This is a genomic window from Nostoc sp. ChiQUE01b (genome assembly GCF_034531255.1).
In the GTDB taxonomy this organism is placed as follows: Bacteria; Cyanobacteriota; Cyanobacteriia; order Cyanobacteriales; family Nostocaceae; genus Nostoc.
Genome location: NZ_JAVRBM010000007.1, coordinates 1 through 57,671, shown reverse-complemented (window position 1 = coordinate 57,671; position 57,671 = coordinate 1). Strand labels below are relative to the sequence as shown.

The following is a 57,671-nucleotide window of genomic DNA, read 5'->3' as shown; positions in this document are numbered from 1 at the left end:
ATGTGGGGAAAAACCTAGCCCTAACGATCCAGTAATTATTTCGTGGGTACGCCGTGTGGCTTTACCTCAACTCCAGAGTCAGCAGAGAATAACTTTGGAGCAGGTAGATGCTTACAGTGAACAAGGAATTTGGTACGATGCCGTCATTGCCCTAGCTCAAATCAAAAGCACTCAGCCTGATAATCAAGCCATAGCATATATCTGGACTGACTTTCTGAAGTCTGTAGGGCTAGAAGCGATCGCTACTCAACCGCTTCGATTGTAGAAGTGGCTGATTGTTTTTCTCGTAACTGCTGCTCGATAAAAGCCTGATTATCCTGGCTTTCTGACTGCTTGAGGTATTCAATGGCAATTGCTCCAGCAAGGGGATGGTTTTGGCACATTTCTAAAAGCAGTGCCAAAGTACGATGAAATTGGAGTTGTTCGAGTTGTTTATAAGTAACCAACTCTAAGGCAACTGCTGACCCCAAAAGCACTAGCAGCGAGGGAATGATGGGTAGCCACCAGCCCAAGCAAAAGGCTAAAAAGCCAATTCCCAAAAGCCCAGCACCAGCAAAGATTATACTGGCAGCGATCGCGATTGAAGACTTCAACTGTCGGCTAACTAATGCTCCTAATCCCGCCCAAACTAAAATCCACAGCCATTCTATGGGTTTTTGCCAAACACGAAGCAAAGGTCTGCCATCAACAGTAGCACTAATTATTTGACTGATAATGTTGGCATGAACGCTCACTCCAGTCATTGGCTGGGAAGAACTAAATAGACCACTGCTATAGGGCGTATAAAATACATCTTTAATGCTTTCAGCAGTGATACCAATAAGAACTAAGCGATCGCGTAAACTATCAGGGGGAATGCGCTTTTCCAAGATATCCCTTAAAGGAAAAGTCGCAAAATTTTGCTGATTACCTCTAAAATTCAGCAAAATCTGATAACCTCCAGAATCTGTATGGACGTAGCCTCCATCATTGCTCACAAACCTTTCCAAGACTGCTTTACCCCAATGCATCCTTTGACGTTGGGGGTCGTTGTCAACCAATTCTATGGTTATCCCTTCGGACTGTAAATAGTGCTGCGCCAGTTTCATTGCCAAACTGTAGCGTGTTTCATCTTGTGAGAGTACTAATAATAATGCACGACGCACCTTACCATCTGCATCCACCACCTGATCGGCAAAGCCCACTCTTTCTGGGTTGAGAGTGGGAGGAGGCGCAATGGTATTAATCTTACTTCCCACAACTTTTTCAATTCCATATAAGTTAGGAGTTGATTGGAAGATGTTAACCAAGTCCTGATGCCCAGGTTCCACAGGTAAATCTCGATAAATATCTAAACCAATTGCTCTAGGTTTTTGGGCTTTAATATTGGCAATTGCCTTAGCTAAAACTCGATCGGGAATAGGCCACTTTCCTGCTTTTTTTATATCTTTTTCATCAATAGTGACAATCGCTATCCGCTTCTCTGGTGACTCTAGCAACAGCCGCCAGCGAAAAAACTGGTCAAGCATATTCCACTCGCCACCCTGCAATAGTCCACCAAAGCGCAGCAGCAAAATAGGTGCAGTCACACATATAGCAATCCATAGTATCCAACTTTGGCCAATTCGCTGTTGTAAAACTTCTGACTTGACTTTTTGTCTAGCTTGTGCCAAAAGTTTATTAGCTTGTGCTATTGCTTGCAGTGACATTTGGGCTTGGCGTTTGGCTAATTCTTGACTAGCGGCTAAAAATTGATAATCTAAATCGCCAAGGCTTTTACCTAATGCCCAAGCTAAGGTATCCTGTAAAGCTTGTGCTCGCAATAGATAGGATTCATCTTGGCAAGCTGATGCTGACCAGGCTGCGATCGCTTCTGCATAAGGTCGCAACTGTGCTAAATTACGGTCAACCCAACTGTAGTTAAAGACAGCTTCATAAATGCGGTTATATACCTTAAGCTTGCCTTGTTGCTCAACTACTAACCCTGAGAGTCGTAATTCGATTTGTTCAGCACTACCATCAGCAGAAATTTCTCCTTGACGTAAGATTTGCTGGTATAACTCTAATAATCTACCTGTACGTTTTTCATTTCTGTACAAGATGCGATCGCGAATCGTCCTCAAATGCTCAGGTTCATCTTGAGATTCCCAATTCTCAACAATGTGCAACTTTACTACTTGATCAACCGATAAAAATCTTTGAGCAGTTGACTCTAAAACTATAAACTGACACAGCTTTTGCGTCAGAAACGGTTGCCCACCTGTCCATTCTAATATCTGCATGAGAACCGCTTCGGGGTTACTCACTCTTTCCTTCAAACCATCTATTAATGGTTGCACTTCATCAGTCTGAAATCCTTGCAGTTCAATCGCCTTGCCAATATTAAATGGTGTCTGGGTCTTATCTTGAATCAGTTCGTTAGGATTTGCAACCCCCAATAGTGCAAAAGTCAAACGCCTATATTCATAATTAACTTCTCGTTGCTGAAAGAAGAATCTAATTAAAGCAAAAAAATCATCCAATGAAAAATTCTGACTCAAAACACGATCAATTTCATCGATAAAAATAACTATATTTTGCTTTACCTCTACTAACAGTACTTCTTCAATAAATTTACTCAAACACTGCACCGGTGAAAGCAAATCTCGCCGCTCACGCCACCAACTCCGCCATTGAATTTTGGAGTGCAGTTGGCAACTACTCACCAAAGATTGGACAATTCCTGCATACCACTTTTCTGGAGTTACATCCTGTGTTCCCATTCCTGTCAAGTCAATAAACACACAGATGATTCCTTCTGCTTGTAGCCTTTGCATCATCTGCACTCGCAAGCTAGACTTGCCCATCTGCCGCGAGTTCAGCACATAACAAAACTGACCCCACTTTAAGCCCTCATAAAATTCTGTATCAGCATGTCGTTTCACATAGCTAGGGGCGCTACTCTCAAGACTCCCTCCGATTTGATATTCAAAGTTTGACTTAGTTGCTGTCATCAAGGCTGTCCTTTACATTTTCCAATATATTTAGTTTTAATTTCATAATACAGCCATATAAATAATTTATTATTTAGCATTGCCAGTGAAGAAATATAATATTTTTAATTCTTTAACTGACTTTACCCGACTTTTATCCATTTTCGATTTTTTCGGATTCCTAATTTATTAGCAAACATCTGACTTTTTCCTATTGTATTATTCAAAATTTAGCATAAAGATATTTGGTATAAGTTAAATAACCTTACAAATTCCATTAAATATTACTAATTAAAGGAGTCTAAAATGCCTTTTCCAAGCTTGAAAAGATTTCTTCTATTTGCTTCTGGTATAAATACTAATATCGTATCACATGAGTCTATGTCTCCTGAAAACCGTTTTTCAGAAGAGAATAAGTACGCATCTATTGGTGCATCTATTGTACTGACTGCTACTGTAGCTTTTTTGTCTGGTAGCTATGCATTATACACTGTATTTAACTCTGCTATAGTCTCTAGTTTGATAGGTTTTATTTGGGGAATAAAGATTTTTAACTTAGATAGGTTTATTATTTTAAGTAGCAGGAAGAAAAAAGATAATTTTTTGGCAGATATTATAGTAATAATTCCTCGTTTACTACTGGCTTTTTCATTAGGTTTTGTTATTGCAAAACCTGTGGAGATAAAAATTTTTGAAAATAAAATAACCCAAAAGTTCAAAGAGACGAATGCTCAACAAAGCGCAGAAATTCTTAAAATACAGATGAGCAAATTAGAGAAAATTAACAAAGAAGAAGTGAACCGAACAGCTTTTTTAAAGCGAGAATATGATTCAAGTGATCTTGTTAAAAAAAGTAATGAAAATTACGACAATCTAAGAAAAAAACTTCAAGAAGAAACTCAAAAAAGGCTAGAAGAATTTAATTACAAAGGTGAAATAGGACTGATAGCAAAAATTCAAATACTAGAAAGCTTGAAGAAAGATGACCCAACAATTGAATACAGTAGTTTGTTTGTTACTATTTTATTTGTTGCGATAGATAGTGTTCCGATAATCCTTAAGCTTCTATCTAAATATGGGCCATACGACGCTTACATTGAAACACAAGAAGAAGATGCAATTTACTTAAAATCAAAAGAATTGTCAGATATAGAGAAAAAGAATAATGAAATAAAAAATATAAAAAAAATCGATAGATTATCTGATAGGATATTATCAATTACAGTAAAAATCCCAAATGATAAAGAATTAACACAATTAGCCAAGTATAAGCTTGACGATCTCAAGCAAACTAATTTAAGTTCTCCGAATCTTCAAGATATTAGAAATGAGATTTTGCAGAAAAATTTACAAATCAATCAAAATAAAGTATTAATAACAATTCAGCAAACAAATGAATTGCAATCTAATAATGAAGTAAAAACTCCATCAATGGCAAATATAAACGAAAACGGCCAACAAAAAAATATCAACAATTGAACACTATCTCAATATGAAAGAGGCAATTATAAATCACGACTATAAAAACGAAGTCCGCCTTTGCAGACTTATGGAAAATCAAGGGTTTGAAACCCACTTAGTACATAATTTCGTAAGTTCATAGCAAATCCCTCAGCGTTCCTACCCTGCGGGAAGGCGAAGCGCCTATGCGTTTAAAACCGCTAGGAATTAATGCAAAGCTGTACTTAGGTAGGTTTTGTCTGTGTAGCTGCGGTCTCCAGTGCCCCAATGTAAAGTATCTTAACTTAGTGCAGCGATCGTAAATTTTTAAATCGAGAATTGTTATCATCATGTACGGAACAAAAAAGTTAGCTATCAAAAAGTTTAGTTTTTTGCCAAAATTCACTAGTTTTAGGAAATATCCACGCCAAGTTGCTGATGTCAACGGTGATGGTCGAGCTGATATTGTTGCTTTTGCAGATAATGCTGTTTATGTATCTTTGGGTCAAAGTAATGGAACTTTTAGTGAAGCTTTTGTAGCCAGAAACGATAATTTTACTGTTAAGAAAGGGAAATGGGCTTGCTTTCACAAATATCCGCGTCAACTTGCTGATGTCAACGGTGATGGACGAGCTGATATTGTTGGTTTTGCAAATAATGCTGTTTATGTATCTTTAGGTCAAAGTAATGGAACTTTTGGTCAAGCTTTTGTAGGCATAAACGATAATTTTACCATCAATCAAGGGGGATGGACTAGCTTTGACAAGTATCCGCGTCAACTCGCTGATGTCAATGGTGATGGTCGCGCAGATATTGTTGACTTTGGATATGATAATGTCTTTGTCTCTCTGGGTAAAAGTAATGGAACTTTTGGCGAAGCTTTTGTAGGCATAAATAAGAATTTTACCGTCAATCAAGGGGGATGGACTAGCTTTGACAAGTATCCGCGTCAACTTGCTGATGTCAATGGTGATGGTCGCGCAGATATTGTTGGCTTTGGATATGATAATGTCTTTGTCTCTCTTGGTCAAAGCAATGGAACTTTTGGTTCGGCATCTGTAGCGAAAAATGATGATTTTACTGTTAATAAAGGGGGATGGACTAGCTTTGACAAGTATCCGCGTCAACTCGCTGATGTCAATGGTGATGGTCGCGCAGATATTGTTGGCTTTGGATATGATAATGTCTTTGTCTCTCTTGGTCAAAGCAATGGAACTTTTGGTTCGGCATCTGTAGCGAAAAATGATGATTTTACTGTTAATAAAGGTGGTTGGAATAGCTTTAACCAAAAGCCACGTCAGCTTGGTGATGTGAATGGTGATGGCAAAGCTGATATTGTTGGTTTTGCTCAAGATGGAACTTATGTAGCTTTAGCTAATAATCAGACAACACTACCTCCAATGAATAATCAATATATTGTAGCTGGTTACTTACCTTCTTGGGGTATTAGTAGTACTACTAATCCTGCAACTATTCCGGTTAAGAAGCTGACACATTTGTTATATGCCTTTGCAGATGTTGATGCACAAGGTAACGTTAAACTGAGTCAAGATGGTCAGGATGGTGACATCAATGTACTAAAATCTCTCAAGGCTGAAAACCCCAAGCTAAAAATCCTTATTTCTATAGGTGGTGCAGGAGAAAATGATTTTTCCTCAGCAGCTTCTACGGCACAATCTAGGATATTCTTCGCTCAGTCTGCCATCAATTTTATGAAAACTAATGGTTTCGATGGCATCGATATTGATTGGGAATTTCCTAAGAAGGAGGAGAATAGTAATTACACTCAATTGTTGGGTGAGTTACGTCAACAACTTAATAACGCATCTACTACAGATGGAAAGAAATATCTGCTAACTACTGCCCTTTCTGCTTCTCCCTATCAATTGTCGCCATCAGATTACGCTGATGCTCCTTACGATTTAAACTCAACTGTTTTGAAAACTACTTCTGAATATGTTGACTTTATCAACTTAATGACCTATGATTACCACGGTAGTTGGGAAAACACAACCAATCACCAAGCTGCTTTGTATAAAAGTAGCAGCGACCAATCATATAACAGCGACAAACTCAACGCTGACTGGTCAGTTCAAAAGTATTTGAGTGCTGGTGTTGATCCTAAAGATATTGTCTTAGGAGTTCCTCTCTACAGTCCCACTTGGACAGGAGTGAACCCTGGTTCTAACAATGATGGATTGTTTCAAAGTGCTACCTCAGCAAATGATCCACTTTTGTATAGAGATATCCACGATCAGATGGGTACAAATGGATATCAATATTACTGGGATGATAGTGCTAAAGTTCCCTATATTTATAATTCTCAAAAACAAGAGTTTAGTACCTACGAAGATAAACAATCAGTCCTGGGAAAAGTTAATTATGTTGAACAACAAGGTCTAGGCGGAATGTTTTTCTGGCAACTCATTGGTGACTTGCCAATTACTCATCCTGATTCATTAGTTAATGTTGCTGCTACTAATTTGTTGTAGAACTTAACTTGAGTGTAATATAACCAGTCCTAAATTATTTGTCATACTAAGAAATAAAAACTCTAAAAGGGTAACAAAAACAGCTATTTCTTTAGCATCCATGAACTCAAAATCAGCCTTTACCTGGGAAAAAGCTAAACAGGTTGCCGAGCAAATTGTCTTCAATAATCTTGGAGAACACCTCAAAGATATTGAAATAGACGTGCTTCAAGGCTCGTGGCCGGGTCTGACTTATGAAAAGATGGCAGAGCAGTACCATCTCTCTGTAAACTATCTCAGAGGAGATGTGGGCCCTCATCTGTGGCGAAAGCTTTCAGAGGCGTTAGGGGAAGAGGTAACAAAGAGTAATTTTAAAGGAGCGCTGGAGAGAGCCTGGGAAAGGCAATTACCTCCAGATATTCATCGCAATGTCAAGCAGCCAAAATCCCCGTTAGCAGAGCTACCGTTTCCAGACGGTTCAGTTCCTCTGGGTTCTGCTTTTTATGTGGAGCGAGATGGTCTAGAGTCTGTTTGTTACGAAACAGTTGTCAAACCCGCTTCCCTAATTCGGATTAAAGCACCGAAGCTGATGGGCAAAACTTCATTGCTTACCAGGATTCTGGCTCATGCTGAATCCCAGAGCTATCAAACGGTATATTTGGATTTAAGTAGTGTAGAACGAGCAATTTTAACGAATTTGGACAAGTTCGTGCGTTGGTTGTGTTTAATGGTTGGTCGGAAGTTAAAGTTAGAAAATCGATTAAAAGATTATTGGGATACAGAAATTTTAGGTAGCAATGATAACTGCACAGTGTACTTTGAAGAATATTTATTGCCAGAAATAGATTGTCCTTTGGTATTAGGGTTAGATGAAGTGGATCGAATTTTTCCTTATAACCAAGTGATTGAAGACTTTTTCGGGATGCTGCGAAGCTGGCATGAGAAAGGGAAAATTTCTGAGCAATGGAAACAACTAAGGCTGGTGATGGCACATTCTACCGAAGTTTATATCCCGTTGGACATGAACCAATCTCCCTTTAATGCGGGGCTACCTGTGGCGTTGCGAGAATTTGACCACAAGCAGGTGATAGATTTGGCTCACCTTCATGGACTAAATTGGAATAATACTCAGGTAAAGGAATTAATGAATATAGTGGGAGGACATCCTTATCTACTGCGATTAGCAATGTATGAAGTTTACACTACAAAGACAACGATAAAGCAGCTATTACAAGATGCTTCTACAGAAGCGGGAATTTACAGCAACCATCTGCGGTGGTACTTAGAGATACTACACTCGGAAGAGGCTCAAGGTTTAAAAGAAGCGTTAAAAAAGGTGGTCACTTCACTTGAGCCTGTAGAATTAGATTCAATGCAGATTTATAAGTTGCATAGTATGGGATTAGTGCAGCAACAGGACAATCAGGTAATGCCTAGATGCAATTTGTACCGTGAGTATTTCTGCAGAGTGTTGTAAGTAGATATCCGTCATGTAGAAATAAATTTGATAATTTTTGTGACTCTATAGCGGTTCTCACTTCGTTGCAATACAGTCAGTCGGAACCCCACCCCGCATTTGCTTACGCAAACGCTCCCCTCCCGAAGAGCGGCTATCCATTAGTCACATCTTTCTTTACAATCTTGAAACGCTTGTTTTGTAGGCATCTTAAACACGCTCGGTGTGAGGCATACTTGACAAGTTACCTCTTAATATTCTCGCTAAAAGTAGGTTTTTATTGAGAATTAACGACGAACGAATCAGGGTTATAAAAAACGTGAGTGAATACTCTCGCAAATGTTAAGAAAGATCCGGGTAATGGATAGCCGCGCGCGGGGAGGGGTTGGGGGTGGGGTTGAAAGTGTATTTCATCCAAACGAGAAGCGCTATATTTTCCATAATACGCTGCCCTAGATTTTCAGGCGACACGTTCTGTTTTTGGTTCAGATGCACTTTTAGTTACTCGCAAACTAAGAGTCAAAGCTACTACCATTACTAAAGTTCCACTGAAAAAAGGAGCAGAACTGCCAAATTTTATAAAACTAACTCCTGCCCATGTTGGCCCAGCGATACGTGCCAATGCAGAGCAAGAACTGGCAATTCCTAATATTTGTCCTTGTTCTTCTGGGGCTGTCATCTGGGAAATCAAGCTGTTCAATATTGGTTGGCTGACACTAATTCCCCATGCCACAAGTGTGGTGGCGACCAATAATAAAATTAAGCTTTGCGAGAATCCAATTAACAGTAATCCTAAACCTAATCCTAATATTCCCAAGATAAGTAACTTGATTTCACCCAATTGTTTCTTGAGGAATCCGATTAGTCCTGCTTGAATTATTGTGCTGACAATCCCCATGAACACAAAAAGATAACTAGCTTGTTGAGGGCCCCAATTTAATTGCTGCTTAGACCATAAAGCTAATGTAGAGTCCATAGCTGCAACGGCAAAGGTGACTAAAAAGTAGATGCCAACAAGTAGACAAAACTGTGAACGCTGTGACAGTTGTAGCAAGTTTAGGCGTCGCTGACGGTGGCGATGAACTTGAATTTTGGCTTTAGTCTCAGAATTTAGAGATTCTGGAAGTAATATCAAAGCACAGAGAAATGCCAATAAAGATAATCCGGCTGCAAACAACGACGGTAGATGAAAGTTAGCGTTGTTCGGATCTGACCCGACTAAAAGACCTCCAATTGCTGGGCCGAAAATAAACCCAAGACCAAAAGCTGCGCCGATTACACCCATGCCACGAGCTCGATTAGCTGGTGTGGTAATATCTGCTATGTACGCCTGAGCAGTGGCAATATTCCCTGACATAATCCCAGCAAGACTACGAGCAATAAACAAAATCCATAAGGAGTTGGCAAAACCTAAGCCTGCGTATGCAATTACCGAACCGAATAAAGTCAGCAATAAAATCGGACGGCGACCATAGCGATCGCTAAATCTGCCCCATAATGGTGCAAATAAGAACTGCATTAAAGAATAAATAGCTACAAGTAGAGTCGCTTCATTAGGTTTTGCACCAAATTGTTCAGCATACAAAGGCAGTAGCGGCAGAATAATTCCGAAGCCCAGCAAGTCTATAAATACAGTCAAAAATAAGACGAATATAGCCCTGCTATTATTTTTACTCTCCATCTGTGCAATTCCATTTTATAAAAAAGATGTGTAACTTGGATTAGTTTTAAGAACATCAGGGAATGCTTGATTGTAAAGAGCTATTGATTACAAACAGGAATCAGTACAAGCAAAATGTTTGAATTTCAGTGTGGTTGAGCAAAATAGCATGGAACAAACCCATGATAAAAATCAAGCCAATAATACTACTAATGAAAGCAACTATGATTTCGTGCTTGCGTATGGCTTTTTGTATCTTAGCATCTATGATATTTTCTAATTCTTTGTATAACATTGAGTTGAATTTGATTAAAGACAAGAATTATCTGTAATTTCCGTTACATACTTACATAAGTTTGAGTATGTCCGAAATCCCCAATTTATTAAATGAAAGCTATTTCGACCCTGTGGGAATGTCAAGTCTATTTACGTCGTTTCAAAACAGCACCTGAAACACCAAAAGCTAATATCGCTAAGGTATAAGTTGGTTCGGGAACTGCAAGAATGCTTACCTGGTTAATAGCCAAGCCGTATTGTGGAGCCGAACTGCTAAAAACAAGTCGTGAGATGTTTGGAGTGTCACTACGAATTCCCAAGAATACTGCCGAATTATCCAATGCTAAGGACGAAATATTTGGAACTGAGAAAGTACCTAATAGGTTATTGGCGTTATCAAAAGCGGCGATCGAATTTTCAATTTTCAATTTACTAGTGTCTACAGCTATCTGAGTTCCAGCGCCAAAAACTGGCTGGGCAAAACTAATCGAAAAAGGCCCGCCGTTCCCCTGAGTACCAGGATCGGGAGTACCAGGAGGAAGAGGGATAAAACCTGTTGGGTCTATACCTCCGAAGAGAATAAAATCACCTAGACCGAAGTTAGTCCGAATGCCAGGTGAAGGTAAAGTTTGAAAAATAAATGGTGGAGTAATTTGAGGCTTATTAGTTGGAGTTATATTTATATCCAAGCCTAAACCACGTTGCGATGTTGCTGAAAAAGAGTTAGGTAAAAAAGCAGAAAAATCAAGGGTAGAGGGATTAAATACTTTACCTAAACTTTCCCAATTAACTTGATCATTGCCTCCTAAAGCAGCACGCTCAGTTACTAAAAATGTAGCTGCTTTAACTGGTAATGGGAGAACTGTTATTATGGCTGTGATTGCTGAAAAATATTTTACAGATAACTTCAACAATTGATTTATCGTAACTTCCACAAGGTTTACTCCTTAATTTTTTTTAAAAATATCAATCAAAATGCAACAATTAAATTCTGAAGATGAGGCAATGCGTTGTTTTAATCAACAGAAGTTAAAGTAACTGCTGCGATCGCGCCGACTGCCTTTATATTTGTCATTGCCTCAATTCCCAGCCAACTTGTCATTATTCTCTCCAACATCAATTAGGTTATCTCCCAGACTAGCAGAGATATTGTCATTACCTTCATAAGCAAAATCCAATAGTCATGACTAGTAGACACCAATAAATCATCATTAGGAATACCAATAATAATAGATATAAAATATTCCTTGATAGTTTTGTATATCAATCAAATATATTTGATACTTGTAATACTTACATAGTACAAGTATCAAATTTATAAATTTCTGATGAAATATGCCTCAAAACTAGTTAATTCTATTTTATATCTCTGGTGGAATAAAAATACGATCATTTATTTTTTGCATCTTTTTCAACTTCTCTACGAACGCGAACAACGTGTCAAAGACAGAGGCTACGTCAACGTCAGGTAAAGAATACCCCACCCGCGCGATCGCGCACACCCGAACTCAACTCTTAGCGCACTGGTTAGGCAGGCAATGCCCGACTTGTTCGCTTCCCACTATGACAGCAAGTGGAGTCAGGGTTGAGTTCGGGTATACTTCCAACAAATAGATTATGCAATATTGTAGGCTATTTTTTTTATTTGTCAGTCCCCTATGGCAATTTATAGCTACCAACACGTAGATTTAACTGACCTTGGCGCGGGTTATGGCTAAATATAAATGCGCCTTCTTCGCTTTCCCCACTAGATAAAAAGTCGATCTGTTGCTCTCCTGTTTCTGTAACTTTGCCGTTAATCAGTAACTCAGCCATAATCTGAACTGACTCAGCTGTATCTCCTCCACTATTTACAACTTCAAAAGGAACATAAAACTGGCCATTTATTTCTCGAATTGTTTGTTTTTTAGTGAGAGAAAGGATGGGAGGTTGATTTTTTTCGTTCAGCCAAGTGTAGCCTACTAGACTCACAATGATTGCTAGGATGAATGAGGCGATGCTGAATGTTATCCACTCAGCTATTGAGCGCTTTGGTTGTTCTGTTTTAGTCATATTGCTAACCTTCCGGCTGCACCACCAATAGTTGCAGGTAAACCCAGTATTAATGTGTGATCTAACCACATTGTCCAAGGGTCGCTAAGAGTTAACTTTTGAAAAAACCACAGCATAAAAGCGCCTGCTAGCAATGATACTAAGTAGGACATAATGGTTTCGCTTGATGGCCGTTGAAAAATTCCTTTTTGCTCTTTACGTTTTTGCTGGTTAGAAAAACCTGCCTGAAATACAATGCCATAAGAAATCAACAAAGATGCGGCGATCATTGCCAACTCCCAAGGTGGAGAGGTTGCGGCTGCAAGCATAGGGATTTCATCTGTGGGAGCGATGTTAAATGCAATTATGGTTGCACCAATCAGGGTTCCACCCACATCCACAAAAGTGGCGTGTAACTCATCACCTTTGTTCTTGGTTGTGCTATTTTCCCGATCGCTTCCTTGTCCTTTTCCATTGCTGTTTTCAGTCTCTCCCAAAAACTGATTCGCTAATGCTACACCGAGAGCGAAGGGCACACTTTCAAAGATGATTTTACCTAAAGATTCCTTTAGAGAGGTTTCTAGTGTCAATTCTCGCAATAGTAATAGCACAAAGGTAGAACAAGCTAGTCCGATCGCGATCGCTTCGACGGTATCCATTACAGCTTGATGAGCGAGACCTGTATATCTGCGTTTGCGAAAGCCTTCTGTGTAATTGAGCAAGTAAACCACAATAAACATTAATGCGATCGCCGTCATTATCAGTTGTGCTTTTGCCAGCGATCCAATCCACCAAACCTCCATTGTATACAGCAAGGGTATGCCAAACAAAAAACCTCCACAAGCACCTCGAATGATGTCATTAATCTCATTCTTCCAGATATTTTTTTGACTTTTTGTTGGCACTCCTTTATTTCCCTTTTATTTAAATTTTGCTTTAACTTATAGTTCATTTATTTGGGAAAAAGTTATTTTTTTAATATATATAAATTTTATTTATCAGATTGTCATATTTTGCATTATGTGCTACAATTGTTATCGGCATCTATCTTAAGTTAATATAATTCACTAAAATATTCTATCGGTTGATGGAAGTAAAAAACAATACACACCTGTTAGATTATTTAATAGCTTAGGGACTTCCAAGTAATAAAATAACCGAATATTTTATTATTTGTAGGATGAGCGTTTTGCCCGTCCTGTGAAATGGGCGGGCTTTTCGGGCCACTTTGCAAGTAGTAGTAATTTATTATTGGAGTTCCCTAAATCAACTACAAGCTGGAGATAAAAACCATGAGTGCCGAAAAGAGAATAGAAGCGACTGCAAAAAATATTGAAGGAAAAATTCAAGAGGTTGTGGGTGAAGTCACAGGTAATCCACAAGATAAAACTGAAGGACAAGCAAAGCAAGCTGAAGCCCAAGTTACTCACACTGTAGAAAATATTAAAGACGAACTCAAGAAAGCTTTAGAATAATTTCGCTTGTTGAGTGTAAATAGCGATTTTATCGATGATTAACTCCTAAATTTGTAACTTTAATTACTCCACTTTCTATAAGTTAGTGGGGTTTTTTGTAGCGTAAAAATGCTGATTTTTTAATTGTGATTTCTATTTGTACATTAATTAATTATCGGGACTTAAACTTTTGGTATAGCAGTCGAAGCATAGGTTAGGACTATGTTGGTTGCTGAAACCTTTGATAATACTGAGTTTCTACTCAGCACGGGCTAAACGCCCCGCTATCGCTAACAGCACTTTGCTATATTAGACCGAGCGAAGTTAGATGCGATCGCCCCGGATGTACACCAGGAAATTAATCGAACTGCTGCCCTCTAAGACTTTGCAACATTTTAGCCTTGCCACGCTACTAGTAAAAAAATCTATCTTGATAACTCATATAGAACTAGTATTTGATTGCGTGAAAAAATTCAGTACAACTTTAAGAGACTTCTTTCCTGTTCCCTGTTCCCTCCCTACACAAATAATTTTAGAAATCAAACCAGATTCCTCATCGCTAGTTGAAAATAACTTCTAAGTTAGGAAATTCTTGCTTGTTGGAAGATTTGTTGAGGTGTAATTTGTAGTCCTTCAAATAAGGAATCTTCTAAACTATCAGTATCACGCTTGGTTTGAGGGAGAGCATCTGGATAAAAAATAGTAATAGTTTTGGCTCTAGTATCAATAACCCAAACTCGTTGAACTTTAGCTTTGAGATAATCAGTTGCTTTTTCTGTCATTTCTCCAAAAGTTTGACCAGGAGAGATAATTTCAATTACTAATTCGGGTGCAACAGGACAAGCCTCATCTTGCGACCAATCAGCAGAAAGACGGTTATAAGAAACATATGTCAAATCTGCCACAGGAACCCAGTCTTGTTGATTTCGTGTTAGCTTAATTGCCCATTCAATTATAACCCGCCCCTTTCCTTGTGCCCATGCAGACAATAGTATAAATAACACACCTGTTATAGAACTATGAAAAAATTTGGGTGACATTTCATTTTTTTTAAATTTAGGAACAGCTTCCCCATCAATTAGTTCATAGATGATGTCCCCTTCAGGTAGTGTGAGGAATTCTTCGAGGGTAAGTTGGGTTTTGAGTTTTATCATGCTTGGTTTTTAAGATTTGTGTGTACACTGTAGCTGATGGATTGGGGAGGGTTAGGGTGGGGTAAAACTGACGCGAAAAACCAGGTGAGTAAACTACTTCAGACTTGTGTATACACCGTAGCCCTTTTTAAGGGGGGTTAGGGGGGATCAACAAGTGTCTAAAATCACAGCTAACCACTTTATCAAACACCCTCTAAGACTCCATCTCTGCCAATTCTAACCAGCGTTCAGTCGCCACATCGATCGCGTGCTTGAGCTTTTCCACACGATCGTACAATTTCTGCACCTCGCCATAATTCCCTGGAGACACATTCGCCAGTGTTTTCTCAGTTTCTACCTTCTCGGCCTCTAACTCGGCAATCTTACCTTCCAACTGCTCAAATTCCTTTTTCTCCCAATTGGATAATCTCCGCCGCTTGGTATTCTCTCCATTCTTGGGTGAAACCGTACCATTTTGGGTTTCGACATTTTTAGGCTTCTCCTTAGTGTTCGCAGCTTGTTGCTGTGCTTCTTCAGCCTTCTTATAGTCCAGATAAACTGAGTAATTACCTGGATATTGCCGGAGATTACCGCCTTCCTCAAAGGAAAATACTGTGTCGATGGTGCGATCAAGAAAGTAGCGATCGTGAGAAACTACAATTACAGACCCGACAAAATCCTCTAAATAATCCTCTAATACTGCCAATGTCTGAACATCTAAATCGTTCGTCGGTTCATCTAAAATCAAAACATTGGGCGCACTCATCAAAACCCGCAACAGAAATAAACGTCTTTTTTCACCACCAGAAAGTTTATTAATTGGGGCATACTGTTGATTACCAGGAAACAAAAACCGCTCTAACATTTGCGAAGCAGTAATTTGAGTACCATCGGTAATTTTGACAAATTCTCCTTCTTCTTTGATGTAGTCAATCACGCGCTGATTTTCGTTTAAAGCTGTGAGTAATTCTTCCGAATGCTGGTCAAAATAACCGATGTGAACTGTAGTACCAATTTCTGCAATGCCGGAATCTGGCTTAATCCGTCCAGTAATTATATCCATTAAAGTGGATTTACCAGCACCGTTAGTGCCGATAATACCAATGCGGTCTTCTGGACTAAATTCGTAGGTGAAATTATTAATCAAAGTGCGTCCATTGTATGCCTTAGAAATGTTATTTAATTCAATAACTTTTTTACCAATGCGACGACCAACTGTCGAAATATCAACTTTACCCTGAACTTGTTTAAATTCAGTATCCCGCAGAGCGTGAGCGCGGTCAATTCTAGCTTTTTGCTTAGTACTTCTGGCTTTCGGCCCTTTTTTGAGCCATTCCAACTCGCGCCGCAATAAGCCTTGATGTTTTCGTTGACTGCTGACGGCAGATTCTTCAGCTAAAGCTTTCTTTTCGAGGTAATATGAATAGTTACCTGTATAAGTGTAAATGTCGCCTCGGTCGATTTCAATAATCCGGTTGGTAACGCGATCTAAAAAGTAGCGATCGTGGGTGATCAGAAAAAGTGCGCCGCGAAAGCGATTTAAATAACTTTGTAACCACTCTACAGAAAGAGCATCAAGATGGTTTGTCGGCTCATCCATGAGCAAAACATCTGGTTCTGACAGCAAGGCTGATGCTAAAGCAATGCGCTTGCGATAACCTCCAGATAAAGTGCTTATCTTGGCATCAAAATCAGAAATTCCTAATTTTGTGAGGATGATTTTGGCATTAGTTTCTAGTTCCCAAGCACCACTTGTATCCATCTGTTGCATCACGACAGAAAGGCGAGACATCAGTTGACTATCATCTGGATAGTGAACCAATTTATCTGAGAGTTCTTCATACTCACGCACCAAAGCTGTATGTTCGCCACTGTCAGCGAAAACTTGCTCTAAAACTGTGTGATTTTCATCTAAATCTGGCTGCTGGGGTAAGTAGATAATTTTAGAACCGGAATTGATTAAAATTTGACCGCTATCAATGGATTCTAACCCAGCGATCATTTTTAATATGGTTGATTTTCCAGAACCGTTAGTACCAATTAAACCAACTTTATCAGTAGCATCAAGGCTAAAGCTAGCATCTTTTAAAATTTCCTTGATGCCAAAGTCTTTTTTTACTGATTGTAGTGTAATAATACTCATAAGATTGAAGTCATTAATTATTTTTCATTAGTGAGTAGGCAAGGCTCATACCCTACCTACATTCGCCGAATTCTATACAAACAAGTCCAAAGGAAGGTGTCCATACATTTCGTTGATTCCATCTTCGTCATAAGACTGGCAAGATACTAATACACCACGATGATGTCCATCATAGGAGTCGAGATAACACAAGCCATTTTTCCCATTTAATTTGATATAAACTGGGCCTTCGGGTGTAAGTAAATTATTTGGTGGTTCATAACCCAAAGCCAGAGAATAGGTTTTCATTGCCAATATTCCTTCTTCTGCCGTATCAGCACAAATTCCTAAAATTTGGTAATCAGTAAGTTTGGTGAGCAAAATTAAGGCATTACGAATTACTACTTTTTCTGATGAGTTGAGGATTGGGGCAATGTCTAGACAGTTGAATTTGTTCAGTAATTTTTTCGCTTCTTCGGCAGTGAGATTCTGAGGATTGGGGGTTGACATAAATTTCGACTATTATCTTGTTGGTTTTTCTGTGGTGTTTGAGTTGAGACTAGTACCGCAAGGTGGAAGTCAAAAGTCACTCATGCTTTAATTTTGGGCTTTCTGGCTGTAATGAAATGGTAAGTTTCTACGACCTGTACTAGCCCAATTTATACCATTTTGGATTTTAGATTTTAAATTGGGAATAGTCCAATGTATTGTAAAATTTGTTTGAGGTGGGAGCAAATTCCATGATTTCAGACCTTGTTATCTCATGCCCACTTCCCTTTTACGGTTGATTTTGGACATTCCCAAGGTTGAATATGAAGGGTACGCCATTTTTGGAGTCACTACCCATAACCAGGACTTTAGGCATCTGAGCGCCGCCCGTCTTCCAAGCTTCAATTGCTTCTTTTTGCAGAACTAACTGCCCTCCTTGGGCTTTGAGTGTCTCTGCTAAGAGTCTTTGAGCTTCTGCTCTACCTTTGGCGCGATTCACATCTGCTTGTGCTTCTTGTTCAGCTTCCCGTGCTACATAAACGGCTCTTTGCGCTCGTTGTTCGGCAATTTGTTTTTCTTCAACTGCTCTGGCAAATTCTGGTGAGAATGCTAAATCAACTACGCTAGTATCTAACACAATTATCCCATATTTGTCTAAGCGATCGCCTAAAGCATTATCGAAGTCTTCTTTCAATTCACTTCGTTTAGTAATCGCTTCTTCTACTGTTCTTCTGGCTGCGGCAATTTTAAATGCTTCTTGTGTTTGGGGCGCAATGATTTTTGAGACAATATTCGCTAATGTTCCTTGTTTTCTTCTAACTTCAACTACCTTTATCGGATCGAGGCGAAAGTTAATTGCAAATCTCGCAGATAAATTTTGCAAATCTTTAGTAGAACTCTCCGCTGGTACTTCAAATTTTTGCACCGTCAAATCATACACATCTATCACAGTGATAAAAGGCGGCTTCAGGTGAATACCTTCCAATAAAGCGCCATCTCTGGCTTTACCCAAGATGCTGATTACTCCTGCTTGTCCTGGGTTAATAATGATAAAGGAATTTAGCCCAATAATCACTAATATTCCTAACACAATTCCCAAAACTGTGGTTTGCCAATTTCCGAATTGCTGATTTTTCAAATTCCTCTCTCCAATATTTATTTAGTCATTTGTCATTTGTTTTTCTTTGCGTCCCCGCGTCTCCCTCATCTCCCTCATCTCCCTCATCTCCCTCATCTTCAGATTGAGGACTCAAGACTTTGTTCCGTGGTAATATCAGTTGCACGAAACCGCAAAAAGCCGTGGCTACTGGATTAAAATCTCATCGGGTATCAACAAGGCGTAAACATTCAACACATCCTCTCCAGCGTTTGCTTGAGTATGGACACCAGTATCGTAAACAAATTTGGCTAGCGACTACTTATTCTATCCTCAATAAATTTTTCGATTTAGCACCACCCGGCTTAATTGGCGTGGCGGTGGATGTGGTAGTCAAGCAACAGGATTCCATAATTGCACAGTTAGGGGTACGCGATGTCTTTGGACAATTTTTGATTATTTCCTTCCTGACTGTGATCATTTGGATACTAGAATCGGTTTTTGAGTATGCCTACGCTCGACTTTGGCGGAATTTAGCTCAGAATATTCAGCATGACTTGCGTTTGGATGCATACAAACATTTGCAAGAGTTGGAATTGGCCTATTTTGAAGAACGCAGCACTGGCGGTTTAATGTCTATCCTCAGTGATGATATTAACCAATTAGAGCGGTTTTTGGATGGGGGAGCAAATGATATCATCCAAGTTTCTGCAACTGTTCTAATTATTGGCGCTGCTTTCTTTATTTTGGCTCCTAGTGTAGCGTGGATGGCTTTGTCTCCGATGCCATTTATCCTCTGGGGTTCTTTTGCTTATCAACGACTACTTGCACCTCGCTACGCTGATGTGCGGGAAAAAGTAGGTTTTCTCAACTCGCGTTTGTCAAATAATATCAGTGGAATTACTACTATTAAAAGCTTTACAGCTGAAGCTTATGAAGCCTATCGTTTGGAATTAGATAGTGATGCTTATCGTCGTAGTAATGCCAAGGCAATTACTCTTTCTGCTGCTTTTGTACCGTTAATTCGGATGCTAATTTTAGTGGGGTTCACGGCATTACTTTTGTATGGCGGAATGGCAGCGGTTTCTGGAGCAATGTCTGTAGGTACTTATAGCGTATTAGTATTTTTAATTCAGCGATTGCTGTGGCCTTTAACTAGATTAGGCGAAACTTTTGACCAATATCAAAGGGCAATGGCTTCTACTAATCGAGTTATGAATTTGTTGGATACTCCTATCGCTATTCATACAGGAAATGTAGCGTTACCTGTGGATGAAGTGCGCGGTGAAGTGCAATTTAAAAATGTTTATTTTGCCTATAAAGATAGATTTCCAGTTATTAAAAATCTGTCTTTGGATATTCCGGCGGGGAAAACCATTGCAATTGTCGGTTCCACTGGTTCTGGTAAAAGCACTTTAGTCAAACTTTTGTTGCGGTTATACGAGGTGCAAACGGGAAGCATTAGTCTTGATGGGATTGATTTACAAAGTTTGAATTTGCAAGATTTACGCCGCTGCATTGGCTTGGTGAGTCAAGATGTCTTTCTATTTCATGGCACTGTAGCGGAGAATATTGCTTATGGTAGCTTTGAAACTACAGAGCAAGAAATCATCACGGCGGCGAAGATAGCCGAGGCGCATGAATTTATTATTGAATTGCCCCAAGGTTATGAGACAATTGTGGGGGAAAGAGGACAAAAGTTATCTGGTGGACAAAGACAACGGATTGCGATCGCCCGTGCAGTCTTGAAGAATCCCCCCATTCTGATTTTAGATGAGGCGACCTCAGCGGTGGATAATGAAACAGAAGCCGCAATCCAGCGATCGCTAGAACGGATTACAGTAGATAGAACTACAATTGCGATCGCTCATCGTCTTTCCACCATCCGTAATGCCGATTGCATTTATGTCATGGAACATGGGAAATTAGTAGAGTCGGGAACCCATGAGCAATTGCTAGAGAAAGACGGGATTTATTCCGGCCTCTGGCGTGTACAGTCAGGTTTGAGATAAGTTTCGCCTATTGTCTGTGTCTTCATTACGAATTATTTATGTTTTTTGGTAATAGTCAACCAGAATCAGGTGATACTAAGTGGCGTCGCCAGTTGGATAAGTTTGTCAAAGCAAATCAGCAAGAGTTGGCGGCACTGTTTTGGGGATTGTGGTTAGCAAATGGTGATAGTCAGGGTACTGTTGGTATTGATTTGCAACCAACGCCGCATTTTGTTTATTGTCCGAAAGAGCAGATAGAGAATTTAAATATTAAGGTTGATAATCGGCTGCAAGAAATTTTGGGAATTGTGGAGAATCATCAGCCGGAAGTGGAAGTTGTGATGATTGGGATTGGGAAGGGGGAAATTAAGTTAATTCAGTTTGCACCGGAACCAGCACCACCGATTTGTTTTGAGCAAGCTGGGAAGGATGTGGATGGGTTATTGGAATTGTTGGAACAGCGGATGAGGGAGGAGATTGTTTTTTAACGCAGAGGAACGCGAAGGTAAGCGCAGAGTATCGCAGATAAAAGACTCTATTTATACCGCTCGCTGTGTTGATTTGTCAAGAAACGTTATATTTAAGTAAATAATTTATGTCAGGAAACGTAATGGCTAGCTTCACCATCACCACCAAAGGAGAAGTAATTATTCCTAAAGAAATTCGGGATTATCTTAATCTTGATATAGGTAGTAAGGTTGATTTTGTCATTGATGAAAATGGGACAGTTAAACTAATTCCACTCAATGTTCCTGTTCAAACCCTGTCCGGCATTTTACATCGTCCGGCGATGAAAAGTGCAACTTTAGAAGAAATGGAAGCAGCAATCCAAGAAGGCGCAAGTGATTGGAGTTGATTTTAAAAGTTAGGTAATAAACCTGCTTGTTTACAAATTTCATTGGCAGTAATGCGATCAATGGTACGATGCCTTTTTACAGGAATAGTTTTTATATCATTAGTATAAGTGGAATGATTTCCTCCTTCTCTTAACAAATAAAATCCATTACCTTCTAAGTATTTAATTAAATCTTTTCGTTTAACTGACACACTTAAACCTCTACAGGAATTTGTTCGAGTAAAGAATCGCCTGTAGGAATTTCTTTATTTTGTTGACGATAGGCAAGAATCATTTCTTTGGTTGCGTCTTGTAACATAGCTCTACATTCTTCTATGGTTTCTCCCTCTGTAATGACTTCTTGCCATTCAATGAGTTGTCCCATATATCCGCTATTAGTTTTTGTATATTTTGCAGTGTATGTGATTAACATCATGTATTAGTAAATGTAATTCCATAATTCATCGTAGCTGATTTTTTCTACAAAGCGCGATCGCCTCCCTTGGAGCAAAACAACGATAAGGACTACCTCGCCAACCTAAACCGGAAAAGAATTTAAGGATATTTTAACTAAATTAAAGCGATCGCTCTCCATTATCAACGAACACATAAAAGCGATCGCTCATCATTCTACAATTTAGGTGGAGCGATCGCTCTCACAACACCATCATTCAATTGAAGTCAATCGTCAAAAGAATCAGTTTTTAACGTAAGATTAAGCTGGTAGCACAGCGTCAGATTTCATGACTACACAGTTTATTTTGAGCGGTTATGTTGAGGTAGCGATCGCCCAGGCAGTTTATGACAAGTTAGAAGATGGTACATTTACAGGTAGAATTCCTGCTTGCAAAGGAGTCATAGCCTTTGCATCAACTTTGCGCGAGTGTGAGAATGAATTACGCTCAACACTGGAAGACTGGATTTTGCTTGGGTTAAAGCTGGGACATTCTCTACCAGTAATTAATAGTATTGACTTGAACAAGGAGCCAACCCTTGAGTCGATGGATACCGTGTAAACGTCGGGATTTTGTGAAAAAATTACGATGCATTGGCTTTGAGGGGCCTTATTCTGGAACAAGGCATCAGTTTATGGTTTATGACCAGCATCGCCTAACTATTCCCTCTAATGATGAATATTCTGTACCGCAATTGCGGATGATGATTGGGGAAGTTGAGGTTATTTTAGAGCGGGAAATCGCGCTAGAAGAATGGAATAGCCTTTGAAGTTTGTGAAAAAGCGTAGGCGTAGCCCAACCCAGGCATCGCTCTTCACCTAGTTTAATAAAATTTAGGCAAGCGATCGCCTTCAGAACACCATCATTCCACCTCAGAACAAGAACATTCTCGTTTAAAACAGGAAAGTTCTCGTTTGGAACAGAAACATTCTCATCTGAAACAAGAAAATTCTCACTTGAAACAAGAACGTTCTCATTTGAAATAGGAACATTCTCACTTGAAACAGAAATGTTCTTGTTTTAAACATGAAACTTCGAGTTCAGAACAGGAAACTTGGAGATTAAAGCTGGATTGATGAGGTTGGGAAGTTGAATGTTACTGTTGTCAGTTGAGACCATCGCGCAAATCTTCTAAACTTTGACGCACAGCAGCAGTATTAGGATGATTTGCGCCTAACCGACGCTCAAAAATATCTAATGCTTGTATGTACAAAAGTTCCGCTTCGCTGTATTTGCTTTGGAAGGTGTAGATTAACGCTAGGTTGTTGAGGCTTTGTACAACAAATGGATGTTCATATCCCAGCAGCTTGCGGTAGAGTGCCAAAGCTTGGATAGCAAAGGGTTCGGCTTCGCTGTATCTGCTTTGTAAATTGTAGAGTCCCGCTAGGTTGTGGAGGCTTTGTGCGACATCTGGATGTTCTTCTCCTAGCAGCTTGCACCTGAGTGCCAAAGCTTGTTGGTAAAGGGATTCAGCTTCGCTGTATCTGCTTTGGAAACGTTCTCTACCAACTATAGATTTTAATAACTGCATTGCTGCTCGTGGTGTCAGCACATCTAAATCTAATCGCACTATCGGCGGCTGTAATTTCTCCCGCGTGGTAATTAACTGCTTAAACCGAGCAGGAACAGACTCTAAATAACACCGCACTTCCTCCCGATAGTTAGTGACGTTATCAATTACCAGTAAAACCTCTCCCTGATGCCATTTTGTGAGACAAAATTTCACTCTCGCAGCTAAATCTAAATCTTCTGGGATGTTCAATTGCAGCTTATTCATAGCAAACTGCACCAGTTGTACTCCCACATCCTGTAACGCAGACAACCAGCAAATCCCGCCTTGATAAGTGACGCGGTGAGAATTGGCATATTGCAAAGCTAACTCTGTTTTCCCGACTCCAGCCATCCCCGCAATAGCAGCAATGGCTACCTGTTGATTTTCTCGCAACAAACGATGGAGTTTTTGCAATTCCGTTTCTCGTCCGACAAATTCCACCACGCCACTGAAGGGAATATCCTCGTAACGGGTAGGCGTGGGTTGAGTTTTTTTACTTTTCTCACGCTGCACACCGGGTAATTCTTCTCTACGGCGTTGCCATTGTTCATCAAATTTTCTCAAATTCCCATCTTTATCGCCTTTGTCACACCAAAGCGTCAGCTTAAAATGCCAATCTGCCGAGCCTCGCGGATGTTCGCGCAAATCTTCCAGAACACCCAAAAACTCAGCAAGTGCATTTAGTGAGTCTCAGACTTGTTCTGTGTTTAAATCGCTAAGGTCTGCCAGAAATTTTAGCTGTGTTCTTACTATTACTTGCTTCGGCGTTTCCCAATTCAGGGCAATTTGATAAAGTTCGCCGTTTTCTACCTCACCATTGGCATAAGCCAGTAACCCTTCTAACAGTTGCCCTACCCGCGCTTTGACATGATCGCCATAGCTAACACGCGCCATCGGTTACTTTTCCTCAAATTTGGACAAAGTTTCGGGAATCCCCAAACTTAATCTAGCATCCCCAAACTCAAATCTCCGGGTATTCACCCATTACAGCCAACAAACAACAGCATTTGCTTTCACTGACTACCCCAAATTTACCGTTGCCTCAGTATTTAAGGTGAAACAAATGCAAAAGGCAACGAAATCTAACAATATTAAAAAGCTGGTGGCAATTTTACTATTTGTGATTCCCTTAATTGCAGAGTGGTTAATTCCAGGTTCAGGTATTTTCATTGAAATTGCCTTTCTAATTTGGGAATTGCTGGAATCAGAGGAGACAGAAGGAGATAATTTGAAGTAAAAGTAATATGTAGGGTGGAATGTCACTTACTTAACCTGGATTTAGATCCCCGACTTCTTCAAGAAGTCGGGAATCTGGGCAGCTACTAACGCTAAACTCATAGTATGACTACCAAAATCACAACCCAAATGCAAGCTGATAAATACCCTTTTGCTCAAGAACTGATTACTGATATGGAAGGTAATATCCGCAAAGTAGTCATAGATTTTGATGACTATCTACGCTTGCTAGAAGCTATTGAAGATGAAGGACTTATCTTAGCAATGAAGGCAGTAGAACATGAAATACCTCTAAATATTGATGAAGCATTAGCACAACTAGAACAAGAGTGATTACCCAATATCTACCCAGCTTTATCAAGGACCTCAAGGGTTTAAAAAGTACACCTTACTATGAGACTATTAGAACCCTTGCTTTTGAAGAAATACCACGAATATTAACCTTTGAAGAAATTACTAACCTCAAAAAACTTCAAGGTTATGAAAATGCTTATTGCATCCGTTTCGGTGATTATCGTATTGGACTTATTTTTGATGGAGAAACAGTCCTATTTCAGCGAGTGCTACACCGGAAAGATATTTATCGTTATTTCCCGAAATAAAACCATCTTAATTACGTAGCTTGCTTCTCGCCGGAGGCGAGTATTACGTTAGCGTAGTCCGACTTAGCCCATTACCAATTACAAATGCAATTTAATACCCAACTGCTACCTCGAATTAATAGTAAATCCCTGAGAGAAAATGGCAAACAATATTATGTAGATGCCAAGGGAAACCGCTTCCCTAGCGTCACCACCATACTTAATATCACCAAACCCCAAGCAGACAGAGACAGATTATTAAATTGGAAAGCGCGTGTTGGAACAGAAGCAGCCACCCGCATATCTACAAACGCCAGTCGTCGCGGAACCCAAACCCACAAACAAATTGAGCGCTACCTCCTTGGACAAAATCCTGTTTGTCCCGAAGCCAGTCGCCCTTATTGGGAGAGTATCAAGCCAGTTTTAGAAGAAATCGACACAGTGAAACTCGTAGAAGGCTCAGTTTTTCATTACGATTTGAGCTATTCTGGCAAAGTGGATTGTATTGCCAGTTATCAAGGCATCCCCTGTATTTGCGAATGGAAAACAGCAGACAAACCTAAAGGTTCAATTGAGCATTTATACGAACATCCACTGCAACTTGTAGCATACATTGGAGCAATTAACAACTATTATCGAGATTATGGCATTCAGCTAAATCATGCTTTGTTGGTAGTCGCAATTCCAGAGATGCCAGCCGAGGTATTTTGGTTTGAACCAGCAGCGATTAAAGATTACTGGCAGCAATGGGAAAAAAGAGTCGCCGAATATTGGGAACGCAGAAGTGTTTGGAGTTGATGAGTGGGATTCTGGTTCAAAGATGCGGTAAGTGCCTTGATTTAGATTGCTGCGATCGCGGTTAAAGAAATACTGCCAATCATGCATTGCCTCGTACCCACTTCGAGATGTGGGACGAAAGGGACTTAAATGCATCTTGCTACATCAGTTGATTTCCTGTCAAGTCTGGACGCGATGACTATCTGTAAATTTTGCTAGACCTCAAAATTGGATCTCAAGCATTGGAGAATCGATATCTAAAAGCCAATTTTCATTGTAAATAAGAACCAACTCACCTAGCTTTTGAGTGTCATCAACAGCAGAAGCTATAAGGAAAAACTTTAGTTGTAGAAAACGTTCTTTGTAGGTAACGCCAATAGAGCTACTAACTAATTCGGCTTCTAGGGTACGAGGTAAAGTAATTATTTCATAATATTTATCTTGTTCATCCCAGTAGCCGCATATTTTCTAATCAGATAGTATTAAATGTTTTTTAACAAGATTATTAGCATCTAAAGTTTCTAATATTTCAGTTAAATATCGCCAAACTTGATGATTTTGTAATTCGAGTTTTGTCATAGTTATGTAGGGTGGGGATTAAAATGCCCACCCTAGTTGCCTAAACTAACGCTGGTGTATTTGCACGCTTAACTTGAGGTGTTGCAACCATCCTCATTCCGGCTGGTGCAGCTAAAGTTAACCCACGGCGCACAGGACGCACGGGACGTTTATTCACTAGCGAAACTTGAAATTCTGACAAAACAGTTGCCAAGACAATTTTCATTTCATACTGGGCAAATGCCATCCCAATACAGCGACGATTACCGCCACCAAAAGGTAAATATTCATAAGGCGAATATTGTCTTTCTAAAAAGCGTTCTGGTTTGAACTGCTTGGATTGTGGGTAAACTTCTTCCCGATGATGCGCTAAATAAATACTGGGGACTATTGCCGTTCCCTCTCGCAGTTCGTAGCCCATAATTGTAATTGGATTCTTCACAATCCGCACAAAAGCAGTCATGGCAATTGGATAAATTCGCAATGTTTCTTGGCAAACTGCTGTTAAATAGGGCAATTTAGCTACACTACTCAAATCAGGGTTAACTCCAATGGTGTTGAGTTCCTTTTGTAACTTCTCACGCACCTCTGGTAAATGGTCAATCCAGTAAAAAGCCCATGTCAATGCCGAAGCAGTAGTTTCATGTCCCGCAACTAGCAGCGTCATTAACTCGTCGTGTAATTCTTCATCTGACATCCCTTGACCATCGTCGTAACGATCTGCCATCATCAAACTCAGGATATCTTGGCGATTTTGATCGACTTGGGCCCGACGTTCTCGAAGCAAAGCATAAATAAGTTGATCAATTTTTTGCCGTTGTTGCAAAATCCAACCCCACGGACTCCACGCACCGAAATCTTTTTGCATGATCTGGAAAAAGAAGGCGCTGGACATTACAGGCGAACTGATGAAGTCTAGTAAGTCACTTAGCGATCGCCTCAATTCCTCAAATAGCTGTCCTTCATTCAAACCAAATACAACCCGGAGAATAACACGCAAAGTGATTTCTTGCATCGACTTACGGATATTAAAAGGCTTGCCAATTTGCCATTCATTAGTTACCTGTCGGGTTATTTCCCGAATTTCCTCGCCGTAAGCCCGCATTCTTTCGCCATGAAAGGGAGGAGCTAATAATTGCCGTTGGCGCTGGTGGCGATCGCCATCTGATAACATAAAGGAGCGATCGCCAAGTAAAAATTTTAGTCCTATGTTCCCCCTGCCAACCTCAAAATGCCTGGAATCAGTAGTAAAAATCTGCTCAAGCGCTTGGGGTTGACTAAAATATACTAGATGGTTATCCGAACTACTACTCCTGATCGTGAAAGTGTCACCGTAGGTTTGGGCAAAATCATCCACATATTTCAGTGGCTGACTAATAAACTTGATCATTCGCAGCCAGCGCGGCATTTGAGGCCCATCGGGCAAATTGTAATTAGTTGTCATAGATTTTTGTGGAGTTGATGGCTTCTGAATTTTATTGTTACGACTTTTCATGTTACTTAGGGTTACAGAAAGCGCTATATTCATCATTGGGGAGTAGGGAGTGGGGAGTAGGGAGTGGGAGAAAAGGATAATAACTAATAACTTCTAATGATTAACTCAGTACTCAACACTCTTTCAAGTCAGTCCATCATCAAAAAATCTCACAACCAAACATGAAAAAGATTTCTTCCCCTACTCCCCACTCCCCATTCCCAACTCCCTTTTTCTAGCTAAAGCAGTGCCAAAAATCATCGCTATTCTCAACGGTAAAGGAGGAGTCGGTAAAACGACTACCGCAGTCAATCTGGCTGCAAACTTTGCGAAGAAAAAAAAGGTACTGTTGATTGATGCAGATATTCAAGGTTCTGCTAGTTGGTGGTTTGGGCGTAGTCAGCAGGGAATGGGATTTGATTTATCTCAAGAAACCGATCCCGCACTTTTAAGTGATTTAGCAAAGATAACAGGTTACGATTTAGTAGTGGTGGATACACCTCCCGCCCTGCGCTCTGAAGCATTAGTGGCGGTAGTTGCGATCGCAGATTATCTAGTTTTGCCTACACCCCCAGCCGCAATGGATTTAGCAATCCTCGTGGAAACAGTCAAGGAAGCCGTCATCCCCGTGGGAACCCCCCATCGGGTATTGCTCACCAAAGTCGATACGCGCAGTCTGGGGGAAGCACAAGAAGCAAAAAACACTCTGACTCGCTTAGGTATTCCTACTTGTAATACCTTCATCCGTGCCTATAAAGCTCATGAACGAGCAGCACTAGAAGGTGTAGCGATTACTCAATGGCGAGGAGGAAATGCACGGGAGGCGGAATTAGATTACCGCCGTGCAGCTGATGAATTACAGCGTGATTGGAGAAAATAATAATGGCTAGGAAACAAAGTCTCTCTGACTTACTACAAGAAGAGGCGCAAAAATTTACACCCCCAGAAGGTGAATCTGCGATCGAAGTTACAGCCGAAAAAATTGCCGAAGCACAGGCTGCATCTGAAGAGGAATTGTCAGCACAAACACTTGAGCCAACTTCTACTAAGCGCACAAGTCCCACTAAAGCTGATTTAGAAGCAACTGTCAAAGAATTGACAAGTAATCTAGAAACAAGCCACAAAAAAGAAACATCTCTTAGACAAGAAATTGCTGATCTGCAATCAAAATTATCCAAACAAAAAACCTTTGCATCAGAACAAAAATCATTACTAGAACAGCTAACAAAAGAACTTGATGAAACTAAAAGAACAGCACTGCAACTTGCAGAAGCAAATTCTCAGCTTATAGAAGAAATTAATGCTTTAAAACAACAAGCAGAACAAAAAGCAAAAGAAAAATCTAAACTTGTTGTCAAAGAAAGTAGCGCGATCAAACCAGTAAAAGACCATTACAATCCACTTAACTACAAAAAATCACATCGGTCATCAGAAACACTAGCTCAAGATCAACCACACAATCAACCAAATGAGTATCCTGAAAGTTCTAATGAGATGTGGTTACTTGACTAGAGTCAGTTCATCAGTCAGGTAAAGGTTAATGGTACAAATCAAAATCTATGGCACTGCTTCATTTATCCGCTCTTCTCGCAGTGCCATTTCTGACGCAATTCATTCTTGTGTCGTTGAAGCTTTAGTATATCCTCAAGACAAGCGTGTTCATCGGTTCTTTCCTCTCGAACCGGATGATTTCATCTACCCCATCGGGCGTTCAGAGAAATACATCATCATTGAGATTAGTATGTTTGAGGGACGCACTATTGAAACGAAAAAGAAACTAATTAGGTTGTTATTTTCTTGCTTATCTGAACAAGTTGCAATTGCACCTGTAGATATAGAAATCACGATTACAGAAACCCCAAAACACAACTGGGGTATCCGGGGAACAACAGGAGATGAATTAAACCTAAATTACCAAGTGCAAGTCTAAATCTTGGGAGTTTATTGAGAGTTAGGGTATGTTTAAACTCGAAAGTCTAAAATATGCTGGGCAGTTATTTGTGGTTGTTCCAAGTGTGGGAGATGACCACAATCTTGAATCCAGGTGAGAGTACTGTGTGGAATTGCCCTTTTAAATTTCATGGCATCCTCAGTACCCAAAATTTTATCGGAATCGCCCCATAAAATTAGCGTTTGTTGTACAATTTGTGATATTATTTCAAATCTAAAAGCACTGTAACCACCACTTTTAGTGAAAGAAATCACAGCTTGATGCCAACTCGGCATTTGTAAGTGTAATGCTCCACAATATAAGGCATCAATAGAGGCAAGAGTTTGATTTTTATATCCAGTACGGGAAACGCGATCGCGCACCTTCAAATTACTCAAAAACTGAGTTGCTAAATAATCTAATGGGGGAAACATGAATTTGCTCAATCGCGAACCACCTGCTAACCCCGCACTATCAATTAACACCAGCTTTTCTACCACTTCCGGGTAAGCCAACGTAAAATCAATGGCCGTCGCACCGCCCATCGAAGCGCCCACTAAAATTACAGGTTGGTTAATTAGGCTTTTCCAGAAATAATAAAGATGGGTTTTAATCGCAGTTGGGCTATAGGCAATTCCTAAAAGTCTATCTGTAAATCCAAAACCCAACAAATCCACTGCCCAAGTTTCATTATCTCCAGAAAGTAGTGGCAAAAGCCGCCGAAATTCTAATACAGAACTGTCAAAGCCGTGAATTAATAAAATGGGAGTTCCACCACACCCTTGCTTGACATAGGTGGTGGTAACTGGTTGATTAGTTAAAGGAGTAGCGATCGCAGTTGTTTGAATACTCCGAGCTAGTGCGATCGAAGTAGGTTCTGTGAGTTGCCCAACTGCCGTAGGAAGAAAATTCGGAAACATAAATTTCAGTCTATTGTACTAGCTTGTCTTTACGCATAACTGATTTTCTTAAACAATAAAGTTACACAATCTTAAGATACTGAGGTATTATTTGTAATATATAAAATATCAACCAGTGAGTTATCAAAATATTCTAACTCCCAAAAGACGCGATTAATCGGGTCTCTACTTCCCCAAAAAATATGGGATCAAAGAAAGTTTTCCAAAATGTCAAAATGGGGACTAAACCCACGTACAATAAAAATCGCTTATCTTTAATCTAGGAGCTAATGCCATGCCAATGGCGGTTGGCGTAATTGAAACTTTAGGTTTTCCGAGTGTCTTAGCAGCAGCAGATGCAATGGTCAAAGCTGCCGCAGTTACAATTGTGTATTATGGTCAAGCGGAAAGCGCTCGCTTGTTAGTCGCCGTCCGGGGACAGGTTTCTGAAGTAAATAGAGCTGTTGAAGCCGGAATCGCAGCTGGAGAGCAAGTCAAGGTTGGTACAGTAATTACCTACTACATCGTTCCTAATCCTCCAGAAAATGTCGAAACCATATTACCAATCCATTTCACTGAAGAATCAGAACCTTTCCGTATGTTCTAAGCAATTTTGCTATTCATTATCTGTAGCGAAGCTTCGTACAATTAACTTGTAGCCCCCAGTTTATTCATACAGGAGATTAATAATGTCATTACAGGCAGTTGGAGCACTTGAAACTAAAGGTTTTCCTGCGGTGCTAGCAGCAGCAGATGCGATGGTAAAAGCTGGTCGAGTTACCCTCGTTGGTTATATCAGAGTAGGTAGCGCCCGTTTTACAGTTAATATTCGTGGCGATGTTTCTGAGGTAAAGACAGCTATGGCTGCTGGTGTTGAAGCCGCAGAAAATGTTTATGGCGGTACACTTGAATCTTGGGTGATTATTCCTCGTCCCCATGAAAACGTTGAAGCTGTTCTACCAATTGCTTATACAGAACAAGTCCAAGGTTATCGAGAATCTGTAGAAAATCCCATTGTTAGATCAAACAATCGATAGATTTAACCTCCTGCGGGGGAATTAAAACAAAAAATTCCCATAAATGAATTTAAAGAGAAGTTTTTTGTCAGGCTTCTGACTATCAAAACTTTAGAGGATTACATTCTTTCTGTTTTGAGATTTTGCATAAGTTGAATTTTTAAGCAGAGAGAAAGCAACAGTCAGAGTCAATAGTCAAAACCAATATTGACTGTTGACTATTCATTTTTAGAAATATAAAAGTTTTCAGAATAACTTAGTAATGTTAAAGGTATAGCAAGGGAATTAAAGGTTAGGACATGATGACAAGCGTGGATGTTAGGAATAGTAATGTTTTACCTCCTGCCTCCAGCAAAGCTGCCTTGTCTACGACACGCTGCGCGATCTGCCTTCTGCCTCCTGCTATATAGTTATGACTGAAGCTAGTTTAAAAAAGATAAATTTGCCTATCAATCTCTACTATCCAAAATAGCGTAGGCGTAGCCCGTCGTAGACTTGCCACATAAGATACTGAGACTAATTCCACGTTATACAGGACTCATATTTGATTTTTGCGAAGCTAGGTACACCTTTATTCCTTCTTCCCAGTCCCCAGTCCCCAGTCCCCAGTCCCCAGTCCCCAGTCCCCAGTCCCCAGTCCCTACGAGTAATTCACCGAATCAAATCGGATTGCTATAGCTAAATATTATCCTACGTAAAGGTTTGTACAGAGTTGAAACTTATACTGGTGGAATAACGTCCAGCTTTGAGTTAAATTAGATTCGTTCCTCGGAATCTGTTACAAAATGTCAGATTTACCCGATCCATTTCGTGCAAAGTGTATCCTCACCACTTTAAGCAGATTTCTGTTCTCAACTAAAAAACATAACTTTACACAAAGTTTAAATTAGCACAATTCCCCAAATGCCTGATATACATTGATTTTGGACATTTTTAACTGAAAGCAAAACGTCAATGTAGAAAATTCTGCATAATTTTAATGAATTCAGACGTAATAAAAGTAGAATCACTGAGCTATTTTCATGAAATTCATGAAATTCATGAAATCTGGGGCAGCTACCAGTTAAACAATTAGGTAGGACGAATGGGGGTTGTGATGCAAACTTCAAAATTGAGTTTCGAGGAATGCAATCTCACTATGACAAGGGATGTGGAAAAACTGGCTCTAGATTGGCAAAAGCGCTTGGCTGTGGAATGTCCAGACCAAAATGAAGCCGCAAGGCAAAGCATTATTCTCTGGCTGTTGGGATCTGACTCAAAACGGTTCGATCTGTTTAATCCTAAAGAACTCGATATCGCCAAGCAAGCGATGGAATATCGCTGGAGGATTTTACGTCAACGCTACTTGGGGCTGGGACGAGAACGTGCTTATCGCAACTTGATAACCCGATTGGGAAGTTTAGTAACATTACGGAATAAGATTCAGACTTGGGTTTCCCTCAGCCGCGATCGCCAGCGTAGTGTAATGGATGTATTACAAGAAGTACTCCAAGAATTACTCCAAAGCGACAGTCAGATGCAACAACAAATGGTTGATATTGCCAAATATACAATCGATAGACGATTGGGGGATGCTCTGTTATTTGCCAGTGTAGAAGAATATTGTCTGCGACCAGTACGGAATCAACCCCTATTAGCTTACCGATTTGTGAATTATTTGCGTCGCACTCAGCGCGGTGGTTTAACCCAAGTACCGGGCCGTGATTTGATTCGACTAGTGTCAGAAGAAGTTCTCACAGACGACAGTGACAATCGAGTTAACTTAGTCGATAGTCAGGCGATCGCAGAATATCAAGAAGCACAACAACTAGAGGAACAACAGGGGCTGCGCCAGTCAGTACAAAAAGAATTCGAAAATTATTTACAAGAAAATCTGGGAACAGAAGCAGTGGAATGGCTACGGCTGTATTTGCAAGGTAAGTCCCAGGAAGAGATCGCCAAAAAACTGAATAAGCAGACTAAAGAAGTTTACCGTCTGCGAGAAAAAATTAGTTACCATGCTGTACGTGTTTTTGCCCTCAAAGGTAATCCAGAACTCGTAGACAACTGGCTGTCAATTTCCTTGCAAGAACATAACTTGGGATTAACGCAAAACCAATGGCAGCAACTTGATGAAAAATTGACTCCTTTAGGGCGGCAGATCCTAAATTTGCGGAGAGCGGGTAATTCAATAGAAGCCATCGCTGAACAGTTAAAACTCAAAACCCATCAAGTGCTAGGCGAATGGACGAAAGTCTATCTTGCAGCCCAAGCTTTAAGAACCCAGGAGTAGCCTGTAGTGGAAAATAAAGCATGGGGGAGTGGGGAGCAGAGGAAAATAATTAATACCCAATGCCCAATCCCCAATACCCAATCCCCAATCCCCAATCCTCAGTATTATCCCCAGTCTATAATCTAAAATTCATCTTCTACTTACATTTATTTAAGTATATATAATTGAAATTTTAACAATCTAACAGAGTATCTTTATTAAGCACCTATTGAATTAGAGGCAAAATATAAGTAAACACCAATGAATCAAATCTATGTTGTCTTCAAAGGACGAACTAAATGATACCGCAGCAAATGGACAGCAAATGCTAACTGCCGCTCAAACTAGGTGGGAGGAAGGAGACGATCGCGAACAAATATTCCACCTGATCGATCATCTTTTGTCCTTTGAAGCTTGCCTCTACCACCAAATTTTGCCCTTTGGATTAGAAGACAAAAACCTCTTGCTAGGCATGGTTCATCCACAAGAGAGCGAAGCCCTAGATTACGTTGGTCGCATTTTGTCTTCTATCAATTGCACAATGATGATTGAGGCGATCGCAGCCGATGCCCACCGCAGAATACTATCAGCCTACCTCAACCATAAGAATATATCCCAACTAGATACTAAACAACTGTATCAGCCAACAGTGGACTTTCCCCCAACAAATAGCCCAGCTACGATTACTGAAACACCTAGTTCTTCCCTAGATGCCGATTCGGAATCAAATCGACAACCAATATTGATGGAATTTCAGACACAAAAGCGTCAAAATTCTGGACAGGAGGTAGACTTGCCTCCGATCCCAGAGCCAGACCAATCATCTCAAACTACGACGTTCTTGACCCCTATTTCTAGAACTCAGCATGAAGAGAACTCTGAAGTTGCACAATCAAATAATTTACCTATTTTGCCCACACAATCTCCCGATCTACTGAGTTCGATTGAGTTGCTAACGACACTACCACCCAAGAAATTGTTAAAAGAATTACTGGGGCAAATCTTGGCTGGGGGAATTGGTCGGCTGTACTTAGAAAGACAAGCTTACGATGGCAGAATACTGTGGAGTGACAATGGAGTTTTACAGTCTGTATTAGACAAACTGCCGCTCTCAGTTTTCCAAGGAGTACTGAATGAATTAAAGCGGTTTGCTTCCCTGCCTATAATCACGGTTGCAGAACCAAAACAGGTAGAAAAGGAATATGTATATCAAAAAAATCGCTTATTATTACGCTTGCGAGTCATGCCAGGAATCTACGGCGAAGAGGCAACCCTCCAAGTGTTGCGGGGAGCAGCATTAAAATTCTATCAACAACAGCAGTTAACACGTCTAGGGCGCGATGCTTTAGGAATTTCTCAGCAACTAAGCATCAAGTTACATGAACTACAAGAACGACTTTTACTGAATCCCAGCCTTGATTCTCAGCAATTAGAGGCAATAGTAGCCCTAAATCAATTAGTGAAAAATTTAGACCAACAGATCAAAATACTGGCACTAGATAGCAATCTACCAACAAAGAGTAAATCATCCGTCAGTAAGTGAAAACGCTGATTTCGTTCGCATACATAATTGTTATGTTGTAATGGAATCCTAGACTAATAAAGCTTAGAGATTTATCTCTAAATAAATACAAATTTTGCGATCGTACTCTGAGTAAGATTACGGTTTAAATAAACTTATAGTAGCAAAGTTAGTTTCCCGCTCTTGAATCCTATTGTTGCAAATATTTCATGCTAACTGAGGTTTTTAGTGAACTTTTCCCCTTAATGAGTACAGCCAATCCACAGACATTGGAATGGCTACTCAACGTTGCAATTGAACATGAATACCCATCTGGGCGAGCCGTTGTGATGGAAGATGCCTGGGGTAACGCCGTTTACTTCGTGGTTTCTGGTTGGGTCAAAGTCCGGCGTACCGTCGGAGAAGATTCAGTCGCTCTGGCAATTTTTGGTCGTGGCGATTTTTTTGGAGAAATGGCAATTTTGGATGAATCTCCACGCTCAACTGATGTCATTGCCCTTTCACCGGTGAAGTTGCTTAGTATCTCCAGAGAGCGGTTTATTCAAATATTGTTTAAAGACCCACAGTTACATCACCGAATGTTGCAACTGATGGTGCGGCGATTGCGGCAAATTAACCTGCGCTTACAAATGCGGTCTTCACCACCAGCTGTCAAACTCGCCTATACCCTAGTGACTTTGGGTGAAAGCTATGGTCAGGAATCAGACTTAGGAAGAGAAATTTTTAACATTCCCTTTAAAGATTTAGCAGAGGTCACAGAAATTGGTGTTGAAGAAACCACTAAAATCATGGAAAAGCTGCATGAAAAAGGGTGGATCAAAATTGATAGCGCCAACAACATCACTTATCTTGTGAACTTCAAACAGTTGATGAACTTGGCTGGCAAAGTGTGATTGCTTTATTTATTCAGCAATACAAATTTTGGTGTTACAGCGCTTTTCAAGTAGTTGAACTACACTACTCCCCACTTCCCGTCTCAGTCGTAGTCTAAATACCTGTAAAGAGAATGTTCAGCAATCCCTAGAGAATACGATTGATTTGCGATCGCTTTCCCTTGAGCCACCCAAAGATAATGCTCAAGAATGTTTACGGCTGATGGGTATGGCGTTGAAAAACCTAGCCAGCGCCATGAATAACGCCCAAGTACTCCAAGCCGCAGCGATAATTCTGGGGAGTGAACCGACACCACAGGCGATTGCTTACCGAGCGGAACAGTTACAACTATTATTCCAAGCGGCTAGTGACCCTACGCTAGTGAAAGTGATCAAAAGGCTGCCGACGAAGTTTTCGCAGTGGGGTGTTGTGTATGGTGTGCTGGCTGAGTGGCATAAGTCTCAGTAGAGGGCAAAGTGTTGCTATTTCCTTATCAAGGAAACAGTTACAAAGGAAAAATGAGTTAAAAAACTTTCTACAGTAAATTTTTTAAGCATAATTACTTAGATTTTATTTAATGCGGGCTAAAAGCATTATCAATTAAAGGTAAGAAAAGTAGGAAAAGTAGGAAAAGTAGGATGTTTTGTCTGAACTCTTGATTATGCTGTTAATAAGCTGTAAATTGAATGCTTACTCATCTGTCTTGTAAATTAGGGTTTAGTAAAAAAGACCGAGATATAAACGTCCGGCAAATTGGGTTTGTCTCCAGTCTGTTGAGTCGAAATCATGTTATAGCTATTGTAGCTGCAATTAGTCCTTATAGAGATGTCCACAATGAAGTGAGACAGATGAATCAGACCTTTGTTTAAGTTTATGTTCAACATTTTTAAAAGCTTGTGAAAAACTGGATATAAAAGGTCTTTACGCATTAGCAATAACCGGGGAAATCAAAGGTTTTACAGGTATTAATATTCCTTGCAAATAACCTTTAAATCCAGAAAATATCTGTAATACTCAATATGAAACTATTGAGTATTACAAAAGTAATTTAGACACTAAAACAATACGGCTATATTCCAAATATATTCTAGTCAAAATTCAACAGTCATAAAAGCGAATAAGCTAATACTGCAATTAACACTATGTAAGTAGATAATTAATCGATTTCCAATATTATTAAAATATGTAAATGCAAAACAGATGACTACAGATAATTTAATTATTATATCGAGTTAAAAATTTTGAATAAACTCCAAAATTTGCCTGAACATTTACTGAAAACTGACACATCTACTCTTAAAAGACATTGGCTTTTTAGTCACCTGTTGCAAGCTGCGCGAGATCCCTTGAGTTTCTTTAACTACGCTAGGGAATATGGTGCTGATATCATTCCTTCACGCGTGGGTTGGACACGAGTATTGCTGCTCAATCACCCGAACTACATTGAAGAGGTTTTCTCTCAGCAAAATAGGATGTTTATGAGGAAAGGTCATTTCTTGCGTAATAACTCCAAGTTACTACTAGGTAATGGTTTATTTCTCAGTGAAGGAAAATTCTATCAACATCAACGCAAATTGGCTCAACCTGCTTTTCATAAACAGATGATTACTTCTTATGGAGAAGTGATGGTTGAGGAAACCAACCGCGTCATCGCTACTTGGCAAGATGGACAAAAGCGCGATGTTTATCAAGAGTTTGTCGGCATAACCATGTCGATAATAGCCAAAACCATGTTGGGTACTGAGTTAGCTCCTGTGGCTGCAAACATTGTAACCACTGTCCTAGATGCAACCATGAATCGTTTTGTAAACCGCATGAATGCTCTGTTTTTGGTGCCCAACTGGTTCCCGACTCCTGGTCATCTGCGTTTTCGCAGAGCAGTTAAACAATTAGATCAAGTTGTTTATGACATTATTAATCAACGTTGTACTAATGAAAAAAGCCAAGGAAACTTCCTTGACCTGCTAATATACGCTCAACAAAAAGAAGGCGGCCAAATAACATTACAACAATTGCGGGATGAGGTGATCAATATTTTTCTTGCAGGTCACGAAAGCACAGCGATCGCACTGACTTGGACATCCTACCTTCTTTCGCAGCACCCATCAGTGGAGGCAAAATTAATCGAAGAATTACAAACGGTTTTGAGGGGAAGAACCCCCACTGTTGCAGACTTACCTCAATTGCGCTATACCGAAGCAATTGCTCTAGAAGCTTTACGTCTCTATCCCCCAGTTTGGTTGATGGAACGCGTTGCTTTAGAGGATACTGAAATTAGTGGATACTCAGTGGCAAAAGGTACTAGAGTTTTTGCAGTTCCGTGGTCTGCACACCGCAACCCTGAGTTTTTTCCTGAGCCGGAAAAATTCAATCCTAGCCGCTGGGAGGATGGTTTAGCAAAAAGGATACCCCTGGGAGCCTATTTCCCTTTTAGTTTGGGAGAGCGAAGCTGTATTGGTAAAGATTTCGGCATGATGGAAATTGTTCTTCTGATTGCGACCATCTTCCAGAATTTCCAGTTAAAACTAGTACCAGGGCATCCTGTTGAGATTTTCCCATCATTAACATTACGTCCCAAACACGGGATGAAAATGTTGTTAACCAAGCGTTAGATGTTGTCAGAATCCAAAGTCCTCAAACAAAGCTCCAAAATAAAATTATACATACATAAAACATCAATGCAACTATTACTTCATCCCCTGAGTACAAATTTCAGCACTTGTTCTTTTCTCAAAAGAATGCAGGTTTATAAAACCCCTGTTTCTCAAATCAAATCATTAGGAGTTTATCTTCCTGAACGCATCGTTGATAATGAAGAACTAGCTGCGATGATTGATGGGCCTAATGCGCTTAAGAAGAATTTACCTAAACTAATAGAGCGACTTACTGGTATCAAAACTCGGCATTATGCCAAAGAAGGGACATCCCCATCTGAACTAGCAATAGAAGCAGCTTGGCGAGCTCTAGAGATAGCCAACTTAAGCGTCAATGATATTGATACCCTCATATTTGCGGCTACGGATACGGATATCCTAGAACCCGCTACAGCCAACATTGTGCAAGCCAAGATGGGAATTTCTAGAATTAACGCTTTTGATGTTAAGAACGCTTGTAATAGCGTTCTGCAAGCTCTGAATGTTGCCAATAGTCTGATTGCTACTGGTGCAGCACACCGAGTTTTAATTGTTAGTGGCGAAGTTGGGAGTTATACCGTTAATCATAAAATTTCCAGTAAGGAAGAACTCCGCACCAAGCTTGGCGGGTTAACTTTGGGGGACGCTGGGGCTGCAATTGTTGTTGAGCCATCAGATGGGAATTTGGGATTTTTGGACTTAAATCTCATGAGTATGGGTGAATATTGGCACTTATGTCACGTTCCCGAACAGATAGATTGGCGTCATCGTTCCGAAGGATTGTCCCATCCCCGATTCTATCTGGATATGCCTGAATTAGCTAAATTGGTACGCAACTACGCCATTCCCTATTTCAAGGAATATAACCGCTATCGCCAGGAAAAATTTCAAGAAGCCTCTTGTTACGAATATTTAGCTTTAGTGATAGGGCACCAAATTTCTAAACGTTTTATTGAGGAAGTCTGTCAGGCTGCGAAAATTACTAGGTCAATTATTACAGCCGAATATTTTGGAAATACAGCTAGCACTGCAATTCCTTTAGCTTTACACAAAGCTATTGAGCAGGGATTGTTAACCTGGGGAGCAGGACAGGAAGTCATGCTTTTTGGGGCTGCTAGCGGCTACAGCATTGGACACTTGCGGGTGCGTATTTAAGGAGAGACTATTTGGAAACCAAGATACACAAACTGTTTATTGAATCAGATAAGTCTAATAACTTACTCATAATAATAATTGCTTTGTGTCTTTGGGTTTGGTACATTTCTATATCAGCCCTAGTTATAGGTATTTGAACAGATGTTATTAAAAGTATTAATAGTTATAAGTGTTGTGAGATTCCTAAAAGTAAATTTGTGTGTTTTATGAGAAACTTGGAAAAACTATGAATATAAAAACAATCAAAGAAAAGACTCCTAAGTCCTTGCGATCGCTAGCAGGTTTCTCCTTTGTTAACTGGATTAAATTGCTTATCAGTAATCGGGGGGTTGATCCAAACTACATTTTTGTAGCTATTATGACTTCCTTGTTTAGCTTTTTATTTATTCCAATTAGACTTTATGAAAAACTGTTTTACCAAAAACAACTCGAACAATTAACTATTGAATATCCTCCAATTTTTATAGTTGGTCATTGGCGAAGTGGTACAACTTATTTGCATAACATAATAATTCAAGATAAAAATTTAGGATATGTTTCCATCGCCCAAGTATCTGCTCCCGGGATGTTTTTAAGTTTAGGCAATAAAAAAATATGGAAAATTACTGTAGATATATTGATGCCTCAAACAAGACCAATGGATAATATCCATTTTTCAAGTGATTTACCCCAAGAAGAAGAATTTGCTATGGGGAATTTATCGCCTTATTCTTTCTATCATGGTTTCTCTTTTCCCAAAAATATTAAAGAATATTTTAAAAAATATATACTTTTTGATGGATTATCTGAAGAAATAAAATCCAAATGGAAAAATGTATATCTAAATATTTTAAAAAAAGCAACTTTTGAATTTAATGGCAAAAGGCTGGTTTTAAAAAATCCTCCAAATACGGGAAGAATCGAGATTTTGTTACAAATGTTTCCCGACGCCAAATTTATTCATATTTACAGAAATCCTTACATAGTATATTCGTCAACAAAGCACTTATATAAAAAATTGTTACCAACGTTGACTTTCCAAAATTTAAACGAAGAAGAAACAGAGGCGGTGATTATAGAATTTTATCACCAGATGATGCAAAAATTTTTTAATGATAAAAACTTGATTCCTCCAAACAATTTTATTGAAATTAAGTATGAAGATTTTGTAGATAATGAAATAATAGAACTTAAAAGGATATACGAGTATTTTAATTTACCAGGATTTGATGAATATGAAGAGAATTTTAAAAAATATATTGAATCGCAAAAGCATTATATAAAAAATCAATATTCCTTGAATGAAGAAACAATAAATAATGTATATAATGCCTGGAAATTTACTATTGATAAATGGCAATATAGTCCTCCAAAGTAGTGGTAAGTATTATTAGTTTAAAAAAAAATAGCTGTGAGGCAAGATAAAAAGCTGAATCAATTTGCTACACGTTGCGCGAATTTAAGCAATGCAAATAACTTAAATTAATGTTTATTATATTACGCATAATATGAGAAAATACTTTGAGGTTCACTAGTTTCTCCATTTATACAAAACTTTGGCAGAATCACATTGCTATTAAGTTAGTTAGTTTTTTCTCCTAACTTCAAAGACAGGAGAATTAGGGCGAAAATATGGCAGCAGACCAAGAAAGGCAATTACTTGAAAAATCCTCATATAGGTGGCAAATAATATTGGCACTTTCTCTCGCATTAGCCATAGGGATAGCGTCTGTATATATTCTTTTGCAATTTCGGTCTAATAGTCAGACTATATCGCCAAAACCTTATAATACAGTTCGCCCTAGAGTTGCGATTACTGCCTTAGGCCGTCTAGAACCTCAAGGTGAAGTGACTGTGTTATCTGCCCCCAGTTCGCTCTCAGGTAACCGAGTAGAAAAACTGCTGGTCAAAGAAGGAAGCAGAGTTCGGGCAGGGCAAATAGTAGCATTCCTCCAAGATTATGCTAAAGCGACAGCGGCACTACAACAGGCACAAGACAAAGTTAAAGTTGCTAGAGCTAGACTAGCGCAGGTCAAAGCCAAAGCAAAATCGGCAGACATTGAGGCTCAAAAAGCGGTAGTGACCCGTTTAGAAACTCAACTAAAAGGAGAAGTTACCACTCAACAAGCAACAATTGCCCGCTTGCAAGCTCAATTAAACAACGCTCAAACCGAAAACAATCGTTATCAGCAGTTATATAGAGAAGGTGCTATTTCAGCTTCTATTGCAGATAGCAAGCATTTAGAACTCCAGACAGTGCAACAGCAACTCACAGAAGCTAAAGAAAACCTAAACAAGAGTATGAATACTCTTAACGACCAGATAAAAGAGGCAAAAGCCAGGTTGGTAAGTCTTAGCGAAGTACGTGATGTAGATGTTCAGGTGGCACAAGCCGAACTCGAAAGTGCCATGACTGCAATTACACAAGCAAAAGTAGAACGAGATTTAACTTATGTTACATCTCCTATAAATGGAACAATTTTAAAAATTCATACCAAAACAGGAGAAACGATTGGCAATTCAGGAATTGTTGATATAGGTGAAACATCTCACATGTATGTAGTAGCGGAAGTTTATCAAACTGATATCAAAAAAGTTCGTGTAGGTCAAAAAGCCAGCATCACCAGTACTACATTTCCTGGAAAATTGCGGGGAGTAGTTAGCGAGATTGGTTTACAAGTAAGCAAACAGAGTGTTTTAAGTCTTAATCCAGGAGTAGACACAGACCGGAGAGTAATTGAGGTGAAAATCCGCATAGATAATCCAAAGGACAATCAACAGGTTGCAAGTTTAACCAATTTACAGGTAGATGTAGCCATTCAAATATAATTGCTATCCTCAGGTTAGTTAAAACAATTACAACCTGGAATTATGAATTTTAAAATTCCTTTAGCTTGGCTACAACTAGCCCAAAACAAAGTTCGTTTTTTAGCAGCTGTGGCTGGAATTACTTTTATTGTAATTTTGATGTTTACACAACTTGGTTTCCAAGATGCTCTTTATTCAAGTGCTATCCGGGTACATCATAGTCTCCAAGGAGATTTATTTTTAGTTAGTTCTCAATATAAATCTTTGACTTCAAATCAAAGCTTTTCTCGTACTCGTTTATATCAAGCTTTAGGATTTAATGGTGTAAAGTCAATCAGTCCTATGTATTTGGGCTTTTCCAAATTTAAAAATCCAGTAATCGGTGAAAAATACTCCATATATCTGATTGGTATTGAACCAGGAAAGGTAGCTATAAATTTACCAGAAGTTGAGAATAATTTAGATAAAATTAAAATTCCTGATGTAGTACTATTCGACCAAAATTCTCGACCAGAATTCGGCCCAGTTGCTGAAAAATTTAAATCAGAAAATACTGAGCAAATAGTCGAAATATTTGCTTTTAACGCAGTTAAAGGTTATCGAGTTAAAATCGGTGGTTTATTTAGCTTAGGCCCTTCTTTTGGAGTAGATGGTAATTTAATTGTCAGTGACTCAACTTTCCTCAGAATATTTCAAAATAACCGAACTTCAGAAATGATAGATGTAGGTGTGATAATTCTTGATTCTGGTGCCGAACCACAAAAAATTTTGACCAATCTACGAAACAATTTAGCTAATGATGTCTTAATATTTACCAAACAAGAGTTTCAAAACTTTGAGAAAAAATATTGGGCTACAAGAACACCTATTGGTTTTATGTTTAACCTCATGCTCACAATGTGTTTTGTTATTGGTATAGTCATTGTGTATCAAATTCTTTATAGTAATATTTCGACTCAAATAACTGCTTATGCTACTTTAAAAGCTATAGGTTATTCAAATAATTATTTATTAAATGTAATATTTAAACAAGCTCTGATTTTAGCATTTTTTGGTTATATACCTGGATTTGCTATTTCTCTAGGTATATACAATTTTGCTAGAGGTGCTACTAAATTACCAATAATAATGAGTTTTAATAATATATTAATTATACTAATCGCAACAATTTCAATGTGTGTATTTTCTGGCTTTATAGCTATCAGAAAACTCCGTTCCGCAGATCCAGCAGATATTTTTTAGTATATCAATTCAGTAAAAAATATAAATTTTGAATTACAGCAACCGCCAGGTTGGTTTGCGTCAGCAGTACACACTGTTTAACCAAGGCTGTGGCATACTTAGTAAGGATACGAGTATTATATTTGAGCATTTACGGTTCTACCTGAAAACTAGATTTTCAAAATGGGGTTTTTCAATCCAAGAATCTGTGCCATCCCCCTTACTTTTGATTTGGTCTTACTAGTGCGGATTTTTGGTGCGATCGCAGGCTACTAAACATGGCTGAAATACCAAAAATCCGTGTAGTAATTATCTACTAAAATAAGTACTATAACTTTAGTTATAGAAAAGAAATAAAGTGTAATCTTTATTTGAGAGCAAGCGGATTTATCCGTGGGGTCTTAACTACGAATTACTGTCTTCTCTACGAGACGCTCCGCGATCGCAGCGGGGCGTAGCCCATTAACAATTACCTCAGCAAACAAGATGACTGAAGCAACAGCAACTCGTCCCAACACCTACGTCGAGGAAACTGGGCCAACGATTCATTACCTGGTGGCAATGTCCCAACCAGAAACCCATCTGTTTGAGGTTACTTTACACCTTGTCGATTATTCCTCACCGATTCTCGATTTAAAATTGCCCGTTTGGACACCAGGTTCCTATTTAGTCCGGGAATACGCGAAGAATTTACAGGATTTTGAGGCTTTTGCAGAGAATAAGCCTTTAACTTGGGAGAAGATCGGTAAAAATCACTGGCAGGTAGACAAAATAGGTATTTCAGAATTAACTGTACGTTACCGCATTTTTGCCAATGAGCTATCGGTACGAACAAATCACTTAGATAGCACCCACGGTTATTTTAACGGTGCGGCACTATTTTTTAGAATACCGGGCTGGGATAAGCAACCCATTCGCGTCACCATCGTACCACCACAGCCGGAATGGCAGGTAACTACTGCCTTACCACCCGTTGGTGAAGAAACGAATACTTTCTTAGCTAGCGATTTTGATACTCTAGTGGATACTCCCTTTGAGATTGGTAGCCACCAATTGTATAAATTTGAGGTATTAGGAAAACCCCATGAATTGGCAATCTGGGGGCAAGGTAATTACCAAGCCCAGCAGCTGATTGCTGATATCCAAAAAATTATTCAGGTAGAAGCGCAGATGTTCGGCGGTTTGCCATATCAAAGATATGTGTTTCTGCTACATTTATTTAGCCAAGCTTTTGGTGGTTTGGAGCATAAAGACTCTTGCTCCTTGATTTACCAGCGTTTTGGATTTCGCGCTCAGGATAAGTACGATCGCTTTATGCAATTAGTTGCACACGAATTCTTTCACTTGTGGAATGTCAAGCGAATTCGCCCAAAAGCATTAGAGGTTTTTGATTACGACCAAGAAAACTATACACCATCATTGTGGTTTTGTGAGGGCACTACTAGTTACTATGACTTGTTAATTCCTTTGCGGGCAGGAATTTTTGATATTCAGTCGTATTTGAATAATTTGGGTAAGGAAATTACCAGATATGAAATGACACCAGGGCGCAAGGTACAACCCGTTTCCGAGTCGAGTTTTGATGCTTGGATAAAACTCTATCGCCCGGATGCCAATAGCGGTAATTCCCAAATTTCTTACTATTTAAAAGGAGAAATGGTATCGTTGCTGCTGGATTTGCTGATTCGCTCTACTCACAACAATCAGCGCTCCCTCGATGACGTGATGCTGAAAATGTGGCAGCAATTTGGGCAAGCTGAAATTGGCTATACCCCAGAACAGTTGCAGGAAGTTATCGAATCTGTTGCCGGAATCGATTTGACTGATTTCTTTAAACGCTACATTGATAGTACTGATGATTTGCCTTTCAATCAGTATTTAGAACCCTTTGGCTTGCAGTTGGTAGCCGAGCAGCAAGAAGAACCTTACCTGGGTGTGAGAATAAATACAGAGAATGGGCGGGAGATCGTTAAGTTTGTGGAGACTGGTTCACCTGCACAAGTAGGGGGAATTGATGCAGGCGATGAGTTGTTAGCAATTGATGGGATTAAGGTAACGGCAGGTGGCTTAAGCGATCGCCTAAAAGATTACCAACCAAACTATACAATCGAAGTTACAGTTTTTCACCACGACGAACTCCGTACTTATTTCATCACCCTTGCATCACCACATCCAACTAAATATCAAGTAAAGTCTATTGAGCATCCTAACTCCAAACAGCAGCAAAACTTTGCTGGATGGCTTGGGGCTGCGATCGCAACTGTTTGATCGAGGGAGTGGGGAGTAGGGAGTAGGGAGTAGGGAGTAGGGGGACAAGGGAGAATTATTGAACAAGTTTCTTTCTTCTCTCCCCCATCTCCCTTGTCTTCCTTGTCTCTTTCCATTCCCCATTCCCCATTCCCCAGTCCCCACTCCCCACTTCTAAGCCGTTCTCACCGCCCCAGAGTAAATCAAACCCCGTTGCAGATCCAGCGTTATAATCGCCCCATCTCGAATCACCTGTGTTGCCTGCTTCACGCCCACAATCACTGGTACACCGAGACGCAAGCCAATTACTGCTGCGTGACTTGTGAGACTTTCTTCTTCAGTAATAATCCCGGCAGATTTCCGAATTGCCTCCACAAAATCGGCACTAGTGCGGGGTGCAACCAATATGTCTCCAGGATTAAAGTTACTCACATCCATGCCAGTACTAGCTACCCGTGCGCGACCACTCACTGAACCTTGTCCCAGTCCAATTCCGTGACCTAGTACTGCTGTTACCACCTCTACCTTAATCAAATCTGTGGAGCCGGAAATTCCCTGGAGTGTGCCAGCAGTCATCACGACTAAATCTCCTTGGGACAGTAACTGAAGTTCTTGAGCCACGTTAATCGCAGCTTGAAATGTCTGACCAGTGGAAGGTAATCCTAGCACCAACAGGGGTTTTACTCCCCACACCATTTGTAGCTGCCGCGCCACATTTACATGGGGCGTCACTGCCAAAATCGGTGTCTGGGGACGGAACTTAGAGACATTGCGAGCTGTTGCCCCTGTTTGGGTTAGGGTCATGATTGCAGATGCACCTAATTGTTCGGCAATTTGACCTACAGCTTGACTAATCGCATTGGGAATGGAGCGCCGGGAATCTTTCAAAGAACGTAAGTTTAGGTGTTGGGCTTGTTCCTGCTCCATCCGCTCGGCAATCCGCGCCATCGTCGCCACTGCTTCTACAGGGAAGCTACCCACGGCGGTTTCATTGGAGAGCATCACCGCGTCCGTGCCATCTAAAATCGCGTTTGCCACATCCGATACTTCCGCGCGAGTAGGACGGGGATTGCTCACCATGCTATCTAACATTTGAGTAGCGGTGATGATGGGAATCCCCAAGCGATTTGCTGTCGCAATTAGTCGCTTTTGCAGTACCGGAACATCTTCTGCTGGTAATTCCACCCCTAAGTCACCTCTGGCAACCATCACGCCATCACACAAAGCCAGAACCGCTTCCATTTGTTCGATGGCCTCGTGCTTTTCAATTTTGGCAACCACTGGCACTTGCTTGCCTGTACTAGAAATTAGTTCTTTAATTTCGATCATGTCCTGGGGATTGCGGACAAAGGAAAGTGCCACCCAATCGACACCCTGATCTAGACCAAACATTAGATCCTCTCGGTCTTTGTCGGTCATTGCCTTAATTGACAGGTAAACGCCGGGAAAGTTTACACCTTTGTTGTTAGAAAGTTTACCAGGCACGGTGACGCGACAATGCAAATCACCTTTGTCCCGGTTAATTTCCTCCACCAGCATTTCTACTCGTCCATCATCAAGGAGGATTTTTGCCCCAACTGGGACTTCTTCGGCTAAATAATCGTAGGTGACACAGCTAATTTCCTGAGTACCTACTACCGGACGATTTGTCAAGGTAAAGCGATCGCCTTTTGCCAAAACTATACATCCGTTGTCAAACTTTCCCAAGCGAATTTTTGGGCCCTGCAAGTCTTGGAGAATAGCCACTGGCTGATTTAGTTCAAAAGCAGTTTGCCGAATTAAGCGAATACTACGTTGATGGTCGGCATGAGTTCCGTGGGAGAAGTTTAGCCGCAGCGTCGTGGCTCCCGCTTCAATAATCGCCTTGAGCATTTCAGGACTGCTAGTAGCGGGGCCAATAGTAGCGACAATTTTTGTCCGGCGCAGAGAATCTCTTAATTGCATAGGGGCTGAAGTTAGGGAGCTATCTGGGAAGTCATCGTAACTTAAGTGGCATCTCCTTTTCAGTCACTGCTATATCAATAAAATATAAGCAGTTAGAGAGGGTTTATGGGAGAGTGGGGGCTGTGGGATAGAGTAGATATAGTACATCAATCTTGTATCCATCTTCCCCATCAAGGAGTTTATTCCATCAACTTCTTGCCGATTGTCATACCCTACTTATCAGTAAAGACTAGGCTTCGTCTGGAATCATAGCGTTATTCATCTGCTGAATATGCAAAACTGTGGATAAATCTTGCTATACAAAACTTTGTAAAACTTTATTATTCACTAATATTTATCGTATATTCGTAATGTCTGCTTAAGAAGGAGTCAATCTTAAAGATGATCGCATCGGAGGCACAAAAGCCACTGACAATCCCACCCAAGGAATTTTTAGCGCCTCCTGGTGATTTCAATCCGACGCTGCTGTTGTTTTCTGTAGCTGTAACCATGCTGGTGTTATCCAACTTTGGTTACTGGCTTTGGGAATGGCCGCACTGGCTATGCTTTTGCGTTAACACAATTGCTTTGCATTGTGCTGGAACAGTAATTCATGATGCCTGTCACCAATCTGCCCATCGCAATCGGCTGATGAATGCGATGTTAGGGCATGGCAGTGCATTGATGCTAGCTTTTGCTTTTCCAGTATTTACGCGGGTGCATTTACAGCATCATGGTCATGTCAATCATCCTCAAGACGACCCAGATCATTATGTCTCTACGGGTGGGCCGCTGTGGTTGATTGCAGTGCGGTTTTTATACCACGAAGTATTTTTCTTTCAACGGCGACTGTGGCGTAAATATGAGCTACTAGAATGGTTTATTAGCCGCTTAATTATCGGTGTAATTGTTTATATCTCAGTCCAATACCACTTTTTGGGTTACATTCTCAATTTTTGGTTTATACCGGCTTTTGTGGTGGGGATAGCACTAGGCTTATTTTTCGACTATTTGCCCCATCGTCCTTTTGCCGAACGCGATCGCTGGAAAAATGCTCGCGTTTATCCTAACCAAGTTCTCAATATCTTGATTATGGGACAGAATTACCACTTAATTCATCATTTGTGGCCTTCGATTCCTTGGTATAATTACCAGCCTAGCTATTATCTGATGAAACCACTGTTAGATGAAAAAGGATGTTATCAAACTTCAGGATTGTTGCAGAAAAAGGACTTTTTTGAGTTTGTTTATGACATCTTTTTAGGAATTCGGTTTCATCATCATAAAGAATAGAGTTATTACATAAAGCGATGCCTACGGTGGGCTGCGCCAATGCGTCAAAAATCTCTGATTTCAACAACCACACCCGGAGCGATCGTTGTTAGAACATTGCGAACACTGGGTATCAATGGAAGTAAATCAGCCAAACGATTACTAGACGCTACCAGAACAACGACCGCAACTCCAGCCTGTTGCAAGTTTTGCTGATATCGTAAGTTTTGGTCTGTTGTCAGGAGAACCGTGAAACTCTCCTGCACCATCAATTGCAATAAGCGGTCAGCATTTCCTTTGCTAATTCTAGAGTGGCGATCGCTTGCTCACGGCTGACACTGGGAAAGTGATCTAAAAACTCATCCAGTGAGTCACCCGCTTCTAGGTAATCGAGCAAGGTTTTTATCGGCACACGAGTACCAATAAAAACAGGGGTTCCTGCCAATATATCGGGGTCGCTATGAACAACACGTGATGTGGATGTCATATAGTTAGCTTGTCTGCGACAGACTACCTTCCGATCCTAGCTCTGGTTGTCTCGGAAATCTCAGCATATATGCCATTGTCTCCTTGCAGAGTGCGATCGCTAACTGATAAAACTGCATCATGACCAACACTAGTCTGTTGGCGAATACTTTAACATAGAAGCAAATACGACATCTTGTTATGGAAGCTTGAAATGGATGCTTTAGTCCAAGAACTAGACACAAAACTACGCCAATGGCAACCTGACATTGCTCAACAAGTGCGGCAATGCCTTGTAGAGATTATTGAACTGGCAGACCAGGATGCTCTAGATATTCTTCGTTCGAGAGTGGTTGAACAAGAAGTATTGGATTTGATTGATGAACCTGAAACCTAGTGAAGTCTGGCTGGTCGATTTAGGACTTGCAGCCAAGACGCGTCCTGTGGTCGTTGTGTCTCGCTATGATCCCACTCCACCCCGTGCTTTAGTTCTCTATGTACCAGTAACTACGCAAAATCGGGGTAGCGCATACGAAGTTGAACTGCCTGCATTGCGTTTTTTACGACAAGGCTCTGTTGCTAATGTTCAAGGTCTAGGTTCAATTCCTGCTGCAAGACTGGAGCGTAAACTGGGCGAACTGCCAGATAAAACATTACTCAAAATTAAACAAGCTTTGATGTTTGCTCTGGATTTAGAAATTGAGGAACAGCAGGAGGATTCAAGAGATGTGGATAACACTTTATAGTAGGCTACCAATTACTCAACAAGAAAACGGAGTATAGATACATCTATAACTCCGTTCACGAACAATTACATAGGTTTAAGGGTTTTACCCTTCTGCCTCTTCTAGCTCAAAACAATAGAGTTATTGCATAAAGCGATGCCTACGGCGGGCTACGCCAACGCCTCCAAAGCGATAGCGATGCCCAATGCCCCATTCCCAATGCCCATAATTGAAAATCCTGCCAAACGATGTGAAGGGTTCAAACTCAGGGATGATGAGTAATTAGCAATTAAATTGACAAAATCACACTATAAAGAGTGATATTAAGCGATAGATAGCGCTTGTAAGGGACTAACGGGCATGATTAAATCTTGGATGGTGATTGGGGGTGTGGCTTTCTTGGTTGCTTTAGCCGCGAACGTGATTACGCCTAGCGATCGCCAATGGTTCAAGCGTTTACAACGACCGAGATGGCTAACTTTTGAGGGTGCAATTCCGATTATTTGGACTGTAATATTTATTTGCGGTGCTTGGTCAGCTTATATTGTCTGGGAAAAAGACCCAGGAAGCACCTCAACTTGGTTAATCATGGGTTTATATCTGCTATTAGAAATTGTTACCATTGCCTATACGCCTGTAATGTTTAAGCTTCGCAGTCTGAAAGTGGGTACAATTCTTGGTGGCACAGGTTTGATTATTGATGTTTTATTGATACTTGCAGTCTTAGGGTTTTCTGGTTGGGCAGCACTATTACTAGTTCCTTATTTGCTTTGGAGTCCCATTGGTACTTATACCACTTGGCAGATGATGAGTCTCAATCCTCAAGATGCCTAGTACCGCAGGCGGAAGTCAAAAGCTAAAAGTGAGCCAGCGCGGTCTTGGGGGTTTCCCCCATGAGCGACTGGCGAACTCCGAAGGAGTCAAAAGTCAAAAGTATTATGGAATTGCTTTCTCTATTTGGATTTTGTAAATCCATCGGTGACAATTCTTTTCAGATTGGTCTAAGATTCGCACCAGGGAATGATTAAACATAGAGCCTAAATTGTCAAACTTGCAGTGTATGACTTGACAAAATACACAAAACTTGAGTGCATTATGATTCCATCTTGGATAATAATTGGGGCTGTAACTTTCTTCATCGCCCTTGGGAGTTTCTTGATTACGCCGCGTGATGTTAAATGGTTTGCACAATTAAGTCGCCCTCGCTGGCTAGTTTTTGAGCCGCTGATTCCGGTCATTTGGACTGTGATTTTTATCAGTGGTGCAGCTTCAGCTAATATTGTCTGGCAAAAAAACCCCGTCAGCCTAATTACTTGGCTATTAATGGCTTTGTATCTCGTGGTAGAAATTATCACCGTTGCCTACATACCTCTAATGTTGAGATTTCGCAGTCTCAAAACCGGGGAAATTCTTGGGCTAATCGGTTTGATTTTAGCCGTTGTTTTGGCAATCTGCGTTTTACCAATTTCTTTAATGGCGGCGCTGTTACTTCTTCCCTATCTAGTTTGGACTCCAATTGGTACTTATACCACCGAGGAGTTAAGAGAGTTAAATCCTCAAGATGCATAACGCATCTATGGAAGACGCCCATAACGTGCGGTGACAGGATTGGCTGGATTAGATTGATTATTCAGCCAAGCCCACATCTGGTCGCCAACAGAAAAATGCCACCACTCTCTAGGATTGCGTTGAAAGCCGGCTTTTAACATTACATCTCGCAATAGCTGACGGTGAACATGATACTTTTGCGTTTGTGAGCGATCGCTATTGGCATAATAATCAGGATGCGATCGCTCTGACATTTCATCAATTGGCGAACCCATATTTACTATTTGCCCTGCATCATCTACTAGCGTTACATCTACCGCCCCACCAGTACTATGAGGAGGGGGAGTTTTTTCATCCAAACTTGGTGCAGCCCAAATTGCATAAACCGCTTCCCAAATCTCTTGGCGTTGGTTTGGGGATAACTCCACTTCAGTCAGTCCCCTATCCTGCACTGCTTTGGCGAAGCTGTAATCTACCATAAACTGTTGGACTGCGATCGGGCGATAAGCATCAAAGATTTGGATGTGCCAGTTAGGATGCAGGAGATTAAGATAATTTTGCGCTTGGAGCAAGTTTTCAATAACGCTTTGACGGAGATAATAAGGAGAGCGATCGCCATAAGGCGCACCTAATTTTTCATAAGGATGGGGAGATTCCACCGCAAACAATTCTAAAGGAATCGCTACTAGCGGTTCACCACACTCAAAAATTGGGATTTGATGATAAGGTCTCATCTAGTCAGCCACGCAGGACTTACGGATTTTAACGCAAGCATAGCATTGTGTGTAACGATTCTCTTCTTCCTCTGTGTCCTTTGCGCTTCTGCGTGCAATACCAATTTTTCTCAACCCTGAACAGTAAACCAAAAACTTTTTTTCTAAAAGGCGATGCCTACAGCGGGCTACGCCTACGCTAATAATCAGCTATTTATACAAAGTAATATAGCGTTTCTGATTTGGATGCAATACACTCAGACCTCACTTCCATTCCTCTCTCCTAACGGGACTTAAACATTTTTGAGGCACAAACAACCCTCAAACCCATACAGGGCAAGAAAAATACACCAAATGCTCAAAAATGCTTGAAACCCAGATATATCAAGAAACTAGACAAAACGATGTCAAAGTCTCTCTGTATATAAATTTGAGGCTTTTTTCTGGCTACTTTTTGTCTAAGTCCCATTAACGGTTCTTTTTCTCCAAATGCTCAATCAAAACCAAATACCCTTATTAGACGCCTTAAAAGCCAATGCAGCACGTATCCACGCTCCTTTTTATACCCCAGGACACAAACTAGGTGAGGGAATTTCTCAACCCTTGGCTGATTTACTTGGTAAAGCTGTCTTTCGCGCTGATTTAACCGAATTAGCAGATTTAGATAATCTCTTTGCACCCCAAGGCGTTATTCAAGAAGCACAACAACTAGCAGCAGCAGCTTTTGGCGCTTCGCAAACATGGTTCCTTGTCAATGGTTCTACCTGTGGGATTGAAGCGGCAATTCTCGCTACCTGTGGCATGGGTGACAAAATTATTCTGCCTCGCAATGTACATTCTTCTGCGATCGCTGCCTTAATTCTTTCCGGCGCTTATCCAATTTTTCTTAATCCTGAATACGATCCAGTTTTAGATATTGCCCACAGCATCACCCCCAATACCCTACAATCTGCACTCCAAAAACATCCCGACGCCAAAGCAGTGTTGACAGTTTACCCCACATATTACGGTGTTTGTGGAGATTTGAGTGCGATCGCCAACATCACACATCAATATAATATCCCTCTACTCGTAGACGAGGCCCACGGCGCACACTTTGCCTTTCATCCCGAATTACCCACTCCAGCTTTAGCCGCAGGTGCAGATTTAACTGTACAATCTATCCATAAGGTACTCGGTGCGATGACACAGGCATCGATGTTGCACGTTCAAGGTAACAGGATAGATGGCGATCGCATCAGTAAAGCTTTGCAACTCTTACAATCTACCAGTCCTAGTTATTTACTTTTAGCTTCTTTAGATGCAGCGCGTCAGCAAATGGCACTCCACGGAAAAATGCTGATGTCTCGCACTTTGCAACTTGCCCAAGAAGCTAGAACCAGAATCAGTCAAATTCCTGGATTATCAGTTTTGGAAATGCCTCGGTTGGCGGAATCTCCCGGCTTTGTAGCTTTAGACAAAACGCGACTAACTGTCACAGTTTCTGGTTTAGGTTTAACCGGATTTGAAGCAGATGAAATTCTCGATGAGAAATTAGGTGTTACTGCTGAATTCGCTTCACTACAACATCTCACCTTTATCATTAGTTTGGGCAACACCCCAGCCGATATTGAACAATTAGTGCAAGGTTTCAACACCCTCGCCAAAGAATATCGCCGAGGCAACTTGACTCTTAAAAACCAGGTTTGGCAAAATTTAGACAGAACACTGGATTATGCTTTACAACTTTCTCCCCGTGAAGCTTTTTTTGCTGTCAGTGAAATACTACCTTTGATACAAACCAATAAACGGATCTGTGCTGAAATCGTCTGTCCCTATCCCCCAGGAATTCCTGTGTTAATGCCGGGAGAAGTCATCACCGAATCCGTCCTTGAATACCTACAACAAATCCAGGCTATAGGGGGATTTATTAGCGGTTGCAATGATATTAGCCTCAAAAGTTTGAAGGTTGTGAAATAACGTTATATTATAACTCCTGATTTTCATAAAAGTTTAATTTATGAAGTCAATAGTAAATGTGCGGTTTTTCGGATGATTTGGGGAAAAATATACAGTAGTTATACTAGTGTGAAACTTCAATAAAAATACCTGGTAAACTTGTACAATCTTTAATTTATACCCATAGGATCGTCTTGATGATTCCTAAACTAGAAGATGAAATCAAAAACATATTATACAGGGTTAGTAGCAGCTCCGATTGTAGTCACTCTAGCGGTGGGTTTCTCAGCAAGAGCGAATGCAGTTGAGTTTGGCGCTGCCTCTGATTACAATGTATTTGTTTTGGGAGATATCTCTCAAAAATATACAGATATTGAAGGAAAAGTTGCTGCTGGCGGTAACATAAATTTCGTCGGCGGACTTGGAAGCAGACTTGCTGACAATAGCGGCAACGTAGTAGTCGCTGGACAGAATTTAACTCTGAGCAATGGTCAAGTCTACCACGGTAATGCTGTCTATGGAGGCAGCGCCAATGTATCCAACAATGTAGGATTTCCCCAAGGAACTTTCAGCAAGGGTAATCCCATCGACTTCAACGAAGCAGGGAAAGAACTGCGAGGACTATCTGAATATTTGGCAACCTTAACTCCCACTGGTAACACAACAGTTCAACCTTGGGGTGCTATTAACCTTAGTGGCAGTGGTACTGCTTTCAATATTTTTAATCTTGCAGGCTCATCTGTCTCCAAGACAAACTATTTTGAAATTAAGGGGGACGCAAATTCAACTATCGTTGTCAATATCAGCGGTAAGGATGTCTCACTGCAAAATTTTGGGTTTAATATCATTGGCGCAGATAAACAAAAAGTAATCTACAACTTTTATGAAGCAACAAACCTAACTGCTAGTGGAATTGGCATCCAAGGTAGTATTCTTGCGCCCTTGGCTAATTTCAATTTCAATAACGGTCAAATTAACGGCAATGTAGTAGTAGCTTCTTTGACAGGAAATGGCGAGTCTCACAACTATTTATTTAATGGCGATCTGCCAGATGTCCCAATTAAGTACTACAATCCGCCTAAGCGTCCCACTCGTATTAAGGTTCCAGAGCCTGCAAATCTTTCAGGTTTAGGATTAATTACTGTAGTATTTGGTTTGTTTCGCTACAAACGCAATCAACCAACTTGTTTAGAATAATTAAAAATTTTTGGCAGCATAGCGCATAAAGCGAACTTGTTTACAGATTTTCGCTGATGCGCTATTTCCTAGCTCTCTACCTTCTACAATGAAGATAGACTTTATTGAGATTTGTATAGTTGGGGATCGGCTGTCATGGCTCCCGCCGTTTTAATTCAAAATCTGCAAAAACGTTACGGTACAGTGGTTGCCGTCCAAGATGTTTCCTTTCAGGTAGAACCAGGAGAAATTTTTGGTTTACTAGGCCCCAACGGTGCTGGGAAAACTACTACCTTGCGTGCTTTGTGTACGCTGACCACACCGGATGCTGGCAAAATCGAAGTATCTGGCATTTCTGTGTTAGATAATCCGAAAGTGGCAAGACAACGACTAGGCTACGTAGCTCAGGAAGTCGCTATAGATAAGGTGTTGACTGGAAAAGAACTGCTGCAATTGCAAGCAGCACTTTATCACCTTCCAAGCGCAGTAGCCAAACAGCGTATTGAAACGGTATTAGATTTACTCGGTTTGCAAGAATACGCCAACAAAAAGACAGGAACCTACTCAGGCGGTTTACGCAAGCGCCTAGACTTGGCTGCTGGATTGCTCCATGCACCAGATGTTTTGGTATTAGATGAGCCAACTGTGGGGCTTGACATAGAGACTCGTTTTGTGGTATGGGATTTCCTGAGAAAATTACGCGCCTCTGGGACGACAGTAGTAATTACCAGCCATTACTTAGAAGAAATTGACGCTTTAGCTGATCGCGTGGCAATTATAGATCGTGGCGTTGTAATTGCAAGTAATACACCATCACAATTAAAAGATCAAGTAGGGGGCGATCGCATCACCTTGCGCATCCGCGAATTTTCCCCGATTGAGGAAGCTGAAACAGCTAAAAACCTTTTGAAACCTTTGCCCTTTGTCCAAGAAATCATCATCAACAGTGCTCAAGGTAATTCGCTCAACTTGGTAGTGACACCTCAGAATGATGTTCTGATTAACATACAGCAAGCGCTGAATACTGCGGGCTTGCCCATATTTGGTATCGCCCAATCTCGCCCCAGCCTCGATGATGTTTATCTCGCCGCCACAGGACGCACCTTGTTAGATGCAGAACTAGCAGCCGTCGCCACCCGCGATCCCAAAGCTGAGAAAAAGCAGAATATGAGATAGGGAATGGGGAATGGGGAATGGGGCATGGGGAAGATGAGGGAGATGAGGGAGATGAGGGAGAAATAACCAATACTCAATGCCCAATACTTCGACTACGCTCAGTACAAGTGCCCAATGCCCAATGCCCAATGCCCAATGCCCAATGCCCAATGCCCAATGCCCA

The 57,671-nt window shown here is 40.4% G+C and carries 55 protein-coding genes and 4 pseudogenes (1 of these 59 running past the window's edge); 39 read left to right on the top strand and 20 right to left on the bottom strand.

Annotated features, from left to right (window positions below; genetic code table 11):
• Positions 1 to 265, top strand: the 3' portion of a protein-coding gene (locus tag RMY63_RS07015; protein WP_322728014.1) for a DUF928 domain-containing protein. Its footprint begins 500 nt before the window's first position; the window shows 265 of its 765 coding nt (coding positions 501–765); the start codon falls outside the window, past its left edge; its stop codon occupies positions 263 to 265.
• Here RMY63_RS07015 and RMY63_RS07010 read toward each other — a convergent pair.
• Complete coding sequence (locus RMY63_RS07010; RefSeq protein WP_322728013.1) at positions 243 to 2,972, bottom strand: CHASE2 domain-containing protein; 2,730 nt, start codon at positions 2,970 to 2,972, stop codon at positions 243 to 245. The two genes, RMY63_RS07015 and RMY63_RS07010, sit on opposite strands and share 23 nt — an antisense overlap.
• Positions 2,973 to 3,257: 285 nt before the next feature.
• Between RMY63_RS07010 and RMY63_RS07005 the strand changes: the two genes are divergently transcribed.
• The 3 genes from RMY63_RS07005 (at position 3,258) to RMY63_RS06995 (ending at position 8,339) form a co-directional block, all read left to right on the top strand.
• The gene (locus RMY63_RS07005; RefSeq protein WP_322728012.1) at positions 3,258 to 4,430 is read left to right on the top strand and encodes a DUF4407 domain-containing protein; all 1,173 of its coding nucleotides are present in this window, start codon (positions 3,258 to 3,260) and stop codon (positions 4,428 to 4,430) included.
• Positions 4,431 to 4,741: 311 nt separating this feature from the next.
• Positions 4,742 to 6,883 (top strand): glycosyl hydrolase family 18 protein, encoded by a 2,142-nt coding sequence (locus RMY63_RS07000; protein ID WP_322728011.1) that lies wholly within the window; start codon positions 4,742 to 4,744, stop codon positions 6,881 to 6,883.
• Between the two features lie 100 nt (positions 6,884 to 6,983).
• On the top strand, positions 6,984 to 8,339 hold the full coding sequence (locus tag RMY63_RS06995; RefSeq protein ID WP_322728010.1) for an AAA-like domain-containing protein: 1,356 nt from the start codon (positions 6,984 to 6,986) through the stop codon (positions 8,337 to 8,339).
• Between the two features lie 439 nt (positions 8,340 to 8,778).
• On the opposite strand, the gene RMY63_RS06990 is transcribed toward RMY63_RS06995, so the two are convergent.
• From RMY63_RS06990 to RMY63_RS06975, 4 genes are all read right to left on the bottom strand, one after another.
• Entirely contained in the window at positions 8,779 to 9,999 is a 1,221-nt protein-coding gene (locus tag RMY63_RS06990; protein WP_322728009.1) for an MFS transporter, read from the bottom strand.
• Between the two features lie 401 nt (positions 10,000 to 10,400).
• Positions 10,401 to 11,189: a hypothetical protein gene (locus RMY63_RS06985; RefSeq protein WP_322728008.1), complete on the bottom strand. Its 789-nt coding sequence runs from the start codon at positions 11,187 to 11,189 to the stop codon at positions 10,401 to 10,403.
• 721 nt (positions 11,190 to 11,910) lie between these two features.
• Positions 11,911 to 12,306, bottom strand: a complete 396-nt coding sequence (locus RMY63_RS06980; RefSeq protein WP_322728007.1) for a TIGR02588 family protein — start codon at positions 12,304 to 12,306, stop codon at positions 11,911 to 11,913.
• On the bottom strand, positions 12,303 to 13,190 hold the full coding sequence (locus tag RMY63_RS06975; protein ID WP_322728006.1) for a TIGR02587 family membrane protein: 888 nt from the start codon (positions 13,188 to 13,190) through the stop codon (positions 12,303 to 12,305). Before RMY63_RS06975 ends, RMY63_RS06980 begins: the two co-directional genes overlap by 4 nt.
• A gap of 387 nt (positions 13,191 to 13,577) precedes the next feature.
• Between RMY63_RS06975 and RMY63_RS06970 the strand changes: the two genes are divergently transcribed.
• Positions 13,578 to 13,760, top strand: a complete 183-nt coding sequence (locus RMY63_RS06970; RefSeq protein WP_322728005.1) for a CsbD family protein — start codon at positions 13,578 to 13,580, stop codon at positions 13,758 to 13,760.
• A 560-nt stretch (positions 13,761 to 14,320) separates the two neighbouring features.
• Here RMY63_RS06970 and RMY63_RS06965 read toward each other — a convergent pair.
• The 4 genes from RMY63_RS06965 to RMY63_RS06950 all read right to left on the bottom strand — a co-directional run bounded on the left by RMY63_RS06965 (position 14,321) and on the right by RMY63_RS06950 (position 18,621).
• Positions 14,321 to 14,893 (bottom strand): Uma2 family endonuclease, encoded by a 573-nt coding sequence (locus RMY63_RS06965; RefSeq protein ID WP_322728004.1) that lies wholly within the window; start codon positions 14,891 to 14,893, stop codon positions 14,321 to 14,323.
• Positions 14,894 to 15,086: 193 nt separating this feature from the next.
• Entirely contained in the window at positions 15,087 to 17,015 is a 1,929-nt protein-coding gene (locus tag RMY63_RS06960) for an ABC-F family ATP-binding cassette domain-containing protein (protein WP_322728003.1), read from the bottom strand.
• Positions 17,016 to 17,087: 72 nt separating this feature from the next.
• Entirely contained in the window at positions 17,088 to 17,504 is a 417-nt protein-coding gene (locus RMY63_RS06955; protein WP_292774499.1) for a DUF1824 family protein, read from the bottom strand.
• Between the two features lie 268 nt (positions 17,505 to 17,772).
• Entirely contained in the window at positions 17,773 to 18,621 is an 849-nt protein-coding gene (locus tag RMY63_RS06950) for a prohibitin family protein (protein ID WP_322728002.1), read from the bottom strand.
• Positions 18,622 to 18,782: 161 nt separating this feature from the next.
• Here RMY63_RS06950 and RMY63_RS06945 point away from each other — a divergent pair, with 161 nt between their 5' ends.
• From RMY63_RS06945 to RMY63_RS06935, 3 genes are all read left to right on the top strand, one after another.
• On the top strand, positions 18,783 to 20,591 hold the full coding sequence (locus RMY63_RS06945; RefSeq protein WP_322728001.1) for an ABC transporter ATP-binding protein: 1,809 nt from the start codon (positions 18,783 to 18,785) through the stop codon (positions 20,589 to 20,591).
• Positions 20,592 to 20,629: 38 nt separating this feature from the next.
• Entirely contained in the window at positions 20,630 to 21,058 is a 429-nt protein-coding gene (locus RMY63_RS06940; RefSeq protein WP_322728000.1) for a hypothetical protein, read from the top strand.
• Between the two features lie 122 nt (positions 21,059 to 21,180).
• The gene (locus RMY63_RS06935; RefSeq protein ID WP_322728119.1) at positions 21,181 to 21,426 is read left to right on the top strand and encodes an AbrB/MazE/SpoVT family DNA-binding domain-containing protein; all 246 of its coding nucleotides are present in this window, start codon (positions 21,181 to 21,183) and stop codon (positions 21,424 to 21,426) included.
• A 2-nt stretch (positions 21,427 to 21,428) separates the two neighbouring features.
• On the opposite strand, the gene RMY63_RS06930 is transcribed toward RMY63_RS06935, so the two are convergent.
• Positions 21,429 to 21,617, bottom strand: a complete 189-nt coding sequence (locus RMY63_RS06930; RefSeq protein WP_322727999.1) for a type II toxin-antitoxin system HicA family toxin — start codon at positions 21,615 to 21,617, stop codon at positions 21,429 to 21,431.
• Between the two features lie 2 nt (positions 21,618 to 21,619).
• Complete coding sequence (locus tag RMY63_RS06925) at positions 21,620 to 21,790, bottom strand: type II toxin-antitoxin system HicB family antitoxin (RefSeq protein ID WP_322727998.1); 171 nt, start codon at positions 21,788 to 21,790, stop codon at positions 21,620 to 21,622.
• Positions 21,791 to 22,148: 358 nt separating this feature from the next.
• Here RMY63_RS06925 and RMY63_RS06920 point away from each other — a divergent pair, with 358 nt between their 5' ends.
• Positions 22,149 to 22,421 carry a type II toxin-antitoxin system HicB family antitoxin gene (locus RMY63_RS06920; RefSeq protein ID WP_322727997.1) on the top strand — a complete coding sequence of 91 codons (273 nt, stop codon included), beginning with the start codon at positions 22,149 to 22,151 and terminating at the stop codon, positions 22,419 to 22,421.
• A 13-nt stretch (positions 22,422 to 22,434) separates the two neighbouring features.
• Complete coding sequence (locus RMY63_RS06915) at positions 22,435 to 22,629, top strand: hypothetical protein (protein WP_322727996.1); 195 nt, start codon at positions 22,435 to 22,437, stop codon at positions 22,627 to 22,629.
• Positions 22,630 to 22,965: 336 nt separating this feature from the next.
• Here RMY63_RS06915 and RMY63_RS06910 read toward each other — a convergent pair whose 3' ends face one another.
• Both RMY63_RS06910 and RMY63_RS06905 read right to left on the bottom strand, forming a co-directional pair.
• Complete coding sequence (locus tag RMY63_RS06910; protein ID WP_322728118.1) at positions 22,966 to 23,853, bottom strand: tetratricopeptide repeat-containing protein; 888 nt, start codon at positions 23,851 to 23,853, stop codon at positions 22,966 to 22,968.
• A gap of 105 nt (positions 23,854 to 23,958) precedes the next feature.
• Positions 23,959 to 24,306: pseudogene (locus RMY63_RS06905) on the bottom strand (NB-ARC domain-containing protein); the annotation flags it as partial.
• Between the two features lie 169 nt (positions 24,307 to 24,475).
• Here RMY63_RS06905 and RMY63_RS06900 point away from each other — a divergent pair.
• From RMY63_RS06900 to RMY63_RS06885, 4 genes are all read left to right on the top strand, one after another.
• On the top strand, positions 24,476 to 24,649 hold the full coding sequence (locus RMY63_RS06900; RefSeq protein ID WP_322727995.1) for a hypothetical protein: 174 nt from the start codon (positions 24,476 to 24,478) through the stop codon (positions 24,647 to 24,649).
• 104 nt (positions 24,650 to 24,753) lie between these two features.
• Complete coding sequence (locus tag RMY63_RS06895; protein WP_322695852.1) at positions 24,754 to 24,981, top strand: hypothetical protein; 228 nt, start codon at positions 24,754 to 24,756, stop codon at positions 24,979 to 24,981.
• Positions 24,978 to 25,250, top strand: a complete 273-nt coding sequence (locus tag RMY63_RS06890; protein WP_322727994.1) for a type II toxin-antitoxin system RelE family toxin — start codon at positions 24,978 to 24,980, stop codon at positions 25,248 to 25,250. Before RMY63_RS06895 ends, RMY63_RS06890 begins: the two co-directional genes overlap by 4 nt.
• Positions 25,251 to 25,334: 84 nt before the next feature.
• Positions 25,335 to 26,027: a PD-(D/E)XK nuclease family protein gene (locus RMY63_RS06885; protein WP_322727993.1), complete on the top strand. Its 693-nt coding sequence runs from the start codon at positions 25,335 to 25,337 to the stop codon at positions 26,025 to 26,027.
• 201 nt (positions 26,028 to 26,228) lie between these two features.
• On the opposite strand, the pseudogene RMY63_RS06880 reads toward RMY63_RS06885, so the two are convergent.
• Positions 26,229 to 26,585: pseudogene (locus RMY63_RS06880) on the bottom strand (hypothetical protein).
• A 40-nt stretch (positions 26,586 to 26,625) separates the two neighbouring features.
• Positions 26,626 to 28,008: a cytochrome P450 gene (locus tag RMY63_RS06875; protein WP_322727992.1), complete on the bottom strand. Its 1,383-nt coding sequence runs from the start codon at positions 28,006 to 28,008 to the stop codon at positions 26,626 to 26,628.
• Positions 28,009 to 28,285: 277 nt separating this feature from the next.
• Here RMY63_RS06875 and RMY63_RS06870 point away from each other — a divergent pair, with 277 nt between their 5' ends.
• From RMY63_RS06870 to RMY63_RS06860, 3 genes are read left to right on the top strand one after another with little or no spacing between them, the layout of a single operon-like run.
• Positions 28,286 to 28,918 (top strand): ParA family protein, encoded by a 633-nt coding sequence (locus tag RMY63_RS06870; RefSeq protein WP_322727991.1) that lies wholly within the window; start codon positions 28,286 to 28,288, stop codon positions 28,916 to 28,918.
• A 2-nt stretch (positions 28,919 to 28,920) separates the two neighbouring features.
• Positions 28,921 to 29,550 carry a hypothetical protein gene (locus RMY63_RS06865; protein ID WP_322727990.1) on the top strand — a complete coding sequence of 210 codons (630 nt, stop codon included), beginning with the start codon at positions 28,921 to 28,923 and terminating at the stop codon, positions 29,548 to 29,550.
• A 28-nt stretch (positions 29,551 to 29,578) separates the two neighbouring features.
• The gene (locus RMY63_RS06860; protein WP_322727989.1) at positions 29,579 to 29,968 is read left to right on the top strand and encodes a tautomerase family protein; all 390 of its coding nucleotides are present in this window, start codon (positions 29,579 to 29,581) and stop codon (positions 29,966 to 29,968) included.
• Between the two features lie 32 nt (positions 29,969 to 30,000).
• Here the strand turns inward: RMY63_RS06860 and RMY63_RS06855 are convergent, their stop codons facing one another.
• A complete protein-coding gene (locus tag RMY63_RS06855; RefSeq protein WP_322727988.1) occupies positions 30,001 to 30,888 on the bottom strand; it encodes an alpha/beta hydrolase in 888 nt (295 codons plus the stop codon).
• A gap of 274 nt (positions 30,889 to 31,162) precedes the next feature.
• Between RMY63_RS06855 and RMY63_RS06850 the strand changes: the two genes are divergently transcribed.
• From RMY63_RS06850 to RMY63_RS06795, 14 genes and pseudogenes are all read left to right on the top strand, one after another.
• A complete protein-coding gene (locus RMY63_RS06850; RefSeq protein WP_322727987.1) occupies positions 31,163 to 31,474 on the top strand; it encodes a BMC domain-containing protein in 312 nt (103 codons plus the stop codon).
• Positions 31,475 to 31,556: 82 nt separating this feature from the next.
• Entirely contained in the window at positions 31,557 to 31,904 is a 348-nt protein-coding gene (locus RMY63_RS06845; RefSeq protein WP_322727986.1) for a carbon dioxide-concentrating mechanism protein CcmK, read from the top strand.
• Positions 31,905 to 32,967: 1,063 nt separating this feature from the next.
• Positions 32,968 to 34,155 carry a HetZ-related protein 2 gene (locus RMY63_RS06840; RefSeq protein WP_322727985.1) on the top strand — a complete coding sequence of 396 codons (1,188 nt, stop codon included), beginning with the start codon at positions 32,968 to 32,970 and terminating at the stop codon, positions 34,153 to 34,155.
• A gap of 253 nt (positions 34,156 to 34,408) precedes the next feature.
• Positions 34,409 to 35,677, top strand: coding sequence for a pilus assembly protein PilB (locus tag RMY63_RS06835; protein ID WP_322727984.1), 1,269 nt, complete (start codon positions 34,409 to 34,411; stop codon positions 35,675 to 35,677).
• A gap of 188 nt (positions 35,678 to 35,865) precedes the next feature.
• Positions 35,866 to 36,549 (top strand): Crp/Fnr family transcriptional regulator, encoded by a 684-nt coding sequence (locus RMY63_RS06830; protein WP_322727983.1) that lies wholly within the window; start codon positions 35,866 to 35,868, stop codon positions 36,547 to 36,549.
• Positions 36,550 to 36,664: 115 nt separating this feature from the next.
• Positions 36,665 to 36,901, top strand: a pseudogene (locus RMY63_RS06825) (hypothetical protein); the annotation flags it as partial.
• A 314-nt stretch (positions 36,902 to 37,215) separates the two neighbouring features.
• Positions 37,216 to 37,398, top strand: coding sequence for an adenylyl-sulfate kinase (locus RMY63_RS41705; RefSeq protein ID WP_416212489.1), 183 nt, complete (start codon positions 37,216 to 37,218; stop codon positions 37,396 to 37,398).
• 11 nt (positions 37,399 to 37,409) lie between these two features.
• Positions 37,410 to 37,514: pseudogene (locus RMY63_RS41700) on the top strand (adenylyl-sulfate kinase); the annotation flags it as partial.
• Between the two features lie 256 nt (positions 37,515 to 37,770).
• A complete protein-coding gene (locus RMY63_RS06820; RefSeq protein WP_322727981.1) occupies positions 37,771 to 39,141 on the top strand; it encodes a cytochrome P450 in 1,371 nt (456 codons plus the stop codon).
• A 66-nt stretch (positions 39,142 to 39,207) separates the two neighbouring features.
• On the top strand, positions 39,208 to 40,317 hold the full coding sequence (locus tag RMY63_RS06815) for a ketoacyl-ACP synthase III (protein WP_322727980.1): 1,110 nt from the start codon (positions 39,208 to 39,210) through the stop codon (positions 40,315 to 40,317).
• Between the two features lie 226 nt (positions 40,318 to 40,543).
• Complete coding sequence (locus tag RMY63_RS06810) at positions 40,544 to 41,674, top strand: sulfotransferase (protein ID WP_322727979.1); 1,131 nt, start codon at positions 40,544 to 40,546, stop codon at positions 41,672 to 41,674.
• A gap of 254 nt (positions 41,675 to 41,928) precedes the next feature.
• Positions 41,929 to 43,125: an ABC exporter membrane fusion protein gene (locus RMY63_RS06805; protein ID WP_322727978.1), complete on the top strand. Its 1,197-nt coding sequence runs from the start codon at positions 41,929 to 41,931 to the stop codon at positions 43,123 to 43,125.
• 42 nt (positions 43,126 to 43,167) lie between these two features.
• Positions 43,168 to 44,346 (top strand): ABC transporter permease DevC, encoded by a 1,179-nt coding sequence (devC, locus tag RMY63_RS06800; protein WP_322727977.1) that lies wholly within the window; start codon positions 43,168 to 43,170, stop codon positions 44,344 to 44,346.
• Between the two features lie 465 nt (positions 44,347 to 44,811).
• Positions 44,812 to 46,593 carry a M61 family metallopeptidase gene (locus RMY63_RS06795; RefSeq protein WP_322727976.1) on the top strand — a complete coding sequence of 594 codons (1,782 nt, stop codon included), beginning with the start codon at positions 44,812 to 44,814 and terminating at the stop codon, positions 46,591 to 46,593.
• 153 nt (positions 46,594 to 46,746) lie between these two features.
• On the opposite strand, the gene pyk is transcribed toward RMY63_RS06795, so the two are convergent.
• On the bottom strand, positions 46,747 to 48,516 hold the full coding sequence (pyk, locus tag RMY63_RS06790) for a pyruvate kinase (RefSeq protein WP_322727975.1): 1,770 nt from the start codon (positions 48,514 to 48,516) through the stop codon (positions 46,747 to 46,749).
• A gap of 381 nt (positions 48,517 to 48,897) precedes the next feature.
• On the opposite strand from pyk, the gene crtR reads away from it, so the two are divergent.
• On the top strand, positions 48,898 to 49,788 hold the full coding sequence (gene crtR, locus RMY63_RS06785; protein WP_322727974.1) for a beta-carotene hydroxylase: 891 nt from the start codon (positions 48,898 to 48,900) through the stop codon (positions 49,786 to 49,788).
• Positions 49,789 to 49,832: 44 nt separating this feature from the next.
• On the opposite strand, the gene RMY63_RS06780 is transcribed toward crtR, so the two are convergent.
• Together RMY63_RS06780 and RMY63_RS06775 are read right to left on the bottom strand one after the other, a co-directional pair.
• Complete coding sequence (locus RMY63_RS06780; protein ID WP_322727973.1) at positions 49,833 to 50,036, bottom strand: hypothetical protein; 204 nt, start codon at positions 50,034 to 50,036, stop codon at positions 49,833 to 49,835.
• A complete protein-coding gene (locus tag RMY63_RS06775) occupies positions 50,036 to 50,254 on the bottom strand; it encodes a DUF433 domain-containing protein (RefSeq protein WP_322727972.1) in 219 nt (72 codons plus the stop codon). Before RMY63_RS06775 ends, RMY63_RS06780 begins: the two co-directional genes overlap by 1 nt.
• 192 nt (positions 50,255 to 50,446) lie before the next feature.
• On the opposite strand from RMY63_RS06775, the gene RMY63_RS06770 reads away from it, so the two are divergent.
• The 4 genes from RMY63_RS06770 to RMY63_RS06755 all read left to right on the top strand — a co-directional run bounded on the left by RMY63_RS06770 (position 50,447) and on the right by RMY63_RS06755 (position 52,526).
• The gene (locus tag RMY63_RS06770) at positions 50,447 to 50,629 is read left to right on the top strand and encodes a hypothetical protein (RefSeq protein ID WP_322727971.1); all 183 of its coding nucleotides are present in this window, start codon (positions 50,447 to 50,449) and stop codon (positions 50,627 to 50,629) included.
• Positions 50,613 to 50,978 (top strand): type II toxin-antitoxin system PemK/MazF family toxin, encoded by a 366-nt coding sequence (locus RMY63_RS06765; RefSeq protein WP_322727970.1) that lies wholly within the window; start codon positions 50,613 to 50,615, stop codon positions 50,976 to 50,978. The genes RMY63_RS06770 and RMY63_RS06765 overlap by 17 nt, the downstream gene beginning before the upstream one ends.
• Positions 50,979 to 51,317: 339 nt before the next feature.
• Positions 51,318 to 51,791, top strand: a complete 474-nt coding sequence (locus RMY63_RS06760; protein WP_322701606.1) for a TspO/MBR family protein — start codon at positions 51,318 to 51,320, stop codon at positions 51,789 to 51,791.
• Positions 51,792 to 52,052: 261 nt separating this feature from the next.
• The gene (locus tag RMY63_RS06755) at positions 52,053 to 52,526 is read left to right on the top strand and encodes a TspO/MBR family protein (protein WP_322727969.1); all 474 of its coding nucleotides are present in this window, start codon (positions 52,053 to 52,055) and stop codon (positions 52,524 to 52,526) included.
• Between the two features lie 5 nt (positions 52,527 to 52,531).
• Here the strand turns inward: RMY63_RS06755 and RMY63_RS06750 are convergent, their stop codons facing one another.
• A complete protein-coding gene (locus tag RMY63_RS06750) occupies positions 52,532 to 53,239 on the bottom strand; it encodes a M15 family metallopeptidase (RefSeq protein WP_322727968.1) in 708 nt (235 codons plus the stop codon).
• Positions 53,240 to 53,707: 468 nt separating this feature from the next.
• Between RMY63_RS06750 and RMY63_RS06745 the strand changes: the two genes are divergently transcribed.
• The 3 genes from RMY63_RS06745 to RMY63_RS06735 all read left to right on the top strand — a co-directional run bounded on the left by RMY63_RS06745 (position 53,708) and on the right by RMY63_RS06735 (position 57,508).
• A complete protein-coding gene (locus tag RMY63_RS06745) occupies positions 53,708 to 55,177 on the top strand; it encodes an aminotransferase class I/II-fold pyridoxal phosphate-dependent enzyme (RefSeq protein WP_322727967.1) in 1,470 nt (489 codons plus the stop codon).
• 195 nt (positions 55,178 to 55,372) lie between these two features.
• Positions 55,373 to 56,353 (top strand): choice-of-anchor A family protein, encoded by a 981-nt coding sequence (locus RMY63_RS06740; RefSeq protein WP_322727966.1) that lies wholly within the window; start codon positions 55,373 to 55,375, stop codon positions 56,351 to 56,353.
• A gap of 135 nt (positions 56,354 to 56,488) precedes the next feature.
• Positions 56,489 to 57,508: an ABC transporter ATP-binding protein gene (locus tag RMY63_RS06735; protein WP_322727965.1), complete on the top strand. Its 1,020-nt coding sequence runs from the start codon at positions 56,489 to 56,491 to the stop codon at positions 57,506 to 57,508.
• Positions 57,509 to 57,671: the final 163 nt, after the last annotated feature.

Excerpts from the sequence above, each read along its gene's own strand:
- RMY63_RS07010 (WP_322728013.1), bottom strand. The coding sequence starts at position 2,972 with ATGACAGCAACTAAGTCAAACTTTGAATATCAAATCGGAGGGAGTCTT.
- RMY63_RS07005 (WP_322728012.1), top strand. The coding sequence starts at position 3,258 with ATGCCTTTTCCAAGCTTGAAAAGATTTCTTCTATTTGCTTCTGGTATA.
- RMY63_RS07000 (WP_322728011.1), top strand. The coding sequence starts at position 4,742 with ATGTACGGAACAAAAAAGTTAGCTATCAAAAAGTTTAGTTTTTTGCCA.
- RMY63_RS06995 (WP_322728010.1), top strand. The coding sequence starts at position 6,984 with ATGAACTCAAAATCAGCCTTTACCTGGGAAAAAGCTAAACAGGTTGCC.
- RMY63_RS06990 (WP_322728009.1), bottom strand. The coding sequence starts at position 9,999 with ATGGAGAGTAAAAATAATAGCAGGGCTATATTCGTCTTATTTTTGACT.
- RMY63_RS06980 (WP_322728007.1), bottom strand. The coding sequence starts at position 12,306 with ATGACTAAAACAGAACAACCAAAGCGCTCAATAGCTGAGTGGATAACA.
- RMY63_RS06970 (WP_322728005.1), top strand. The coding sequence starts at position 13,578 with ATGAGTGCCGAAAAGAGAATAGAAGCGACTGCAAAAAATATTGAAGGA.
- RMY63_RS06965 (WP_322728004.1), bottom strand. The coding sequence starts at position 14,893 with ATGATAAAACTCAAAACCCAACTTACCCTCGAAGAATTCCTCACACTA.
- RMY63_RS06960 (WP_322728003.1), bottom strand. The coding sequence starts at position 17,015 with ATGAGTATTATTACACTACAATCAGTAAAAAAAGACTTTGGCATCAAG.
- RMY63_RS06955 (WP_292774499.1), bottom strand. The coding sequence starts at position 17,504 with ATGTCAACCCCCAATCCTCAGAATCTCACTGCCGAAGAAGCGAAAAAA.
- RMY63_RS06940 (WP_322728000.1), top strand. The coding sequence starts at position 20,630 with ATGTTTTTTGGTAATAGTCAACCAGAATCAGGTGATACTAAGTGGCGT.
- RMY63_RS06935 (WP_322728119.1), top strand. The coding sequence starts at position 21,181 with ATGGCTAGCTTCACCATCACCACCAAAGGAGAAGTAATTATTCCTAAA.
- RMY63_RS06925 (WP_322727998.1), bottom strand. The coding sequence starts at position 21,790 with ATGGGACAACTCATTGAATGGCAAGAAGTCATTACAGAGGGAGAAACC.
- RMY63_RS06920 (WP_322727997.1), top strand. The coding sequence starts at position 22,149 with ATGACTACACAGTTTATTTTGAGCGGTTATGTTGAGGTAGCGATCGCC.
- RMY63_RS06900 (WP_322727995.1), top strand. The coding sequence starts at position 24,476 with ATGCAAAAGGCAACGAAATCTAACAATATTAAAAAGCTGGTGGCAATT.
- RMY63_RS06895 (WP_322695852.1), top strand. The coding sequence starts at position 24,754 with ATGACTACCAAAATCACAACCCAAATGCAAGCTGATAAATACCCTTTT.
- RMY63_RS06885 (WP_322727993.1), top strand. The coding sequence starts at position 25,335 with ATGCAATTTAATACCCAACTGCTACCTCGAATTAATAGTAAATCCCTG.
- RMY63_RS06875 (WP_322727992.1), bottom strand. The coding sequence starts at position 28,008 with ATGACAACTAATTACAATTTGCCCGATGGGCCTCAAATGCCGCGCTGG.
- RMY63_RS06865 (WP_322727990.1), top strand. The coding sequence starts at position 28,921 with ATGGCTAGGAAACAAAGTCTCTCTGACTTACTACAAGAAGAGGCGCAA.
- RMY63_RS06860 (WP_322727989.1), top strand. The coding sequence starts at position 29,579 with ATGGTACAAATCAAAATCTATGGCACTGCTTCATTTATCCGCTCTTCT.
- RMY63_RS06855 (WP_322727988.1), bottom strand. The coding sequence starts at position 30,888 with ATGTTTCCGAATTTTCTTCCTACGGCAGTTGGGCAACTCACAGAACCT.
- RMY63_RS06850 (WP_322727987.1), top strand. The coding sequence starts at position 31,163 with ATGCCAATGGCGGTTGGCGTAATTGAAACTTTAGGTTTTCCGAGTGTC.
- RMY63_RS06845 (WP_322727986.1), top strand. The coding sequence starts at position 31,557 with ATGTCATTACAGGCAGTTGGAGCACTTGAAACTAAAGGTTTTCCTGCG.
- RMY63_RS06840 (WP_322727985.1), top strand. The coding sequence starts at position 32,968 with ATGGGGGTTGTGATGCAAACTTCAAAATTGAGTTTCGAGGAATGCAAT.
- RMY63_RS06835 (WP_322727984.1), top strand. The coding sequence starts at position 34,409 with ATGTTGTCTTCAAAGGACGAACTAAATGATACCGCAGCAAATGGACAG.
- RMY63_RS06830 (WP_322727983.1), top strand. The coding sequence starts at position 35,866 with ATGCTAACTGAGGTTTTTAGTGAACTTTTCCCCTTAATGAGTACAGCC.
- RMY63_RS41705 (WP_416212489.1), top strand. The coding sequence starts at position 37,216 with ATGCTTACTCATCTGTCTTGTAAATTAGGGTTTAGTAAAAAAGACCGA.
- RMY63_RS06815 (WP_322727980.1), top strand. The coding sequence starts at position 39,208 with ATGCAACTATTACTTCATCCCCTGAGTACAAATTTCAGCACTTGTTCT.
- RMY63_RS06810 (WP_322727979.1), top strand. The coding sequence starts at position 40,544 with ATGAATATAAAAACAATCAAAGAAAAGACTCCTAAGTCCTTGCGATCG.
- RMY63_RS06805 (WP_322727978.1), top strand. The coding sequence starts at position 41,929 with ATGGCAGCAGACCAAGAAAGGCAATTACTTGAAAAATCCTCATATAGG.
- devC (WP_322727977.1), top strand. The coding sequence starts at position 43,168 with ATGAATTTTAAAATTCCTTTAGCTTGGCTACAACTAGCCCAAAACAAA.
- RMY63_RS06795 (WP_322727976.1), top strand. The coding sequence starts at position 44,812 with ATGACTGAAGCAACAGCAACTCGTCCCAACACCTACGTCGAGGAAACT.
- pyk (WP_322727975.1), bottom strand. The coding sequence starts at position 48,516 with ATGCAATTAAGAGATTCTCTGCGCCGGACAAAAATTGTCGCTACTATT.
- crtR (WP_322727974.1), top strand. The coding sequence starts at position 48,898 with ATGATCGCATCGGAGGCACAAAAGCCACTGACAATCCCACCCAAGGAA.
- RMY63_RS06780 (WP_322727973.1), bottom strand. The coding sequence starts at position 50,036 with ATGGTGCAGGAGAGTTTCACGGTTCTCCTGACAACAGACCAAAACTTA.
- RMY63_RS06775 (WP_322727972.1), bottom strand. The coding sequence starts at position 50,254 with ATGACATCCACATCACGTGTTGTTCATAGCGACCCCGATATATTGGCA.
- RMY63_RS06770 (WP_322727971.1), top strand. The coding sequence starts at position 50,447 with ATGGATGCTTTAGTCCAAGAACTAGACACAAAACTACGCCAATGGCAA.
- RMY63_RS06765 (WP_322727970.1), top strand. The coding sequence starts at position 50,613 with ATGAACCTGAAACCTAGTGAAGTCTGGCTGGTCGATTTAGGACTTGCA.
- RMY63_RS06760 (WP_322701606.1), top strand. The coding sequence starts at position 51,318 with ATGATTAAATCTTGGATGGTGATTGGGGGTGTGGCTTTCTTGGTTGCT.
- RMY63_RS06755 (WP_322727969.1), top strand. The coding sequence starts at position 52,053 with ATGATTCCATCTTGGATAATAATTGGGGCTGTAACTTTCTTCATCGCC.
- RMY63_RS06750 (WP_322727968.1), bottom strand. The coding sequence starts at position 53,239 with ATGAGACCTTATCATCAAATCCCAATTTTTGAGTGTGGTGAACCGCTA.
- RMY63_RS06745 (WP_322727967.1), top strand. The coding sequence starts at position 53,708 with ATGCTCAATCAAAACCAAATACCCTTATTAGACGCCTTAAAAGCCAAT.
- RMY63_RS06740 (WP_322727966.1), top strand. The coding sequence starts at position 55,373 with ATGAAATCAAAAACATATTATACAGGGTTAGTAGCAGCTCCGATTGTA.
- RMY63_RS06735 (WP_322727965.1), top strand. The coding sequence starts at position 56,489 with ATGGCTCCCGCCGTTTTAATTCAAAATCTGCAAAAACGTTACGGTACA.